71 protein-coding genes (1 of these 71 cut by a window edge) are annotated in these 54,268 nt (G+C 64.3%); 61 read left to right on the top strand and 10 right to left on the bottom strand.

Going from position 1 to position 54,268, the window contains the following annotated elements:
• From rplC to rpsI, 33 genes are all read left to right on the top strand, one after another.
• Positions 1-134 carry the 3' portion of a 50S ribosomal protein L3 gene (gene rplC / locus NET02_RS15645; protein ID WP_347711057.1) on the top strand. 517 nt of this gene lie to the left of the window's left edge, so the window shows 134 of its 651 coding nt (coding positions 518-651); its start codon lies beyond the left edge, outside the window; the stop codon is at positions 132-134.
• A gap of 14 nt (positions 135-148) precedes the next feature.
• Positions 149-787, top strand: a complete 639-nt coding sequence (gene rplD, locus NET02_RS15640) for a 50S ribosomal protein L4 (protein WP_284058364.1) — start codon at positions 149-151, stop codon at positions 785-787.
• 2 nt (positions 788-789) lie between these two features.
• Positions 790-1,092 (top strand): 50S ribosomal protein L23, encoded by a 303-nt coding sequence (gene rplW, locus NET02_RS15635; protein WP_284058363.1) that lies wholly within the window; start codon positions 790-792, stop codon positions 1,090-1,092.
• 27 nt (positions 1,093-1,119) lie between these two features.
• On the top strand, positions 1,120-1,953 hold the full coding sequence (gene rplB / locus NET02_RS15630) for a 50S ribosomal protein L2 (protein WP_284058362.1): 834 nt from the start codon (positions 1,120-1,122) through the stop codon (positions 1,951-1,953).
• 28 nt (positions 1,954-1,981) lie between these two features.
• Entirely contained in the window at positions 1,982-2,266 is a 285-nt protein-coding gene (gene rpsS / locus NET02_RS15625; protein ID WP_284058361.1) for a 30S ribosomal protein S19, read from the top strand.
• Positions 2,267-2,297: 31 nt separating this feature from the next.
• Positions 2,298-2,642, top strand: coding sequence for a 50S ribosomal protein L22 (gene rplV, locus NET02_RS15620; RefSeq protein WP_284058360.1), 345 nt, complete (start codon positions 2,298-2,300; stop codon positions 2,640-2,642).
• 1 nt (position 2,643) lies between these two features.
• Positions 2,644-3,324 carry a 30S ribosomal protein S3 gene (rpsC, locus tag NET02_RS15615; protein ID WP_284058359.1) on the top strand — a complete coding sequence of 227 codons (681 nt, stop codon included), beginning with the start codon at positions 2,644-2,646 and terminating at the stop codon, positions 3,322-3,324.
• Between the two features lie 17 nt (positions 3,325-3,341).
• On the top strand, positions 3,342-3,782 hold the full coding sequence (gene rplP / locus NET02_RS15610; RefSeq protein WP_284058358.1) for a 50S ribosomal protein L16: 441 nt from the start codon (positions 3,342-3,344) through the stop codon (positions 3,780-3,782).
• A 21-nt stretch (positions 3,783-3,803) separates the two neighbouring features.
• Entirely contained in the window at positions 3,804-4,085 is a 282-nt protein-coding gene (rpmC, locus tag NET02_RS15605) for a 50S ribosomal protein L29 (protein ID WP_284058357.1), read from the top strand.
• 12 nt (positions 4,086-4,097) lie between these two features.
• Positions 4,098-4,439: a 30S ribosomal protein S17 gene (rpsQ, locus tag NET02_RS15600; protein WP_284058356.1), complete on the top strand. Its 342-nt coding sequence runs from the start codon at positions 4,098-4,100 to the stop codon at positions 4,437-4,439.
• On the top strand, positions 4,436-4,804 hold the full coding sequence (gene rplN, locus NET02_RS15595; RefSeq protein ID WP_284058355.1) for a 50S ribosomal protein L14: 369 nt from the start codon (positions 4,436-4,438) through the stop codon (positions 4,802-4,804). The genes rpsQ and rplN overlap by 4 nt, the downstream gene beginning before the upstream one ends.
• A 13-nt stretch (positions 4,805-4,817) precedes the next feature.
• The gene (rplX, locus tag NET02_RS15590) at positions 4,818-5,162 is read left to right on the top strand and encodes a 50S ribosomal protein L24 (protein ID WP_284058354.1); all 345 of its coding nucleotides are present in this window, start codon (positions 4,818-4,820) and stop codon (positions 5,160-5,162) included.
• Positions 5,163-5,178: 16 nt separating this feature from the next.
• A complete protein-coding gene (rplE, locus tag NET02_RS15585; protein ID WP_284058353.1) occupies positions 5,179-5,745 on the top strand; it encodes a 50S ribosomal protein L5 in 567 nt (188 codons plus the stop codon).
• An 18-nt stretch (positions 5,746-5,763) separates the two neighbouring features.
• Positions 5,764-5,949: a type Z 30S ribosomal protein S14 gene (locus tag NET02_RS15580; protein ID WP_284058352.1), complete on the top strand. Its 186-nt coding sequence runs from the start codon at positions 5,764-5,766 to the stop codon at positions 5,947-5,949.
• Positions 5,950-5,992: 43 nt separating this feature from the next.
• Entirely contained in the window at positions 5,993-6,391 is a 399-nt protein-coding gene (rpsH, locus tag NET02_RS15575; RefSeq protein WP_284058351.1) for a 30S ribosomal protein S8, read from the top strand.
• Between the two features lie 35 nt (positions 6,392-6,426).
• Entirely contained in the window at positions 6,427-6,972 is a 546-nt protein-coding gene (gene rplF / locus NET02_RS15570) for a 50S ribosomal protein L6 (protein WP_284058350.1), read from the top strand.
• A 93-nt stretch (positions 6,973-7,065) separates the two neighbouring features.
• Positions 7,066-7,440: a 50S ribosomal protein L18 gene (rplR, locus tag NET02_RS15565; RefSeq protein ID WP_284058349.1), complete on the top strand. Its 375-nt coding sequence runs from the start codon at positions 7,066-7,068 to the stop codon at positions 7,438-7,440.
• A gap of 37 nt (positions 7,441-7,477) precedes the next feature.
• Positions 7,478-8,017 carry a 30S ribosomal protein S5 gene (gene rpsE / locus NET02_RS15560; protein ID WP_284058368.1) on the top strand — a complete coding sequence of 180 codons (540 nt, stop codon included), beginning with the start codon at positions 7,478-7,480 and terminating at the stop codon, positions 8,015-8,017.
• Positions 8,018-8,021: 4 nt separating this feature from the next.
• On the top strand, positions 8,022-8,267 hold the full coding sequence (gene rpmD, locus NET02_RS15555) for a 50S ribosomal protein L30 (RefSeq protein ID WP_347711056.1): 246 nt from the start codon (positions 8,022-8,024) through the stop codon (positions 8,265-8,267).
• The gene (gene rplO, locus NET02_RS15550) at positions 8,254-8,694 is read left to right on the top strand and encodes a 50S ribosomal protein L15 (RefSeq protein WP_284058348.1); all 441 of its coding nucleotides are present in this window, start codon (positions 8,254-8,256) and stop codon (positions 8,692-8,694) included. Before rpmD ends, rplO begins: the two co-directional genes overlap by 14 nt.
• Positions 8,694-9,992: a preprotein translocase subunit SecY gene (secY, locus tag NET02_RS15545; RefSeq protein ID WP_284058347.1), complete on the top strand. Its 1,299-nt coding sequence runs from the start codon at positions 8,694-8,696 to the stop codon at positions 9,990-9,992. The genes rplO and secY overlap by 1 nt, the downstream gene beginning before the upstream one ends.
• Positions 9,993-10,001: 9 nt before the next feature.
• Positions 10,002-10,685, top strand: coding sequence for an adenylate kinase (locus NET02_RS15540; protein WP_284058346.1), 684 nt, complete (start codon positions 10,002-10,004; stop codon positions 10,683-10,685).
• A gap of 2 nt (positions 10,686-10,687) precedes the next feature.
• Complete coding sequence (gene map / locus NET02_RS15535; RefSeq protein ID WP_284058345.1) at positions 10,688-11,437, top strand: type I methionyl aminopeptidase; 750 nt, start codon at positions 10,688-10,690, stop codon at positions 11,435-11,437.
• Between the two features lie 65 nt (positions 11,438-11,502).
• Entirely contained in the window at positions 11,503-11,724 is a 222-nt protein-coding gene (infA, locus tag NET02_RS15530) for a translation initiation factor IF-1 (protein WP_284058344.1), read from the top strand.
• A gap of 42 nt (positions 11,725-11,766) precedes the next feature.
• On the top strand, positions 11,767-11,880 hold the full coding sequence (gene rpmJ, locus NET02_RS15525) for a 50S ribosomal protein L36 (RefSeq protein ID WP_284058343.1): 114 nt from the start codon (positions 11,767-11,769) through the stop codon (positions 11,878-11,880).
• A 12-nt stretch (positions 11,881-11,892) separates the two neighbouring features.
• Positions 11,893-12,279, top strand: a complete 387-nt coding sequence (gene rpsM, locus NET02_RS15520; protein WP_284058342.1) for a 30S ribosomal protein S13 — start codon at positions 11,893-11,895, stop codon at positions 12,277-12,279.
• Positions 12,280-12,351: 72 nt separating this feature from the next.
• Complete coding sequence (rpsK, locus tag NET02_RS15515) at positions 12,352-12,762, top strand: 30S ribosomal protein S11 (protein ID WP_284058341.1); 411 nt, start codon at positions 12,352-12,354, stop codon at positions 12,760-12,762.
• Between the two features lie 52 nt (positions 12,763-12,814).
• Positions 12,815-13,462, top strand: a complete 648-nt coding sequence (gene rpsD, locus NET02_RS15510; protein ID WP_284058340.1) for a 30S ribosomal protein S4 — start codon at positions 12,815-12,817, stop codon at positions 13,460-13,462.
• A 52-nt stretch (positions 13,463-13,514) separates the two neighbouring features.
• On the top strand, positions 13,515-14,531 hold the full coding sequence (locus NET02_RS15505; protein WP_284058339.1) for a DNA-directed RNA polymerase subunit alpha: 1,017 nt from the start codon (positions 13,515-13,517) through the stop codon (positions 14,529-14,531).
• A gap of 3 nt (positions 14,532-14,534) precedes the next feature.
• On the top strand, positions 14,535-14,888 hold the full coding sequence (rplQ, locus tag NET02_RS15500; protein WP_284058338.1) for a 50S ribosomal protein L17: 354 nt from the start codon (positions 14,535-14,537) through the stop codon (positions 14,886-14,888).
• 30 nt (positions 14,889-14,918) lie between these two features.
• A complete protein-coding gene (gene truA, locus NET02_RS15495) occupies positions 14,919-15,833 on the top strand; it encodes a tRNA pseudouridine(38-40) synthase TruA (RefSeq protein WP_284058337.1) in 915 nt (304 codons plus the stop codon).
• Complete coding sequence (gene rplM, locus NET02_RS15490; protein WP_347711055.1) at positions 15,772-16,239, top strand: 50S ribosomal protein L13; 468 nt, start codon at positions 15,772-15,774, stop codon at positions 16,237-16,239. Before truA ends, rplM begins: the two co-directional genes overlap by 62 nt.
• A gap of 16 nt (positions 16,240-16,255) precedes the next feature.
• Positions 16,256-16,687, top strand: coding sequence for a 30S ribosomal protein S9 (gene rpsI / locus NET02_RS15485; RefSeq protein WP_347711054.1), 432 nt, complete (start codon positions 16,256-16,258; stop codon positions 16,685-16,687).
• An 87-nt stretch (positions 16,688-16,774) separates the two neighbouring features.
• Here rpsI and NET02_RS15480 read toward each other — a convergent pair whose 3' ends face one another.
• The 5 genes from NET02_RS15480 to NET02_RS15460 all read right to left on the bottom strand — a co-directional run bounded on the left by NET02_RS15480 (position 16,775) and on the right by NET02_RS15460 (position 21,134).
• Complete coding sequence (locus NET02_RS15480; RefSeq protein ID WP_284058336.1) at positions 16,775-17,650, bottom strand: sugar phosphate isomerase/epimerase family protein; 876 nt, start codon at positions 17,648-17,650, stop codon at positions 16,775-16,777.
• A 102-nt stretch (positions 17,651-17,752) separates the two neighbouring features.
• Positions 17,753-18,688 carry a P1 family peptidase gene (locus NET02_RS15475; protein ID WP_284058335.1) on the bottom strand — a complete coding sequence of 312 codons (936 nt, stop codon included), beginning with the start codon at positions 18,686-18,688 and terminating at the stop codon, positions 17,753-17,755.
• A 108-nt stretch (positions 18,689-18,796) separates the two neighbouring features.
• Positions 18,797-19,579 (bottom strand): MBL fold metallo-hydrolase, encoded by a 783-nt coding sequence (locus NET02_RS15470; protein WP_284058334.1) that lies wholly within the window; start codon positions 19,577-19,579, stop codon positions 18,797-18,799.
• 139 nt (positions 19,580-19,718) lie between these two features.
• Entirely contained in the window at positions 19,719-20,471 is a 753-nt protein-coding gene (locus NET02_RS15465) for an endonuclease III domain-containing protein (RefSeq protein WP_284058333.1), read from the bottom strand.
• Positions 20,472-20,705: 234 nt separating this feature from the next.
• Positions 20,706-21,134 carry an Hsp20/alpha crystallin family protein gene (locus tag NET02_RS15460; protein ID WP_284058332.1) on the bottom strand — a complete coding sequence of 143 codons (429 nt, stop codon included), beginning with the start codon at positions 21,132-21,134 and terminating at the stop codon, positions 20,706-20,708.
• A gap of 202 nt (positions 21,135-21,336) precedes the next feature.
• Between NET02_RS15460 and NET02_RS15455 the strand changes: the two genes are divergently transcribed.
• From NET02_RS15455 to NET02_RS15435, 5 genes are all read left to right on the top strand, one after another.
• Positions 21,337-21,708 carry a hypothetical protein gene (locus NET02_RS15455; RefSeq protein ID WP_284058331.1) on the top strand — a complete coding sequence of 124 codons (372 nt, stop codon included), beginning with the start codon at positions 21,337-21,339 and terminating at the stop codon, positions 21,706-21,708.
• 95 nt (positions 21,709-21,803) lie between these two features.
• Positions 21,804-22,535 carry an RNA polymerase sigma factor gene (locus NET02_RS15450; protein WP_284058330.1) on the top strand — a complete coding sequence of 244 codons (732 nt, stop codon included), beginning with the start codon at positions 21,804-21,806 and terminating at the stop codon, positions 22,533-22,535.
• Between the two features lie 40 nt (positions 22,536-22,575).
• Entirely contained in the window at positions 22,576-23,940 is a 1,365-nt protein-coding gene (locus NET02_RS15445; RefSeq protein ID WP_284058329.1) for a nicotinate phosphoribosyltransferase, read from the top strand.
• 45 nt (positions 23,941-23,985) lie between these two features.
• On the top strand, positions 23,986-25,230 hold the full coding sequence (locus tag NET02_RS15440) for a glycosyltransferase (protein ID WP_284058328.1): 1,245 nt from the start codon (positions 23,986-23,988) through the stop codon (positions 25,228-25,230).
• A 130-nt stretch (positions 25,231-25,360) separates the two neighbouring features.
• The gene (locus NET02_RS15435) at positions 25,361-25,756 is read left to right on the top strand and encodes a TraR/DksA family transcriptional regulator (RefSeq protein WP_284058327.1); all 396 of its coding nucleotides are present in this window, start codon (positions 25,361-25,363) and stop codon (positions 25,754-25,756) included.
• Between the two features lie 45 nt (positions 25,757-25,801).
• On the opposite strand, the gene NET02_RS15430 is transcribed toward NET02_RS15435, so the two are convergent.
• Together NET02_RS15430 and NET02_RS15425 are read right to left on the bottom strand one after the other, a co-directional pair.
• Entirely contained in the window at positions 25,802-26,029 is a 228-nt protein-coding gene (locus tag NET02_RS15430) for a hypothetical protein (protein WP_284058326.1), read from the bottom strand.
• A gap of 2 nt (positions 26,030-26,031) precedes the next feature.
• Complete coding sequence (locus tag NET02_RS15425; RefSeq protein WP_284058325.1) at positions 26,032-27,486, bottom strand: ABC1 kinase family protein; 1,455 nt, start codon at positions 27,484-27,486, stop codon at positions 26,032-26,034.
• A 258-nt stretch (positions 27,487-27,744) separates the two neighbouring features.
• On the opposite strand from NET02_RS15425, the gene htpX reads away from it, so the two are divergent.
• Positions 27,745-28,662 carry a zinc metalloprotease HtpX gene (gene htpX, locus NET02_RS15420; protein WP_284058324.1) on the top strand — a complete coding sequence of 306 codons (918 nt, stop codon included), beginning with the start codon at positions 27,745-27,747 and terminating at the stop codon, positions 28,660-28,662.
• On the top strand, positions 28,659-29,231 hold the full coding sequence (pspAB, locus tag NET02_RS15415) for a PspA-associated protein PspAB (protein ID WP_284058323.1): 573 nt from the start codon (positions 28,659-28,661) through the stop codon (positions 29,229-29,231). The genes htpX and pspAB overlap by 4 nt, the downstream gene beginning before the upstream one ends.
• A 44-nt stretch (positions 29,232-29,275) precedes the next feature.
• On the opposite strand, the gene pspAA is transcribed toward pspAB, so the two are convergent.
• Both pspAA and NET02_RS15405 read right to left on the bottom strand, forming a co-directional pair.
• On the bottom strand, positions 29,276-29,554 hold the full coding sequence (pspAA, locus tag NET02_RS15410; RefSeq protein WP_284058322.1) for a PspA-associated protein PspAA: 279 nt from the start codon (positions 29,552-29,554) through the stop codon (positions 29,276-29,278).
• Complete coding sequence (locus tag NET02_RS15405) at positions 29,551-30,291, bottom strand: PspA/IM30 family protein (protein ID WP_284058321.1); 741 nt, start codon at positions 30,289-30,291, stop codon at positions 29,551-29,553. The genes pspAA and NET02_RS15405 overlap by 4 nt, the downstream gene beginning before the upstream one ends.
• Positions 30,292-30,487: 196 nt before the next feature.
• Here NET02_RS15405 and NET02_RS15400 point away from each other — a divergent pair, with 196 nt between their 5' ends.
• Positions 30,488-31,342 (top strand): SDH family Clp fold serine proteinase, encoded by an 855-nt coding sequence (locus NET02_RS15400; protein ID WP_284058320.1) that lies wholly within the window; start codon positions 30,488-30,490, stop codon positions 31,340-31,342.
• Between the two features lie 186 nt (positions 31,343-31,528).
• On the opposite strand, the gene NET02_RS15395 is transcribed toward NET02_RS15400, so the two are convergent.
• The gene (locus NET02_RS15395; RefSeq protein WP_284058319.1) at positions 31,529-32,182 is read right to left on the bottom strand and encodes an STM3941 family protein; all 654 of its coding nucleotides are present in this window, start codon (positions 32,180-32,182) and stop codon (positions 31,529-31,531) included.
• 649 nt (positions 32,183-32,831) lie between these two features.
• On the opposite strand from NET02_RS15395, the gene NET02_RS15390 reads away from it, so the two are divergent.
• The 20 genes from NET02_RS15390 to NET02_RS15295 all read left to right on the top strand — a co-directional run bounded on the left by NET02_RS15390 (position 32,832) and on the right by NET02_RS15295 (position 54,205).
• The gene (locus tag NET02_RS15390; RefSeq protein WP_284058318.1) at positions 32,832-33,830 is read left to right on the top strand and encodes a metallophosphoesterase family protein; all 999 of its coding nucleotides are present in this window, start codon (positions 32,832-32,834) and stop codon (positions 33,828-33,830) included.
• Between the two features lie 266 nt (positions 33,831-34,096).
• Entirely contained in the window at positions 34,097-35,104 is a 1,008-nt protein-coding gene (locus tag NET02_RS15385; RefSeq protein ID WP_284058317.1) for a nitrilase-related carbon-nitrogen hydrolase, read from the top strand.
• A 46-nt stretch (positions 35,105-35,150) separates the two neighbouring features.
• The gene (locus NET02_RS15380; RefSeq protein ID WP_284058316.1) at positions 35,151-36,029 is read left to right on the top strand and encodes an NAD(P)-dependent oxidoreductase; all 879 of its coding nucleotides are present in this window, start codon (positions 35,151-35,153) and stop codon (positions 36,027-36,029) included.
• A 412-nt stretch (positions 36,030-36,441) separates the two neighbouring features.
• On the top strand, positions 36,442-37,185 hold the full coding sequence (locus NET02_RS15375; protein WP_284058315.1) for a GntR family transcriptional regulator: 744 nt from the start codon (positions 36,442-36,444) through the stop codon (positions 37,183-37,185).
• Between the two features lie 69 nt (positions 37,186-37,254).
• Positions 37,255-38,283 carry a dihydrodipicolinate synthase family protein gene (locus NET02_RS15370; protein WP_284058314.1) on the top strand — a complete coding sequence of 343 codons (1,029 nt, stop codon included), beginning with the start codon at positions 37,255-37,257 and terminating at the stop codon, positions 38,281-38,283.
• Positions 38,284-38,305: 22 nt separating this feature from the next.
• Entirely contained in the window at positions 38,306-39,679 is a 1,374-nt protein-coding gene (locus NET02_RS15365; protein WP_284058313.1) for an aromatic ring-hydroxylating dioxygenase subunit alpha, read from the top strand.
• Positions 39,680-39,728: 49 nt separating this feature from the next.
• Positions 39,729-40,265, top strand: a complete 537-nt coding sequence (locus NET02_RS15360; protein ID WP_284058312.1) for a 3-phenylpropionate/cinnamic acid dioxygenase subunit beta — start codon at positions 39,729-39,731, stop codon at positions 40,263-40,265.
• A gap of 30 nt (positions 40,266-40,295) precedes the next feature.
• Complete coding sequence (locus NET02_RS15355; RefSeq protein WP_284058311.1) at positions 40,296-40,541, top strand: dihydrodiol dehydrogenase; 246 nt, start codon at positions 40,296-40,298, stop codon at positions 40,539-40,541.
• On the top strand, positions 40,538-41,398 hold the full coding sequence (locus tag NET02_RS15350) for an SDR family NAD(P)-dependent oxidoreductase (RefSeq protein WP_284058310.1): 861 nt from the start codon (positions 40,538-40,540) through the stop codon (positions 41,396-41,398). Before NET02_RS15355 ends, NET02_RS15350 begins: the two co-directional genes overlap by 4 nt.
• Complete coding sequence (locus tag NET02_RS15345) at positions 41,395-43,755, top strand: xanthine dehydrogenase family protein molybdopterin-binding subunit (protein ID WP_284058309.1); 2,361 nt, start codon at positions 41,395-41,397, stop codon at positions 43,753-43,755. The genes NET02_RS15350 and NET02_RS15345 overlap by 4 nt, the downstream gene beginning before the upstream one ends.
• The gene (locus NET02_RS15340; RefSeq protein WP_284058308.1) at positions 43,748-44,344 is read left to right on the top strand and encodes an amino acid synthesis family protein; all 597 of its coding nucleotides are present in this window, start codon (positions 43,748-43,750) and stop codon (positions 44,342-44,344) included. Before NET02_RS15345 ends, NET02_RS15340 begins: the two co-directional genes overlap by 8 nt.
• Positions 44,345-44,361: 17 nt before the next feature.
• The gene (locus tag NET02_RS15335; RefSeq protein ID WP_284058307.1) at positions 44,362-45,543 is read left to right on the top strand and encodes an amidohydrolase family protein; all 1,182 of its coding nucleotides are present in this window, start codon (positions 44,362-44,364) and stop codon (positions 45,541-45,543) included.
• On the top strand, positions 45,540-46,292 hold the full coding sequence (locus tag NET02_RS15330) for an enoyl-CoA hydratase/isomerase family protein (RefSeq protein WP_284058306.1): 753 nt from the start codon (positions 45,540-45,542) through the stop codon (positions 46,290-46,292). Before NET02_RS15335 ends, NET02_RS15330 begins: the two co-directional genes overlap by 4 nt.
• Positions 46,289-47,092: an enoyl-CoA hydratase/isomerase family protein gene (locus NET02_RS15325; protein WP_284058305.1), complete on the top strand. Its 804-nt coding sequence runs from the start codon at positions 46,289-46,291 to the stop codon at positions 47,090-47,092. The genes NET02_RS15330 and NET02_RS15325 overlap by 4 nt, the downstream gene beginning before the upstream one ends.
• Positions 47,089-47,898: an ABC transporter permease gene (locus NET02_RS15320; RefSeq protein ID WP_284058304.1), complete on the top strand. Its 810-nt coding sequence runs from the start codon at positions 47,089-47,091 to the stop codon at positions 47,896-47,898. The genes NET02_RS15325 and NET02_RS15320 overlap by 4 nt, the downstream gene beginning before the upstream one ends.
• Before the next feature lie 122 nt (positions 47,899-48,020).
• A complete protein-coding gene (locus NET02_RS15315; protein WP_284058303.1) occupies positions 48,021-49,163 on the top strand; it encodes an ABC transporter substrate-binding protein in 1,143 nt (380 codons plus the stop codon).
• Positions 49,164-49,195: 32 nt separating this feature from the next.
• Positions 49,196-50,812 (top strand): class I adenylate-forming enzyme family protein, encoded by a 1,617-nt coding sequence (locus NET02_RS15310; RefSeq protein WP_284058302.1) that lies wholly within the window; start codon positions 49,196-49,198, stop codon positions 50,810-50,812.
• A 4-nt stretch (positions 50,813-50,816) separates the two neighbouring features.
• The gene (locus tag NET02_RS15305) at positions 50,817-51,605 is read left to right on the top strand and encodes an ABC transporter ATP-binding protein (RefSeq protein ID WP_284058301.1); all 789 of its coding nucleotides are present in this window, start codon (positions 50,817-50,819) and stop codon (positions 51,603-51,605) included.
• A 33-nt stretch (positions 51,606-51,638) separates the two neighbouring features.
• On the top strand, positions 51,639-53,282 hold the full coding sequence (locus tag NET02_RS15300; protein WP_284058300.1) for a thiamine pyrophosphate-binding protein: 1,644 nt from the start codon (positions 51,639-51,641) through the stop codon (positions 53,280-53,282).
• Between the two features lie 26 nt (positions 53,283-53,308).
• Positions 53,309-54,205 carry a VOC family protein gene (locus NET02_RS15295; protein WP_284058299.1) on the top strand — a complete coding sequence of 299 codons (897 nt, stop codon included), beginning with the start codon at positions 53,309-53,311 and terminating at the stop codon, positions 54,203-54,205.
• Positions 54,206-54,268 lie beyond the last annotated feature (63 nt).

The raw sequence follows: 54,268 nt of genomic DNA, 5'->3' as shown, positions 1-54,268 counted from the left end.
TGCACGTGATGCGAGTCGATCCCAGCCGGAATGTGGTGCTGGTCAGGGGCGCGGTCCCGGGCGCTAACGGCGGCTTGGTGATCGTGCGTCATGCGGTCAAGCAGCGCAAGCGCGCCGCGGCGACCACGGCGTGAGAGGGAGGCGAGCGGTGCAGGTTGCGGTGTTTGATCTTCAGGGCCAGCAGGTCGGGCAGATCGAGCTCGCGGACTCCGTCTTCGGGATCCAGCCGCACGTGCCGGTGATGCACCAGGCGTTGGTGCGGCAGCTTGCCAATGCCCGAGCCGGAACGCACGATACGAAGACGCGGGGCGAGGTCCGGGGCGGCGGTCGGAAGCCGTGGCGTCAGAAAGGCACCGGCCGTGCCCGGCAGGGAAGTATCCGGGCTCCCCACTGGAAGGGCGGTGGGGTGGTCTGGGGGCCGCACCCGCGCAAGTACACGAAGGACATGCCGAAGAAGATGCGGCGCCTGGCGATTCGCTCCGTCCTCTCCGCGAAGCAGCGCGAGAACCAGATCGTGGTGGTCGAGGGGCTGAGCGAGATCGAACCGCGCACGAAGGCGATGAAAGCGGTGCTGAGCAGGCTGCCGCTCAGCGACGCGCGTTCGACGATCGTCGTGGTGGATCGGCCGCGCGACAATGTCTACCGGAGTGCCGGCAACCTCGAGAACGTCAAGGTGCTCATGGCGCAGTACATGAACGTCCGCGATGGGCTGAAGTACGAGCGGATGATCCTGATGCGCGAAGCGGTAGATGAGATCCATCGGCTCTGGGCACAGGAGGGACAGTAGCCATGGACTACCAGGACATTCTCCGGCGCCCCCTCATCACCGAGAAGAATACGCGCATCATGGAGATGAACCAGTACACCTTCGAGGTGGCGCCGGACGCCAACAAGATCCAGATCAAAGAGGCGGTCGAGCGGACGTTCAACGTCAAGGTCAAGAAGGTCAACACGATGAACGTCCGGGGCAAGCCTCGACGCCGGATCCGCCGGCGTGGGCGCTTGCCCGTCATGGGCCGCGAGGCATCGTGGAAGAAGGCGATCGTGACCCTGGAACCCGGCTATACGATCGACCTGTTCAGCCAGCTCTGAGGCCGGGTCTGGAGAGAGAGCGAGACGATGCCGGTTAAGAAGTACAAGCCAACCTCGCCGGGGCGCCGCAATATGTCGGTGCTCACGTTCGAGGAGATTACGAAGAAGGAGCCCGAGAAGAGCCTGCTCGAACCGCTCAAGAAGAACGCGGGCCGCAACAATCAGGGTCGGATCACCGTGCGTCACCGGGGGGGCGGGAACAAGCGCTTCTACCGGCGTATCGACTTCAAGCGGAACAAGCACGGCATCCAGGCCAAAGTCGCTGCGATCGAGTACGATCCCAACCGGAGCGCATTCATCGCGCTGCTGCACTACCGTGACGGCGAGAAGCGGTACATCCTTGCGCCGCTTGGGCTCAAGGTGGGTGATGTAGTAGAATCAGGGCCGAATGCGCCGGTGCGCGTCGGTAACGCGTTGCCGCTGGCGAACATACCGCTCGGTACACAGATCCACAATATCGAGCTTTATCCAGGCCGCGGCGGGCAACTCGTCCGGGCGGCCGGAGCGGCGGCACAGCTCCTGGCCAAGCAGGACGAGTACGCCCAGATCCGCATGCCATCAGGCGAAGTGCGGATGGTGCGGCTCGAGTGCATGGCGACGATCGGCCAGGTCGGCAACGTGGACCACGCCAACGTGCGAATCGGGAAGGCGGGCCGGAAGCGGCACATGGGCTGGCGTCCGGTGGTGCGCGGCTCGGCGATGACGCCGCGCGATCACCCGCACGGTGGTGGCGAAGGCAAGGCGCCGGCCGGAATGCCGCCGAAGACGCCGTGGGGCAAGCCCGCCCTCGGGTATCGGACACGGCGCAACAAGAAGACGGATAAGTTCATCGTGCGACGCCGCTATGAAGGTCGCTCGTAGCCGGTGCTGAGACGGGAGGCAGGCGAACGTGGGACGGTCGTCGAAGAAGGGACCGTACATCGATCAGAAACTGAAGAAGAAGATCGATGAACTGAACCGCACCGGCGAACGACGGGTGATCCGCACGTGGGCGCGCGATTCGACCATCTTCCCGGAGATGGTCGGGCACACCGTCGCGGTCCATGACGGCCGGCGACATGTGCCGATCTTCATCACCGAGCAGATGGTCGGCCACAAGCTCGGAGAGTTCGCGCCGACGCGGACGTTCCGTGGTCATGGCAAGGATGCCGAGCGGACGACGCGGCGCCGGTAGCGATGCAGCCTGAGGGAGACGGTGACGAGCGATGGAAGTGACGGCTAAGGTCCGCGAAATCCGGGTCTCACCGCGGAAGGCCCGTCTGGTGATCGACGCGGTGCGCGGGAAGCCGCTGACCGAAGCGATGGCGATCTTGCGCTTCCTGCCCCAGAAGTCGGCCCCGGTCGTGCTCAAGCTGCTCAAGTCTGCGGCGGCCAACGCGGAGCACAACTATGATCTGGATCCGTCGCAGATGTACATCAAGCGCATCTACGCCGATGACGGGCCGCGCTACAAGCGCTGGCAACCACGGGCCCGCGGCCGCGTGGGGCGGAAGTGGCACCGAACCACTCACATCACCGTCGTCCTCGACGAGATGCAGAAGGGGGCCTAGCTTGGGCAGGAAAGTTCATCCCATCGGCTTCCGGCTCGGCATCGTCCATGATTGGAAGTCGAAGTGGTTCGCCGAAAAGGACCGGCATTATCGCGATCAGCTCCATGAGGATCTGGAGATCCGGAACCTGATCAATCAGGAGCTGGCGCGTGGCGGCATCTCGCGCATCGAGATCCAGCGTGCGGTGAACCGGGTAGACGTCACGATCCATACGTCGAAGCCGGGCGTCGTCATCGGCAAGCAGGGTGCGAACGTGGAGCGGCTGCGCCAGCTCCTCGAGGCGAAGGTGGGCAAGAAGGTCCACCTGAATATCCAGGAAGTGCGCAAGCCAGAGCTGGATGCCCAGCTCGTCGCCGAGAGCATCGCCGAGCAAATCACCCGCCGCGTCTCCTACCGGCGCGCGATGAAGCATGCCGCGGCGCAGGCGATGCGCGCGGGGGCGAAGGGCGTCAAGATCAAGGTTAAGGGGCGCCTGGGCGGTGCCGAAATGAAGCGCGCGGTCACCGAGATGGTCGGGCGTGTGCCCTTGCAGACCCTACGAGCGAACATCGACTACGCGCAGGTGCACGCGCCGACGACCTACGGCCAGATCGGCGTCAAGGTGTGGATCTACCACGGCGACGTGCTGCCGGAGAAGCGTGGCGTTCCGGAGGCTGTCGAGGCCGTCGCTGTGGCTGATTAGGATGGACGGGTGCGACGATGTTGATGCCGAGGCGGGTAAAGCACCGCAAGCACCATCGCTACCGAACACGAGGAATTGCCACTCGCGGCAACACGGTCGTGTTCGGGGAGTATGGAATCCAGGCCCTGGAGCCGGCCTACGTCACGGCGCGCCAGATCGAGGCGGCCCGCCGCGCGATTACGAACGCGGTCCGGCGTGGTGGAAAGGTCTGGATTCGCATCTTCCCGGACAAGCCGGTAACCAAGAAGCCGGCGGAGACGCGGATGGGGAGCGGCAAGGGCAACCCTGAGTACTGGATGGAAGTGGTGAAGCCTGGCCGCATCCTGTTCGAGCTGGCGGGGGTTCGCGAGGATCTCGCCGTAGAGGCGCTGACCAGAGCGATCTTCAAACTGCCGTGCAAGTGCCGCATCGTGAAGCGCGAAACGGCCGTGGAAGCCGCGACCGCGCCAGAAGCCTAGCCGGAAGTGGGAGGAGTTGCCGTGAAGCCGGCTGAAATCCGTGCGCTCTCGAATGAGGAGCTCCAGCGCAGGCTCGACGAGCTGCGCTCGGAGTGGCGTGACCTGCGCTTCGATGCCGCCCTAGGCCGGCTGGCGAACCCGATGCGGATCCGGCAGATTCGCAAGGATATTGCCCGAATCTACACGATCCTCACGGAGCGTGAGCGGCAGGCACTGGCGGAGCAGGGCCTGCTGCCGCCACCCAAGCTCACGCGCCGCGAGCGGAAGAAGCGCAAGGCCCGCCAGATGCGGCAGCAGTCGTAGGTGGTGAGACGCATGGAAGCACGTGTTGAGACTTCGACCCAGGGGCGACCCAAGCGCCGGCTGACCAAGGTCGGTCGGGTGGTGTCGGACAAGATGGACAAGACGGTCGTGGTGGCCGTCGACTATTTCCGCCGTCACCCGATCTACAAGAAGACGGTGCGGCGCACGAGCAAGTTCAAGGCGCACGATGAGCACAACCTGTGCCGGATCGGAGACCTCGTGTTGATCGAGGAGACCCGGCCGCTCAGCAAGACCAAGCGCTGGATCGTGCGCCAGATCCTCGAGCGAGCGACGCCCGAGGTCGCTGCCGAGATCGCTGAAGAGGAACAGGGAGAGGAGGAGGCGACGTCATGATCCAGCCGCACACTCGTCTCGTCGTCGCCGACAACACCGGCGCCAAGGAGATCATGTGCATCCGCGTGCTGGGTGGCTCGGCGAAGAAGTATGCGACAGTAGGCGACATCATCGTCGCCTCGGTCAAGTCAGCCCAGCCGCACGCCAGCGTGAAGAAGGGCGATGTGGTCCGAGCGGTCGTGGTGCGTACCGCGCAGGGCTACCGGCGAGCGGACGGCTCGCACATCAAGTTCGACGACAACGCGGCCGTCCTGATCACGCCGCAGGGTACCCCGCGGGGGACGCGCATCTTCGGCCCGGTTGCCCGGGAACTGCGCGAGCGCCAGTTCATGCGCATCATCTCGTTGGCGCCGGAAGTGCTGTAAGGGGGCGGTGCCGATGGCGGAGAAGATCGTGACCGGAGACGAGGTCATCGTCCTCCGGGGCAAGGATCGGGGCGCGCGCGGGCGCGTGCGACGGAATCTGCCCCGCGAGGACCGGGTCATCGTCGAGGGGGTCAACATCGTCAAGAAGCACCAGCGGGCCATCCCCGGTGTGCGGCAAGCCGGGATCATCGAGATGGAGGCACCGATCCATGTCTCCAAGGTGATGCTGCTCTGCCCGCACTGTGGCAAGCCGACGCGGGTCGGCTTCCGCATCACCGAGGGTGGCCAGAAGGTTCGTTATTGCAAGAAGTGCGATGCGGTGATCGAGAAGCCAGTGCCCACCAAGGCACGCTCGTGACAGGGCTGGGGCAGGTATGGGAGCAGAGGTCAAGGAGCGAGTCGAGCCCAGGTTGAAGAAGCTCTACCGCGAAGAGGTGGTGCCCAAGCTGATGGAGGAGTTCGGCTACCGGCACATCTTCGAAGTGCCGAAGCTGGAGAAGATTGTCCTCAACATCGGCCTGGGTGAGGCGGTCAGCAACCCGCGGGCGATCGATGCCGCAATGAACGATCTGGCAGCGATCAGCGGTCAGCGGCCGGTCGTGACGAAGGCACGAAAATCGATCGCGGCGTTCCGGTTGCGCAAGGGCATGCCGATCGGGGTGATGGTGACGCTGCGTGGCAATCGCATGTACGATTTCCTGGATCGGCTGATCTCGATCGCGCTACCGCGCATCCGGGATTTCCGCGGGCTCTCGCCGCGCTCCTTCGATGGACGCGGGAACTATACGCTTGGACTGCGCGAGCAACTGGCTTTCCCAGAAGTCGACTACGACAAGATCGACCGCGTGCGCGGGCTGGAGGTAAGCATCGTGACCACAGCCCGTACGGATGAGGAAGGGCGACGCCTGCTGGAACTGCTGGGGATGCCCTTCCGCAGCTAGACTCGACCTGGAGGAGCGATGGCGAAGAAGTCGAAGATCGTCAAGGCGATGAAGCCACAGAAGTACGCAGTGCGGCAACATAACCGCTGCAAGCTCTGTGGCCGGCCGCGGGCGTACATCCGCAAGTTCGGCGTCTGCCGGATCTGCTTCCGGCAACTGGCCCTCCAGGGACTGTTGCCCGGGGTCAAGAAGGCGAGCTGGTAAGCGTGGTCGGCAAGCGGTTGAGCGGAGCGAGGCAGACTGGGCGATGACGATTACAGATCCGATCGGGGACATGGTCACGAGGATCCGGAACGCCGGGATGGGGCGCAAGCAAGAGACGAGCATGCGCGCCTCGCGCATCCTGATCGAGATTGCCCGGATCCTCAAGGAAGAAGGCTATATCGAGGACTATTCCGTCGAGCCTGCCGAGCCACGGCCAATTTTGAAGATTCGGCTGAAGTACACGCCGGATCGCCGCCATGCGATCCGAGAGATCAAGCGGGTTTCCAAGCCGGGTCTGCGCATCTATGCCGGTAAGGACCGGCTACCGCGAGTGAAGAATGGGCTCGGCATCGCGATCGTCTCGACCTCACAAGGGGTAATGAGTGACGTCGAGGCCCGGCGCCGTGGCATTGGCGGCGAGGTGCTCTGCACCGTCTTCTGACGGTCCGACCAACGCCGGGACGGGAGGTTGCTGGCATGTCACGTATCGGGAAGCGACCAATTCCGATCCCCTCTGGGGTCGAGGTAAGCGTGGAGTCCGGGCTGGTCCGGGTGAAGGGGCCGAAGGGCGAGCTCGAGCTCCGGATCGATCCGGAGATGATCGTCACGCGGGAGAACGGCACGCTGCACGTCCAGCGGCCGTCCGAGGAACGACGCCACAAGCAGTTGCATGGCCTCTACCGGACGCTGATCGCGAACATGGTGCAGGGCGTCACCGAAGGCTACCGCAAGGATCTCGAGATCCAGGGGGTCGGGTACCGTGCCGCGCTGGAGGGGAAGACCCTGGTGTTGAACGTCGGGTTCTCTCATCCAGTGCGCATTGACCCACCAGCCGGGATTAGCTTCGTTCTCGATTCTCCTACTCGGATCGGTGTGGTGGGGATCGACAAGCAGCTCGTCGGCGAGATTGCGGCGCAGATCCGCCGCGTGCGTCCGCCTGAGCCGTACAAGGGCAAGGGCATTCGATACCTGGGTGAGCAGATCCGGCGCAAGGCCGGGAAGGCCGGGAAGGCCAGGAAGTAGAGAAGTGGGAGCTCGAAAGGGCCCTGCCGATTCGAAGGGATCGGCAGTGCCGGGATCGAGTGACCAGTAGCTTCTCAGGAGGTTCGATCGGCTATGCGGTTTCAGTACAAGCGACAGCTCTCGCCACGCGAGCGGCGCCACTTGCGGGTGCGCGCCAAGGTGTCAGGGACGCCCGAGCGACCGCGACTGAACGTGTTTCGCAGTAACGAGCACATCTATGCCCAGATTATCGACGACACCAGCGGGCGCACCCTGGTGGCCGCCTCTACCCTGGAGCAGGAAGTGCGCGAGCGTTTCCCGGAAGAGCACCCGAAGGTGGCGGAGGCGCGCGTGGTGGGTCAGGTTATCGGTGAGCGAGCCAGGGCCAAGGGAATCACCCGGATCGTCTTCGATCGCGGCGGCTATAAGTACCATGGACGAGTCAAGGCACTGGCCGACGGGGCCCGGGAGGCGGGCCTCGAATTCTAGCGGAGCGAGGTGATCGCAGGTGAGTGCGCAAGCCATTTTGAGGCGATCGCGTCTTGTCTCCCCTGACCAGGTGGGAGAGCTGCGCGAGCGCGTCGTACAGATCAACCGTGTCGCCAAGGTCGTGCAGGGCGGACGCCGCTTCCACTTCAGCAGCGTCGTCGTCATCGGCGATGGCGAGGGCCATGTCGGGGTGGGGATCGGCAAGGCCGGTGAGGTGCCGGACTCGATCCGCAAGGCGGTCGAGAATGCGAAGAAGCGACTGATCCGGGTGCCGCTCGACCAGCGGACGATTCCGCACGAGGTCGAGGTGAAGTTCAAGGCGACCCGGGTGATCATGAAGCCGGCCGCGCCGGGCACGGGCGTGATCGCCGGCGCCGGTGTGCGCGCCGTTGCCGAAGCAGCCGGTATTCGCGATCTCATCGCCAAGACTCACGGGAGCAACAATCCGGTCAACGTGACGCAGGCGGCACTGCTGGCTCTGAGCCAGCTAGAATCAGCTGAGGACGTCGCGCGGCGCCGGTCGATCCCGGTCGAGCGCATGCGGGCGAGGAGGCGGGCGAAGAGCGATGAGCAGTAGCAAGATGCTGAGAATCACGTACGTCAAGAGCGCGATCGGTTATCGGCAGGAGCAGCGGGATACTCTCCGTTCGCTCGGCCTGCGTCGCCTGCACCAGACCGTCGAGAAACCGGACACGCCCTCGATTCGTGGCATGGTGAACAAGGTGCGACATCTCGTGCGCGTCGAGGAGATCGTGCCTGAGGAGACCCCGGCGCGTCGGGGTCGGACGAGGACTTCGCAGAAGGGTGCGGAGCATGAAGCTGCATGACCTGAAACCCGCTCCGGGCTCGCGCAAGCCCAAGACCCGCGTCGGGCGGGGGATCGCGGCCGGCAAGGGCAAGACTGCTGGGCGCGGCACCAAAGGCCAGAAGGCGCGGGGGAAGGTGCGCCCGGGCTTCGAGGGCGGACAGAACCCGCTGTACCTCCGGCTCGGCTACCGGCGCGGGTTCACGAACATCTTCAAGACCGTCTTCGAGGTGGTCAACGTCGGCCGGCTCAACGAGCTGGAGGTCGATGGGCCGATCACGCCCGAGCTGCTCTACGAGTTGCGCATCGTGCGCGACGAGAAGCTGCCGGTGAAGATCCTGGGTGACGGAGACGTGACCCGGCCGCTTCACGTGCGCGCCCACAAGTTCTCCGTCACCGCCCGCGAGAAGATCGAGGCGGCCGGCGGAACGGTGGAGGTCATCGAGTAATGCTGCAGGCCGTCATCAACGCCTTCAAGATCCCCGATCTTCGGCAGAAGATGCTGTTCACCCTCGGGATACTGGCGATCTTCCGCTTCGTGGCGACGATCCCGGTTCCCGGCGTGGATCAGGAGGCGCTGCGGCAACTTCTCGAGTCGAACCAGCTCCTCGGCATCCTCAACCTCTTTTCGGGTAGCACCTTGACGAACTTCTCGATCGTCGCGATGGGCGTCTACCCCTACATCACTGCGTCGATCATCATGCAGCTCTTGACTCCGGTGATCCCCCGGCTCACCGAGCTCTCCAAGGAGGGGAACATCGGCCGGGCCAAGATCAACCAGTACACCCACTGGCTGACTGTCCCTATCGCGTTGCTCCAGGGGTACGGGCAGGCTGCGCTGATGGCCCAGGCCGGTGTCCTGCGCGACTTCGGCCTGTTCGATTCAGTGACCGCGCTCCGCAGCGTGGCGCTGTTGCTCACTATGACGGCCGGCACCGTCTTCCTCGTCTGGCTCGGCGAGCTGATCACTGAAAACGGGATCGGGAACGGCGTATCGATCATCATCTTCGGTGGAATCGTCGCCAGCTTGCCCAGTTCGGTGGGCAACCTCTTGACCGGCGGAACGCTCACGCAGAACCTGATCGGGACAGTGACCTTCCTCGCGATCGGCCTGCTCACGATCGTCGGCATCGTGCTGATCAACGAGGGGCAGCGGCGCATCCCGGTACAGCACGCGCGGCGCGTGCGCCGAGGCCGGGTGTACGGCGGTGGCACGACGTTCATCCCGCTCAAGGTGAACTCCGCAGGGATGATCCCCTTGATCTTCGCCATCAGTATTCTGGTGCTGCCAGGTATGATCGCGAACTTCCTCACCACTTCGGAGCGCCCCTGGCTGCGCGATCTGGCCGGCGGCATCGCCGCGGTCTTCAACCCCAACAGCGCACCATATCAGATCGCATACTTCGTGCTCGTCGTCGCCTTCACCTACTTTTACACCATGATCCTGTTCCAGCAGCAGAACATCGCTGAGACGCTCCAGCGTCAGGGAGCCTTCATCCCCGGTATCCGCCCGGGTCGCAATACCGATCAGTACCTGACTCACGTGCTGATGCGCATTACGCTAGTCGGCGCTCTCTTCCTGGGCCTCGTGGCAGTCTTGCCGTACATTGCCGCCAAGATAACCGGCGTGACGGTGCTCTTCCTGAGCTCTACATCGCTCCTGATCGTAGTCGGTGTCGCTATCGATACCATGCGGCAGCTCGAGGCCCAGTTGATGATGCGGAACTACGAGGGGTTCATCCGCTAAGAGGCACGCATGGGGAGTAACCGGACGCACGTTCTCATCATCGGGCCCCAGGGATCGGGCAAGGGAACACAAGCGGCCGTGGTTGCCCCGCAACTCGGGCTCGTGCATGTCGCGACCGGCGATCTCTTCCGCGCGCTGATGGCGAGCGACAATGAGCTCGCCCGTGAGGTGCGGTCGTATTACGACCGAGGGGCGCTGGTGCCGGACGACCTAACGGTACGCGTCCTCGTAGCGAGGCTGGATGAGCTCGATCGCCAGCAGCCAGACTATCGAGGTGTTCTTCTGGACGGCTTTCCGCGCAACAGGGCCCAAGCGGAGGCGCTCGATCGCGTACTGCGCGAGCGAGGCGATAATCTCGTCGCGGTGATCCATTTGGTGGTGCCGCGCGAGGCGCTCATCGAGCGGTTGAGCGGCCGGCTGGTGTGCCAGCAGTGTGGCGCGACCTATCACCGCGTTTTCAATCCCCCGCGCCAGGAGGGAATCTGCGACCGCTGCGGCGGGCCGCTCATCCAGCGTAGCGATGACACGCCGGAGGCGATCGCCCGCCGGCTCGATATCTATGAGGAACAGACCGCGCCGTTGCTCGAGTACTACCGCCAGCGAGGGCTTCTGGTCGACATCGACGGCGACAGGCCGATCGAGGAGGTCAGCCAGTCGATTCTCGCTGCCCTGGTCTCCCGACTGGGAGCGTGACGATGCCCGTCACGCTCAAGTCGGCGCGCGAGATCGAGCTGATGCGCGCTGCGGGCCGGATCGCCGCGACCGTGCTCGACGAGCTCAGGGCGGTGGCTCGGCCGGGTGTCACGACAGGAGAGCTGGACGCGCTGGCATGCGAGCGAATCCGCGAGCTGGGTGGCCGGCCGGCATTTCTGGGCTATCGGGGCTATCCTGCGTGCATCTGCACCTCGGTGAACGAGCAGGTGCTGCACGGCATCCCGGGGAAGCGTGTACTGCGCGACGGCGACCTGCTCTCGCTCGATGTCGGCGTGGAGTACCGAGGGCTCTACGTCGATGCGGCGGTCTCGTTCGTCGTCGGCTCCCCTAATTCGCTAGCTCAACGACTGGTGGCCGCGGCGGAGGGCGCATTTCGCGCCGCGTTGGCGGTGGCCTACCCGGGCCGACGACTAAGTGATCTCGGCGCAGCCATCGAGGCCTACGTTAGGGCGCAGGGATTTAGCGTGATCACCGGCTACTCGGGTCATGGTGTCGGTCTGGATCTCCATGAGGAGCCGTCGGTTCCAAACACGGGCCCGGCTGGGCGCGGGATACGCCTGCGGCCTGGCATGACGCTGGCGGTGGAGCCGATGTTGAGTGCCGGTGGCCCCGAGACCGTCGTGGCGGACGATGGCTGGACGGTGTCGACGCGGGACGGGAGTCTGACCGCGCACTACGAGCACACTATCTGGATCGGCTCGGAAGGGCCGGTGATCTTGACGGCACGCTGATCGGCCCTATGGTATACTGTATCTTTGTGATGCGTGCGAGCGATCGCGCGTGATCGAGGTGTCGTGTGCCGAAGAAGGATGTCATCGAGGTCGAGGGAACGGTGACCGAGGCGCTGCCGAACGCGATGTTTCGGGTGGAGCTGGACAACGGTCACGAGGTCCTGGCTCATGTCTCCGGGCGCCTCAGGATGAATTTCATCCGGATCCTTCCTGGGGATCGGGTCAGGATCGAGCTGTCACCGTACGACCTCACCCGTGGGCGGATCACCTACCGCCTGCGTGGCTGATCCGGATGAGACGAGAGCGAAGCACGGGGAGGGTGAGACGTCGTGAAGGTAGCGGCATCGGTTAAGCGGCGTTGCGACAAGTGCCGGATCATCCGTCGCCGTGGGGTCGTGCGGGTCATCTGCTCGAACCCGAAGCATAAGCAGCGGCAAGGTTAGGAGCTGGCGGGCATGGCGCGGATCGCAGGAGTTGATCTGCCCAGGGACAAGCGCGTCGAGGTCGCGCTGACCTACATCTACGGTATCGGATTGCCGACCTCGAAGAAGATCCTGGCTCGCACCGGAATTAGCCCGGACACGCGGGTCAAGGATCTTACCGACGATGAGGTGCAGCGCCTTCGTGACGTCATCGAGAAGGAGATGGTGGTCGAAGGCGATCTGCGCCGCGAGGTCAGCATGAACATCAAGCGGCTGATCGACATCGGTTGCTACCGGGGGCTACGGCACCGTCGTGGCCTGCCGGTACGCGGCCAGCGGACGCGCACCAATGCCCGCACACGCAAGGGGCCGCGCCCGCGGATCGGTGGTACCAAGCGGGCCCGGCAGGGGGCTTCGTGACGCGCTCTCCTCGGTGACTCGTATCGAATGTCGTCGTGTAATTCGGGGTGAAGACGGGGAGGACCTGAGCAGATGGCAGAGCGACGGCGCGGCGCTGGACGCACGAGAGGGCGACTGCGCAGGCGAGAGCGAAAGAACATCCCGCGTGGGCGAGCGTACGTCCAGGCGACGTTCAACAATACGATCGTGACCCTGACCGATCCGAACGGCAACGTGATCGCCTGGGCGAGCGCGGGTTCTTCTGGCTTCAAGGGCTCTCGCAAGAGCACGCCGTACGCGGCTCAAGTAGCTGCGGAGAGCGCAGCCCGTAAGGGGATGGAGCACGGCCTGCGCCAGGTGGACGTCTACGTGAAGGGGCCAGGGGCGGGGCGTGAGATGGCCATCCGCTCGCTCCAGGCTGCCGGGCTGCAAGTCCTCTCGATCACCGACGTGACCCCGGTACCGCATAACGGGTGCCGGCCACCGAAGCGGCGTCGCACGTAGCCCATCGATTCAGGAGCGCATACACATCGCCCAGCGTGGCGAGGGAGGTTGAATGGGACGCTATACCGGACCAGTGTGCCGGCTGTGCCGACGAGAGGGCATGAAGCTCTACCTCAAGGGCGAGCGCTGTCTCGGCCCGAAGTGCCCGATCGTGAAGCGACAGCCCAACAGGAACTACCCGCCGGGCCAGCACGGCCAGAAGCGGACTCGACGCCCGTCGGAATACGCGCTGCAGCTCCGTGAGAAGCAGCGCCTGAAGCGGCTCTACGGCATCCTGGAGCGGCAGTTCCGCCGGCATTTCGAGGAGGCGGAGCGTCGACCGGGCCTGACCGGCGAGAACCTGCTCCAGATCCTGGAGCGGCGACTGGACAACGTGGTCTACCGGCTCGGCTTTGCCGACTCCCGCCGGCAGGCCCGCCAGCTCGTCACGCATGGACACTTCCTGGTCAATGGCCGCAAGACCGATATTCCGTCCTACCTGGTACGCCCGGGCGACATCATCGCCGTGCGGCCGCAGAGCCGTGAGCGTGAGTACTTCAAGGTGGTGCAGGAGACTGCCCAGTCGAAGCCGGTGCCGGCCTGGCTCACGCGCGACCTGGAGACGATGAGCGGCCGGGTCGTCAGCTTGCCGGCGGCCGACCAGATCGACATTCCGGCGATCAATACGCAGCTCGTCGTCGAGTACTACAGCCGCCGCTAGTCCGATGGCGACTGACGTGCGGCGATCGAACGAGCTCGGGAGGCTGTGAAGCGTGCTGGACTTTGCCCGACCTCGCGTCAAGCAGACACATGGCGCGCCCACATACGGGCGCTTCGTCATCGAACCACTCGATCCTGGCTATGGAACCACGCTCGGGAACGCCCTGCGCAGGATTCTGCTGCGCTCGTTGCCGGGTGCGGCGATCACGCGTGTCCGGATCGCCGACGTCTGGCACGAGTTCTCGGCGATCGAGGGCGTTCGCGAGGACGTGACCGAGATCGTGCTCAATCTCAAAGGAGTGCGCCTTAGAGCGGTTACCGATTTCCGTGAAGCGCGCGCGACGCTGTTCGCTCAAGGTGAGGGCGTGGTTCGTGCCGGGGATATCGACTGGCCGAGCGAGGTGGAAGTCGTGAACCCCGAGCATGTCATCGCGACCCTCGACCACGCCGATGCGCGGTTGGAGATGGATCTCGTCATCGGCCGTGGCCGTGGCTACCTGCCGGCCGAGGCTCAGGAGATCTACTCGCTCGGTGAGATCCCGATCGATGCGCTCTTCACGCCGATCGTCAAGGTCAACTACGTCGTGGAGCATACGCGTGTTGGCCAGATGACCGATTACGATCGGTTGATTATCGAGGTCGTCACTGACGGCACCATCGACCCGGCCGATGCGCTCAGCGAGGCAGCGCGTATCCTCGTCGACCATGCCAGCATCATCGCCGAGTTCGAGCGCGAGGGTGTCGCCGAGGAGATCGAGGGCGAGGCTGCCGTTCCGGTCGAAGACAATCGCTTGCTCTCGGAGCTCGGTCTGTCGCAGCGTGTCCTGAACGCGTTGCGCGCTCGGGGTATCGAACGAGTCGCGCAGGTACTGGCACTTCGACCGGAACAGTTGCTGGGGATCCGGAATTTTGGCCCGCGAGCGCTCCAGGAGCTGCGGGATAAGCTCGCTGAGTTCGGCTACACCGAGGGGCCGCTGTTTGCCGATGCGGCCGGTACGCCAGCGGCTGAATTCGGAGAAGCGGAGGAGACCGAGGCGGCGAGCCCGCTGGAACAGGACGAGGAGGCCTGACGCATGCGGCACCGGAAAGCCGGGCGGAAGTTCAACCGGAACACGAACCAGCGAAAGGCGCTCTTCCGCAACTTGGCGGTCTCGTTGATCCTGCACGAGCGGATCAGGACAACGGAGGCGAAGGCGAAGACGATTCGCCCGATCGTCGAGCGGCTGGTCACGCTCGCGCGCGAGGATACGGAACACCATCGCCGCCTGGCCATGGCACGCCTGGCCGATGAGCGCGCTGTGGCAAAGCTGTTCGACGTTATCGCGCCGCGCTTCGAGGGGCAGCCCGGAGGCTACACCCGGATTTACAAGCTCGGTCCACGCCGGGGCGATGGCGCGGCGATGGCCTTGATCGAGTTCGTGGCCTAGTACGGGCGTGTGGGCGGCGGTAGCCGTGGGATGGGAGCTCAGCTCTTCCGAATCGACTTCGGCTACGATGGGACCGAGTTCGCCGGCTCCCAGCGGCAACCCGGCCGCCGAACCGTGCAGGGCGTTCTCGAAGAGGCTCTGGGCCGGCTTACCGGCGGTCCAGTCACTCTCGTCCTGGCTGGCCGAACCGATCGCGGCGTGCATGCCGTGGGGCAGGTGGCCAGCGGCGAGCTGGCCTGGAAGCGTGGCCCGGAAGAGCTGGCTCGGGCGCTCAACGCGGTGCTGCCCGATGACGTGGTGGTCTACCGGGTTCAGCCCGTACCGCCCGGCTTCAATGCCCGCCGCTCGGCCCGCTATCGGGAGTACCGCTACCGTATCTGGTCGGGGCACGCCCCGCCGCTCCTGCTCCGGCGCTACGCCTGGCGTGTGTGCGCATCGCTCGATGTGGAGGCGATGCAAGCAGCAGCGGCGGTACTGGTGGGTACCCGCGACTTGCGCTCGTTCGCCGGGAAGGGGCTCGGGATCCCGGGATCGGGAAAGCGAAGTGTGCGCACAATCACCGTGGCGCGCTGGCGCCCGCTCGAGCAGTCGATCGATCGAGTCGATCGTGGCGCGCGCCTCCTGGAGTTTCAGATCGGCGCAGACGCGTTCCTCCCGCACATGGTGCGGAACATTGTGGGCGCGATGGTGGCTGTGGGCACAGGGGAACGAACTCCGGATTGGCTCGGCGAGTTGCTGGAGGCCCGGGATCGACGCCTGGCGCCACCTCCGGCGCCGCCGCAGGGATTGGTACTGTGGCGCGTGGCCTATTCTGGCGAGGAGCTCGACGAGCGTCCGCCTGAGCCAGGGCACAATCCGGTAAGCTACGGCAGGGGAGAGACATATGGGAGTCAAGCCGAAGAAGAGAGCCAAAATTCAGCGCACCTACGTCGCGAAGCCAGGTGAGGTCGAGCGCAAGTGGTACCTGATCGATGCCGAGGGGAAGACCCTCGGACGCCTGGCGACGCAGATCGCTGTGCTCCTCCGTGGCAAGCACAAGCCGGCGTTCACCCCGCACATCGATGTGGGTGACTTCGTCATCGTGATCAACGCGGATAAGGTGCGGGTAACTGGCACCAAGAACGTCGACAAGATCTACTACCGTCACTCCGGCTATCCCGGCGGGCTCAAGGCGACCACGTTCCGCGACCTGATCGCCAAGCATCCCACCCGCCCGATCGAGCTGGCCGTCCGAAGGATGTTGCCCAAGGGGCCGCTCGGCCGGCAGCAGTTCAAGAAGCTCAAGGTGTATGCGGGGCCGAACCATCCGCATGCGGCGCAGCGGCCCGAAGTGTTGAACATCGAGGCGTAGGGAGGTCGAGCACACCGTGGTGGAAGCGAGAGCAGCGCAGCAGACGCAGCGACCCAAAGAGCGTTACTACTACGGCGTGGGGCGCCGGAAGACCTCGGTCGCGCGGGTACGGCTCTACCCCGGTAGCGGCCGCTTCGTGATCAACAACCGCCCAGCGGAGGAGTACTTCGGTGGCCGCGAGCTGTATCGCGTGATGATCGCGGAACCGCTCCGGCTCACGAACCTGCTGGATCAGTTCGAGGTGCGTGCCCGTGTCGTCGGTGGCGGCCTCTCTGGCCAGGCTGGGGCGGTGCGCCATGGCATCGCCCGGGCGCTGCTCCGCTTCAACGAGGAGCTGAAGCCGGTTCTGCGCCGTGCCGGCCTGCTTACTCGAGACCCACGCGTTAAGGAGCGCAAGAAGCCAGGGCTCAAGCGAGCGCGCAAGGCGCCGCAGTACACCAAGCGGTAGCACGCTTCCCGCGCCGGGTAAAGGGAAAACTCGAGAAGATCGACTCTGCGCCGGGAGAAACCGTCCTCCCGGCGCATACCGTACCTGCTACCCGGACTCCCGGCTCCGCTGGCTCGAGCCCGGCGGCACCCCACCGGCCGTTGCTTGTCCGATGTGCCTGCAGAACGTGATCGCGTCCCGAAGCTGCTCGATCACGCGCGACGGCCGTGGAACCCCGAATGCCAGCGGGCTCAGTTCTAGAGTCACGAAGCCGGCGTAATGCCGCTGTTCCAGAAGCCGGAGCAGCGGCGCGAGCGGCAGGCTTCCCCGGCCTGGAAGCCGGTGATCACGCAGAAGCGAATTTGCCAAGCTCAGGTAAAAGTCTCGCTCTACCGCATCGCTCAGGTGCACATTCGCGAGCCGCGGCAGCATCGCGCTCGCCGTCGCCACGAGATCCCAACCAAAGCTGGCGGCATGCGCGGTGTCGAGCGTGAAGCGGAGATCCCATTCTCCGACCACGCGAAGCACGTATTCGAGCTGATCGAACGCGGTTGGACGCTGTCCCGGTCGCGAGCGCGAGAGGTTCTCGAGCGCGAGCTGGAAGCTCGCCCCTTCAGCGATCTCCAACGCTCTCGCGACCGCGTCGAACCATTGCCTAGCTTCTCGCGTCTGAGCGTGTGGAGCAGGGGGAGGATGGATAACGAGCGCCGAGCATCCGTCGAACGAGGCCGCCAGGAGCGCCGACTCGACGATGTCCGCGGCCATCTGCTCGGCGCTGCGAAGCTGGACGCGCAGGATCGAGTGAACGGTTCGGACCGGGAGTCCGTACTCCTCTTCTAGCTCGCGCACTCTTTCGACACCGCGACGCGCGAGCCGCGGGGTGAGGAGCAACTCCAGACCATCGACCCCCGCAGCGCGTGCGATGGCAAAGCGCTGGGGGAGCGAGTACCAGGAGAGCGATCCGGTGGAGAGGAGAACCTGCATCGATGTGACCTCTCGCCGTGCGCGCCAATCCTTGCCGCCTTGTCCCCCAGGTACCGTTGCCCCCGGCGTTGAGTGTATCACCTGCTGCCGGCTGGCCGGCACTTAGCGCTGCGCCCGCACGCTGAGGCAGATCGCCCGCTCCATCGCGACTTCCGCGGCAGCCGAGGCAGCGAGAGTGATGTGTGGATCGGGCCGGCCCTCGCGTGATGCGACCACGAAGACCGTATCGCCGTCACGCAACGTGTGGGCAGGCCGGATCGCGCGCGCGAGGCCATCGTGTGCTGCGATGGCCATGCGAGTCAGCGTGTCGTGGTCGACTGGGATATCGGTCGCCACGACAGCGATGGTTGTATTGGAAGGACTGGATAGCAAGGACGTGCCACCTGATAGGAGCAGTGCCCGGCTGTCTGCCCAGCCCGTTCCACTCTCGTGCCGGGTGCCGGCGAGAATCCGTCCGGTCGTAGGATCGATGATGTCCCCGACCGCGTTGACCGCAACCAGTACGGCGACGGCCCCGAAGGGCGTCTCTACCTTCGCGGTGCCGAGACCCGCCGGCGTTGACCTCTCACTGCCTGCCACCTTGCCTACCCGGGCCCCAGCCCCTGCTCCGATCCGCCCCGAATCCCAGCCGTTCGCCACTGCCGCCGCCGCTGCTTGGTAGCCAGCCTCGGCATCGGGGCGAGGTGAGTCGGGCCGCGTGAGATCGAAGAGCACTGCGGCAGCCACGATCGGCACCGGAGTCACACTCGTGCGAAAGCCGCGCCCGCGCTCGGCCAGCCAGCGTGTCACGCCGTCCGCGGCGGCTAGGCCGAATGCGCTGCCGCCGGTGAGCAGCACGGCATCCACCCGCTGAACCAGCATTCCTGGCCGTAGCAGCTCGGTCTCACGCGTGCCCGGGGCGCCGCCGCGCACCTCGGCCACGGCTGGGGATAGCCGTTCAGCGATGACGACGCTACAGCCGGTCTCTCCGCTCGGATGGGTCCAGTGTCCGACCAGAAAGCCATCGAGGGAGAACGGTGGCTCTATGACCTTCACCATCGGGCACCTCCCGGATCGGAGCGACGGGTACCCGGGCGAGCGGGCATGAGCCTGTGGCGTGGCAAGGGCCGGAAGACCCGATCTCGCACTAAAGCTTCTCGCAGCCGGTCAAGGGATCTCGATGACCAGGCCCGGAGCCGCAAGGTCGACTGGCTGGCCAAACCCATCTTCAGCCTCCTGGCGAAGAGCTTCCACTCCCAGCGTCGCCCAGAAATGAGTCAGCAGTAGCCGGGCTGCTCCAGCCGCAGCCGCTAGCGCACCGGCTTCGCGGGCGGTGAGATGGCCGCGGTGCTCGGCTAGGGTGCTCCCAGGCTCCTCCAAGTACGTCCCTTCGCAGATGACGAGGTCTGCTCTCTCGGCGAAAGGAACGAGCTCCGGGAGGGGGCCGGTATCTGCGAGATAGACGATCACCCGGCCTGCTGACTCGATCCGGCAAGCCCAGCAGGGGATGAAATGACGGGTTGGGTGGAACCGCACCCTCACCGTGCCGAGGTCGAGTGGCTGATCGGGAACGTACTCGGCGACCTGGAAGACCTCCTCGAAAAAGCCTTCGGCCGTCTCGCCGCCGCTCGCCAGCGCCGCAGCCAGTCGAGCCAGGAAGGCTTTCCCTCCCGGAGGCAACCAGAGCTGAACTGAGCGCCGCGTAAGGCCCGGCATGTACTTGAGCCCGTAGCGGAGCGGAACCAGGTCGAGCGTGTGGTCGGCATGCAGGTGCGAGATGATGACAGCGGACACCTCGTCGATCGCGGCGTATTCCTGGAGTGTTGCTAGGGTATCCGGCCCGCAGTCGAGCAGTAGGCGCCGGTCGCCGGCTTCGACGAGATATGCTGAGCAACCCTGCGCTGGATTAGGGCAAGCCGCCGCTCCGCCCAGTACAGTAATCCGGATCATGTTCATCCTCTCTGTCGCAACCGCGAGCGGTCGGGCACCGGTGACCGAACTGCATGCGCAACCGCATCCAGGGCTCGAGGGCCCGTATCGGGCGGGCGAGCCGGAACGCCATGAAACGCGCCGATCCGGAAGCAGCCGGCTATGTCTCGACCCGTGCGGATCGCTCACGCTCGGGGACGTTCCCCTGCCGCTGGCGATTGTAGTAGTCGCACCAGATGGTCAGCACGCAGCGTTCGCAAGCCGGACGACGCGCCTGGCAGACCACGCGCCCGTGCCGGATGAGGAGAACATGAAACCGGTACACATCGTCGGGCGACACGATGGCCTCGAGACTTTTGTGCGCTGACGCCGCCGGGACACCGGGAGGCAGGAGGCCCAGCCGCTGAGAGACCCTATAGACGTGCGTGTCCACCGGCAATGCCGGCCGACCGAGCGCGAAGAGCAGCACGCAGGAGGCGGTCTTCGGCCCTACTCCGGGTAGTGCCTCGAGCCAGGCGCGCGCTTCCTCCAGCGGCGCTTGCTGGAGCCACTGAGTTCGGTCTGCACCTCCGGCGTCCAGCAGCGCTGCGACTGCCGCGCGGATAGCCGGAGCCTTCTGGCGGCTCAAACCGGCTGAGCGGATCGCTTCCACGATCTGGTCGTCGCTCGCCTGCGCGAGCTGGTGCCAGTCCGGAAATGCCTGCCGAAGCGAGTCGAAGGCACGATCGGCATTGAGATCGGACGTGTTCTGCGAGAGTATCGTCCCGACGAGTTCCTCGAGCACGTTGCCGTGTGGCTGGTTTGTCGGCCGTCCGTAGCACTGTTCTAGGGCATCGAGGATCGGGGCGACCTTCTCAGCGCTGCCTAGACTGGGCGTCGTTCGATGCGCTCGTTCGGGGCGGTGACCAGGCATTCGGCCGTCTCCTGGAGCGTCCGCGCTGGCCCGCGCTCGGGCCACGCCACAGGGCCACGCTTGTGCCAGTATACCGGCCATCTCGAAAATGTTGGCGCTCTAGAGGGGCGAGACTCGATGTTGTCAGCTCACAGCCCAGTCAATGATGGGCCCTCAGGTTCCGCGCGCATGCGGACCGAGCCGGGGCCCCTCAGGTGAGTGCCCCGGCTCTCGCAGAACTCTCTCGATCGGTGATCAGGATCGTACCTGAATAGGGATGCGCCGCTGCGGGGCCGGCGCAGTCTTGGGTAGACGAATCTCGAGCACGCCGTGCTCGAAGGAAGCCTGGGCCTCGTCCTCCTGGACAGGCGCTGGCAAGGTCACTGCGCGATAGACCGAACCGACCCGCCGCTCCCTGAGATGCCAGGTTGCCCCGGTCTCTTCGCGCTCCTCGCGGCTCTCCCCGCGAATTGTCAACACGCCCTGGTTGATTTCGACGGCAATATCCTCTGGCCTGTAACCGGGCAATGAAGCTCGCACGATCACGGCGTCGGTAGTCTCCTGAATGTCGAGCGGAATACCCAATGCGCCGCCCTCGCGGCCGGTGAGCTCAGAGACCAGCCGGTCGAGGCGCTCCCGCAGCGTCTCCAGTTCACGCAGAGGGGACCAGCTCGTGATGCTCATTGTGGCCTCCTTTCAGATCGTAGTAGCGTCTATCCTCCACATAGCGAAGTGTACGTGACCGCAGTGTACTGGACAGAACATCGAGCGCCAAGACGAGCCTTCTCCGCTGCCTCGTGCTATCCTGAAACGGCGATCTGGGACATGCGGACGAAGCCAGCGTGAATGATGGGATCCTCCGGGTACGACAGACAGGGAGGGATGCATGCAGTTCCGGTACCACGATCTGGGTGTTGATCCCGAGAAGGTTCGGCATGTCGTCGAGCGAGAGATCCGCGTACTCGAGCGGCGGCTGTCGGGACTGCCCGCTGACCTGCCCCAGCTCGACATCACCATCGAGCATCACCAGCGGAGTGACTCCTACACTGCTCGGCTCCTCCTCCGAGTTCCCGATCGAGATCTGGTCGCGCGGGGTGCGGGTCAAAACCCGGCCCAAGCACTTCGTGATGCCTTCAGCGACCTCTACGATGCGATCGAACGGCATCTCTCCAAGCTCCATCGCGAAGACGCGATCCGTCGCGCACGCCAGCATCCGGGCACAGTCAAGCCGCCTGTGCCGCCGGAGGAAGGCAGTTGAGCTCGCACCGGTTCGGTGCTTTTCGCCGCAAGCAGCTTCCGTTCGGTATGATGCAACGAACGGTGACCGGACTCGCGCGGTAAGGAGGATGGGAGGTGCCGGTCGAGAGCCGAGATGCCGATCACCAAGAGCGCCAGGTGAGGCAGCGCCTGCTTGAACGCTTGCACGCGCAGATCGAGGCGGAGATCGTGAGAGGCGAGCAGTCCCCGGACAATGTGAGCGTGGCAGACCAGCGAAAGGCATTCGCCGCTCGTCTGGTCGAGCACGTCCGCCCGCTGCGGCGCTTCGTCCGGCGTGAACTGGGGCGTTGGGTCGCGCTCGGTGCGGTCCCGCCGGATGCGCTCAGCGAGGATGAGCTCGTCGACACCGTGTTCGTGCGGGCGCTACAGCACGCCCACGAGGCGCCTCGGCAAGGACTGTTTCGCTGGCTCCGCCGCCTCGCCCGGCGGGTCATTCGTACCTCGATCGACGCTGAGCGCCGGCGAATCGAGCACGAGCGTTCGCTCGAAGAGCCGGTGGCGACCCTCGGCGAAGACTGGCCCGACCAGGTAGTCCGGCTGATCGATATTCTGGCGGACCCGCACGCGGAGCTCCCGGAAGACTTGCTCTTGACGCAAGAGGCGCAGGCGCTACTGGAGCAGGCGCTCGACCGCCTCCCGGAGCTCTGGCGCGAGGTGTTCCTGATGCGAACCGTCGATGGCTGGAACGAAGACATGGTAGCCGAGGCCGAGGGCATACCGGTTGAACAGGTGCGCTCGATCGTTGAGATTAGCCGGGCCTTCCTGGCCGAAGCGCTGCGCGAAATGCAGTTCTCCGAGGCCGGCTAGGACCGGCAACGCGAAGTGAACAGGGAGAGAGTCCCCTCGCATGGTCGCGACAGTGCACCAGGTTGCTCTTTCGACTGACCTCTACGAGCTGACGATGGCTGCGAGCTACCACGCGCTAGGGATGCGGGGCAAGGCGATATTCAGCTTGTACGTTCGCAAGCTGCCACCTCGCCGCAGCTTCCTGGTCGTGGCTGGCATTACGGAGGCGCTTCGGTATCTCGAGCAGCTCCACTTCGACGACCAAGCGCTGGACTACTTGCGCTCCCTCCCGGTGTTGCCGCGCGACTTCGTCGACAGCCTGGCGTCTTTCCGGTTCACCGGGGATATCTGGGCGGTTCGAGAAGGCACGGTCCTCTTTCCTGAGGAGCCGGTGCTGGAGGTCGAGGCGCCGATCCTGGAAGCGCAGCTCATCGAGACGCTGATTATCAACGCGATCCACTATCCCAGTCTAGTGGCGACCAAGGCTGCCCGTTGTCGCCTGGCCGCGCCAGGAAAGGTGCTCGTCGACTTCGGCCTGCGTCGAACGCCGAGTTTCGATGCCGGATTGGCCGCTGCCCGGGCCGCCTATCTCGCCGGCTTCGCGTCCACCAGCAATGTGCTGGCAGGAGAGCGCTACGGGATCCCGGTGACGGGCACGGTCGCCCACTCGTTCATCGAAGCCTTTCCCTCGGAGCTGGAGGCCTTCCGCGCGTTCGCTCGCACCTACCCGGGTGATCCAGTGCTGCTGATCGACACCTACGACACGCTTCGCGGCGCGCAGCACGCGGTGCAGGTAGCGAGGGAGCTGCGAGCTGAGGGTCGGCGAGTGCGCGCTGTGCGCCTGGACAGCGGCGACCTGGCAGAGTTGAGCAAACAGGTACGACGAATTCTCGACGAGGCGGGATTCCCGGATATCCAGATCTTCGCAAGCGGTGGACTCGATGAATTCGAGCTGGCAGCGTTGACGGCGGCTGGCGCGCCGATCGATGGTTACGGCGTCGGATCGCGGCTCGGCACCTCGGAGGACGCGCCGCTCGTGGACATGGCCTACAAGCTCGTCGAATACGACGGACGACCGGCACTAAAGCTCAGCACGGGCAAGCAGACGCTGGTCGGGCCGAAGCAGGTGTGGCGCCACCTCGGGGCAGATGGTCGTTTCGATCAAGATCTGATCGCCGCGCGCGACGAGCCGTCGCCGGGTCCAGGCTGGCAGCCGCTCCTGCAGCCGGTTATGCGCGCAGGACGGTTAGTCGACCTGCCCTCGGTGGAGGAGCTGCGGGCGGAACATCTCGCCAGTATGGAGCGACTCCCGGAGTCGCTCCGGCGCATCGATCGCGTCGAGCCGTATCCCGTACGACTCAGCCCTGTCCTACAGGCACGCCAGCAGGCAGCCGTCGCTGCGATCCGGGCGCGCGAGGGGCTCTGATCCGGGCAGCGGGTGTCCCGCTCGTGCAACGAGGGGAGCGAGCAGATGCTGCACCGTGTCGATCTCACGCCGATGCCGCTGGAACCCTACCGGCCGCTCATCGGCGAAGAGAGCATCACCCGATTGAGCGAGCTCTCGTCTCGCCTGCGCGGCGCGCGGATGGTCCACATCAACGCAACCCCGTACGGAGGAGGCGTCTCGGAGCTCCTGCGGTCGGAGGTAGCCCTGCTTCTAGGGCTCGGCCTGCACGTAGACTGGCTAGTGATCGCCGGCGATACGCGATTCTTCGAGGTGACGAAGGGAATTCACAACGCCCTCCAAGGCGGGCGCTACACGCTCGCCCATGAGGCGCAGGAGATCTACCTGCACAACAGCGCCGCGAACGCCGGTCGCCTGGAAGGCGACTACGACGTGTACATCGTGCACGATCCGCAGCCTGCAGCCATCAGGCACTTCCTGGCGAACGCTCAGGGGCGCTGGATTTGGCGATGCCACATCGATACGTCGCAGCCTAACCCTGAAGTCGCCGACTTTCTCAGCCCCTTTCTGCAGCCGTATGATGCGTTCATCTTCACGATGGAGTCGTTCGTCTTGCCCTCGTTACGGCGCGAACGGCTTCGGATCATCCCGCCCGGCATTGACCCACTCAGCCCCAAGAATATTGGCCTGCCGGCCGACGTATGCGAGCGGATTGTGGCCTGGCACGGCGTGGATCGGAGTCGTCCGTTACTCCTGCAAGTATCGCGGTTCGATCCCTGGAAGGATCCGCTGGGGGTCTTGCGCGTGTACCGGGCGGTACGCCAAGCCGTGCCCGGCTTGCAACTCGCTCTACTGGGGTCGATGGCACACGATGACCCAGAGGGATGGCACCTCTACGAGCGGATACGGGCAGAAGCGAGCGATGACCCGGACATTCACGTCGGGAGCAACCTCACCGGGATCAGCAGCGTGGAGGTGAATGCTTTCCAGCACTGCGCCGACGTGGCGATCCAGAAATCGATTCGTGAGGGGTTCGGGCTCGTAGTAAGCGAGACACTGTGGAAAGAGACGCCCATCGTCGCCGGACGGACCGGGGGGATCGTGCTGCAGGTCGTCGAATCAGCGAGCTCGTTGTTGGTCGACCCAGAGGACGAGCAAGGGTTCGTCGAACGCGTACGGGATATCCTGCAGCATCGGGAGAAGGCGCGCAAGCTCGCGCGTGAAGGCAAGGAGCATGTTCGTCGTCTTTTCCTGATCACGCGAATGATCGAGGATGAGCTGGCGTTCATATGCGAACTCCTCGGTCTGTAGCGCCGTTGCGCGATGCACGGGGTGTGAGATGCGGTAGGAGTAGCTCACGCTTGGTCATCAGTGGCCTGGGGAGGGGTTCATGATCAGGACGACGTGCCGAGGTGTGGGCACAACGCGAGGGAGGGTAGGCGTGTCCACGGTATTTGACCCCGCGTGGCTGGAGACGATGCGGGAGCGGCTGCTTGCGCACAGGATGGATCTCCAACGGCAGCTCGCCGCGGCACAGTCCTCGCTCTCGGCAGAGTCTCAATATCAGGAAGACGAGGGCACGGTGGCCACTCATCCTGCTGACGAGGCGTCGGATCTCTTCTCCGCCGAGGTCGACGCCACCCTCATGCTGGCGCTCGAGGATGAGCTCAGCCGGGTCGATGCTGCGCTCAAGCGAATGGACAGCGGTACCTACGGGATCTGCGTCGAGTGCGGGCAGCCGATCGAGCCGGAGCGGCTGGAAGCGATTCCCTGGGCCGAGCGCTGTATCCGCGACCAGGAGCGATTCGAGGCCACCCAGGGCCAGCGCCGCCGCTGAGCCGACGCGGGAGAAGCGTCAATGGCTTCCCCGTGGTGCCGCCGATCACCGGCCGCGTAGAACACGCCAGGCAAGCAGGAAACTCGTCAGCAGGAGCAACACGACTCCGAGGCCCATCAACGGCCCCAGCCAAGCGAGCAGCCAATCTGGGTGCCAGACCGAGAGCAGCAGGCCCAGGCTGATCAGACCGGCTGCGACAAGGATCGCGATGATCAGCCGGTTGATCATCGCGCTCAGTCGCTGGATAAGCTGTTGGGCTTCAGCGATATGCATCGTCACCTCGATGTCCGAGTGCTCGAGCTGGCGGAGCAGCCGGTCGAGGCGCCGGGGTAGCTCGGTGAGCAGGCGGATGCTGTCGTCGGCCGTCTCGGTGATCCTGGGGAGCCAGTTCTGAGGCAGATATCGCTCGAGCAGGATGCGCCGGACGTATGGCTCGGCGACGGAGAAGGGCTGAAAGTTCGGTTCAGGTGTCGCCCGACGCCCTCGTGCATCATCAGCGTCTTGAGCACGAGCATCAGCTCGGTGGGCAGCACCAGACGCCGGCGACGCATGATCGTAAGCAGGTCACCGACGACCTCGTGCAGGCGGTACTCTCCGAGCGCCATCCCGTAGTAACGGTCGATGAGGTGCTGGAGATCGCGGCGCAGGCCAGCCCGCTCGGATTCATGGCGGATGATATTCAGCCTGATCAGGGCATCGATGACGCGGTCGGGCTCCTGGCGGATCACGCCGACCAGAGCCTCCAGAAGGCTGTCGCGGGTGTGCGAGTCGAGTCGCCCCACCATGCCGAAGTCGTAGGCGACGATCCGACCGTCGGGGAGTACCGCGAAGTTGCCGGGGTGCGGATCGGCGTGAAAGAAACCGTGCAACAGGATCGCGTCGAGCACGACGCGGGCTGCCCGCTGGGCGAGGGCCGGGCGATCGATCCCGGCGCGATCCAGCGCAGCGACGTCATCGATCGGAATGCCGTCGATGCGCTTGAGCGTAAGCACCGACTCGGCCGTTCGCTCCCAGATCACGCGGGGGATGACGATATCGGGGTTCCCGCTGAACTGCTCCCGCAGCTTGTCGGCGTTGCGTCCTTCCCGCCGGTAATCGAGCTCGGCCCTGATTGTCCAGGCAAACTCGTCGACCAGCCCGACCAGATCGTAATACTCGGCCAGCGGGGCGCGCCGCTGCGCGACTCGCGCGAGTTGAGCAAGGATTGCGAGGTCTTCTTCGATCGCCTCCGCGATTCCAGGCTTGCGGACCTTGACTACGACGGTGGTGCCGATCCGGAGCCTGGCCGCATGCACTTGCCCGATCGAGGCTGACGCCAGCGGCTCGGGATCGAACTCGCAGAAGAGATCGGCCAGCGGCCGGCCGAAGGTACGCTCGATCTCTTGAACCACCGCCTCGGTAGGCACTGGCGGCACGCGGTCTCGGAGCCTGGCGAGCTCCGAGATGTACTCGGCAGGAAGCAGATCCTCCCGAGTCGAGAGCACTTGCCCGATCTTGATGAAGGTCGGGCCGAGCTCTTCCAGGGCCATGCGCAGGTGAACCGCTCCGCTCGCTCGATGATCGAGCCGCGGCGCGCGCAGGCGACCACGCTCGCGAACAGCCAGAGTGCCGAAGCCGAGCTGGTCGAGGAGCCAGCCCAGGCCATGCCGCGACAGGACGGCGACGATTTCGGCGACCCGGCGACGGTGGTGCAAGAAGTCTCGCGGAAAGAAGATCCGTGGTGTCACCATCGCCGGTTCGAGCTCGCACGATCGGTGTCCGCCGTTGCCAGCTCGTATCTCGTAGCGGGCAGGGGCGGCCTGCCAGCAGGTGTGAGAACGGTGAACGAGGCGATCACCAGCGGGTAAACGAAGAGGCCCTGACGCAATTTCGCGAGCCTTGTTCCAACGGTCCGGAACGGCACGAACACCCCTCATTGCTCACGGAAACAGGTTGTTGACGAGAGTATAATCGCAACGGTGAATCGACGCCGCATAGGAGCTGGAACGATGGCGTACTCGATGCGCCGAGTAGTCAAGTGGAGTGCCGACCCTGGCTTAGCCGCCCGGATGCTCTTCGTCATGGGGCTTCTGGCGCTCGTCTACCTAGCGTTCATGGCGGTGCTCATCTCGTCGGGGTTCGACACCGTTACGATCCTGATCATCGCGGCGATCATGGCCGGCTTCCAGTATTTCTTTTCCGACAAGATCGCGCTCTTGAGCGTCGGTGCCCGGGTTGTCGATCCGCGGCAGGCTCCGGATCTCCACGCGATGGTCGAGCGGCTGGCGGCGCTGGCCGATGTGCCGAAGCCGAAGGTGGCCATCGTCGACACTCCTGTTCCCAACGCGTTTGCGACTGGACGAAGTCCACGCGCGGCGGTGGTGGCTGTGACGACCGGGCTGCTGGACACGCTGGAGCCGCGCGAGGTCGAGGCAGTACTCGCCCACGAGATTGCCCACGTCCGCAACCGCGACGTGATGGTGATGACCATCGCCAGCTTCTTCGCTGTGGTGGCCCAGCTCATTGTCCGTATGCTCTCGTGGAGTGGTTCGTGGAGCACGCGGCGTGACCGGAGAGAGGGAGGAGGCTCCGCTCTCCTGCTCGTCTTCTTCGTTTCACTGGCTGTCTATTTCGTCAGTCACCTTCTCGTCCTGGCCCTCTCGCGCTATCGCGAGTTCGCGGCCGACCGCGGCGCGGCTCTGATCACCGGGGCGCCGTCGCAGCTCATGTCCGCGCTGCTCAAGATCAGTGGGGTGATGCAACGTATTCCTGACCGCGACCTGCGCGAAGTCTCCGAGCTGAACGCCTTCTTCATCATCCCGGCCATCAAGGGAAGCTCCTTGATGGAGCTGTTCTCGACGCACCCATCGCTCGAGCGCCGGCTGGAGCGACTGCGCGAGCTGGCCCGGGAGATGGAGGGGCTGTGAAGCGCCTGCTCGACATCCTGCTCGGGCGGTCGCAGCCGCCACCAGCCCGGAGCGAGGGCTTGATCGCGCTCTCCACGGCGGTCGTCACGATGGAGGCCCAGCTCGGCTTCCGTCCGGGCCAGGAGGCGGCGCTGGTCTTCCGCCCGGTTGAGTCGCCATATTTCGACCGCGCGAGCCAGGAACTCGACGAGCTGCTCGCGGTCAGCGCCCGCGAAGCTGGCACCGAGTACCGTACGCAGGTCGATCGCTATCGTTACCGCTGGGTAATCTTGAGCGATCCTGACTTCGAGGATCTGATCACAGCCGTCCACATGCTGGCGCAGACTCTGCTCGAGCAGGGCTTCGGGGAACAGCTCCTGGCTGCCGTCTTCCGGTTCACGTCGCCGGATGGCCAACCGTTCTACTGGATCTACCAGTACAAGCGAGGGCGCTTCACGCCGTTCGCGCCGCGCGGAGATCAGCAGCGCGACCACGCGCTGGAGCTCCGCCTGGCGAACGCGCTCCAGCGCGAACTCCCGATCGAGCCTGAGCTCGAGCGCTGGTATCCCTTGTGGGGTATTCCGCTTTGAGAACGCTCTGCACCCGGTCCGCCGCCGGTCCAGCGTGGCTGCTGCTAGCCCGGAACTAGGCCCTCGCCGGCGAAGAGTTCCCGCGCCTCCTCGAATGAGGTATCAGGAGGGGGCAAGATAATGTCTGATTCGACGAACTCCTCTGGCGGCACCGGCTTGCCGTGCTGGCGAACCAGATCGAGCATGGACTGGAACAGTGTCCGGAAGCGCGACTCGTCGTTCGCCGCGATGGCCTCCACGACGGCGTTATCGATCGCGTTGAGCTGGTCGAGGTAGGTGCTCTCCAGCCGGTACTGGCCCTCCGTCGAGATCCGCACGATCATGTGCTGCTCCCCTCCCCGAGTTGCTTGGGCTGCTCGGGCTGTCCTAGCTCGCGGCGCAGTGCCGCCAGTTCGGCCTCGACAGACTCGGTAACAGTGACCCTGGCGAGCTCCCGCTCGATCGTGTCCTGTGATCCGGCAGTAAGATCTTCGAGAACGCCGGAGGCGAGCAGCTCATCGATCGCTCCGGCGCGGGCCTGGAGCTGCTCGGTCTTCTGCTCGGCCCGCTCGAGTGCCAGACCGACATCAGCCATCTCTTCGGAGATGCCGGTGACCGCCTCGTTGATCCGAACCTGCGCCTCGGCTGCGGAGTACTGTGCCTTGATCACCTCCTTGCGCGTCCGGAAGGTCTCGACCTTCGCCCGCAGCCTCGTCTCAGCCTGCTCGAGCTTGGCCTGCTCTTGCTCCAGGCTCGCGATCTGCTGATCCAGCGTGGTGATCTGCTGTTGGGCGACGGCCTTGCGCTCCAGCGCCAGCCGGGCGAGGTCCTCCCGACCAGCGGCCACCGCCTGGCGCGCCTGTTGCGTCAGCTTGTCCAGGCTCTCCTGGAGCTTTGCCCGCTGGAGCTCGAGCCGCCGCTTGGAGGTCGTTACATCGACGATGCCGCGGCGCACTTCCTGCAGGAGCTGAAGCTGCCGCTCGTACGCGTAATCCAGGGTCTCGCGCGGGTCCTCGGCACGGTCGAGCAGGCGGCTCAGCTTGACCTTGATGAGGGTCGTCATTCTCGAGATCAACCCCATGATCGCTCGCTCCCTTCCGGCACAGGCTGCCGGGAAGGATTATAGGGCAGGGGAGGGCTTGCACGAAAGCGGTTCGAGCTGAAAGCGGCGCGGGCTCTTGTCCGGTGGGTGCTCGGGCTGGTAGCTTGTTCAGTAGATGGGCATTGCCTGGGCGTTGCCTGGGAACTGTGAGCCGAGCGAGTGGTGAGGCGAGGCGATGGAGATCATCGGCCTGCTGTTCTGGCTCTTCTTTCTGTTTTCGGTACTCACGCCCGTCGTGCAGCGGCGCTTTCTGGAAGCCCAGCGCTTGCGAATGATCCACCAGATCGAGCGCAAGCGTGGCACGCGCGTTATCACGATGATCCACAGGCAGGAGTCGATCTCCTTCCTCGGGCTCCCGCTGGCGCGCTACATCGACATCGAGGACGCGGAGGCGGTACTCCGGGCGATTCGCCTAACGCCTGACGATCTTCCAATTGACCTCATCCTGCACACGCCCGGAGGGCTGGTGCTGGCGGCAGAGCAGATCGCACAGGCGCTCGTGCGTCACAAAGGCAAAGTCACCGTCTTCGTGCCGCACTACGCGATGTCGGGCGGGACGCTGATCGCGCTGGCTGCCGATGAGATCGTGATGGACGAGAACGCGGTACTGGGGCCGGTCGATCCCCAGATCGGGCAGTTCCCGGCGGCCTCGCTCCTAAGGGTTGTCCGGGAGAAGCCGATTGCTGAGATCGACGATCAGACGCTCGTGTTCGCCGATATCGGCGAGAAGGCGCTCAAGCAGGTGCGCTCCACGGTGATCGAAGTCCTCTCGGCGAACGGGATGGGGCGCGAGCAGGCCGAGCCACTGGCGGACGCGCTCACCTGCGGGCAGTGGACACACGACTACCCGATCGCGGTGGAGGAAGCGAAGGCGCTCGGCCTGCCCGTCAACACCGGAATCCCGGAAGAGGTCTACCAGCTCATGGACCTCTATCCTCAGACGAGCCAGCGGCGCCCCTCGGTGCAGTACATCCCGCTTCCATACGAGCCGCCGCAGCGTGACCGTGGCCGGGGCGAGCGACGCCCTTGATCAGGCTGGATGGCCAGTCAGCATGGGCGCTCGCGCGCTGCGCCACCGGTCGAGCGTAGCTTCGGTCACCACCGCGACATTGCTTTCCACGAGGTGAGGCGTGGTTCCAGCTCATCGACCGCGCCGCGCAGCAACGCAGCTCACCGTCTCACACTGAGTGCCGTGTGGGTCCGGGGCAAGCCTCCATTACCGGGGCCTTGATTCAGAGTTTCCCGCTCGCTGCCACTCCTTCAAGAACTCGGCGAAGTCGTGAGCATTGCGATCGCGCTGATCCCACCCGAACAACAGCTCCGCCCCGAACCTTGCTCGGCTGAACGCGAGCATGCTCGGCAAGTCCCTGACCGCTTCCGAGCCCTGCACGAGGTGCCCCAAACGGGAGCCTCCTAGCAGCGCGGCGGTGGCTTGCCCGAACAGTCCCAGGGCGGCGAACCTGCGCGCGGCCGCACGGGACTTCTCGGGGGTCAGCCCCGCGAGCAGTGCCTCGTAGCTCCGGAGGCGCACCGCGGTGAACTGTTGCCCGGCGACCTCGAGCACGGAGATCTCCTCGATGTCGCCCCAGGGTATAAGCCGCCATCCGACCCCCGGAAGGTAGACTTCGAGGCCTGCCCGTGAAACGGCTATCCTCTGGTAGTCCCCGCGCGCTCGCCCGTACAGCGCCACCGCACCGAACACGCCGAAGAATGCGATGCAGAGGATTCCCGCAACTTTAGCGAACGTGTCTTCGGAGTAGACGACCAGAGCGAACCCAGTAAGGGCGAACGCCGCAGACGCTATGAACGCCAGGGTGACTTTCCAGGCGGACCCGCGGATCTCGATTCGTTCCACGTCGTCCAACGCCATTCGCCCTCCTGCTCTGGGGCCGAACGTTGCGCGCTATCTGTGATACCCGCTGTGTGCACCTTCCGGATAATCCTCCCAGAGGCCTCGCACGATTCGAGCCGGGCAGTGAACTAGCCGTCGCTCACTGGGTCTGGCGTCCGAGTGCGTAGACGCCGTCGTCTCGGCGATGGCTCAGGATCCACTCGTGCGCTGCCACAACTCGGGAGTCGAATGGCTGTCGACATACCTCATGATACGCGGGTGTGACCCGAGTTGCTCTTATTCACCTCGACGTCCGGTAGAAGATCCGCGATCGGCTCGCGGTATGTGGAGCGGCGCGACCGCGATGCTGAAACGCCATCTCGGCGTACTTCGCTATGGAGTCCTCCGGTCTACCGTGGACAGCAATTGGACACCGGTTGACTAGGAAATGAGCAACGGATGGATAGTCGATTGCCTGGCCATGCCGAGAACCGGCATCTAGATTTGGGTGCGACATATTTACCAGCGTGCGCTCTCGCCACCGGTGGCAAGGGATTGTACCGGCCGCACGCTCCGACTGTATCGCCCGCCGGGCCTCCGATCCCTGGCTTTGTTCCCTGGCTCTTCGCTGTCGAGTCTCCCATAGATAGGCGATTGGACACTCGTTCCGCTCGGGAGGGTACGCCCGATGCAGCGCTCGCGACGATTTCGCTCGAAGCCCGCCCTTATCGCGCTGCTGCTCACGCTGCTCGCTCCTGCTTGTGGCGTGCCCACCGATACGCCGAGCACGCCCGTCCAACTCCCCGGCTTCGAGACACCGGCGTCGCGTGACTCGAGCACACCCTCTACCGAGGGCGCGCCCGGGCTGCAGGGTAAGGTGGAGCAGGCGGATCCCGTCCTCTTCGCGGTGGGGGATATCGCGTCCTGCAAGAGTGAGGGTGACGAGGCAACAGCGGCGCTCCTCGATGGGCAGCCCGGCTTGATCGCCGCGCTGGGTGACACGGTCTACGAGTCGGGGAAGCCGGAAGAGTACGCCCAATGCTTCGCCCCTGCCTGGGGCCGGCACAAGGAGCGGATCCGGCCTGCGGTGGGCAATCATGAGTACAAGACACCGGGAGCGTCCGGTTACTTCGCCTACTTCGGAGAGCTGGCGGGTGAGCCAGGCAAGGGCTACTACTCATACGACCTCGGTCGGTGGCATATCGTGGTGCTCAACTCGAATTGCAAGCAGGTGGGGGGCTGTCACGCCGACTCCCCTCAGGCGGAGTGGCTGCGCAGTGATCTGGCGGCGCACCCTACCCAGTGTGCCGTCGCCTACTGGCACCATCCTCGCTTCAGCTCGGGCCAGCACGGCGACTTCCGTTCGATGCAGGCCATCTGGGAGATCCTTTACGAGTATGGCGTCGACGTGGTACTAACCGGTCACGACCACGACTACGAGCGCTTCGCGCCGCTGAACGACCAAGGGCAGGTCGATCCGGAGCGCGGCATCCGCTCCTTCGTGGTTGGCACTGGCGGGCGCAGCCTGCGGCCGTTCGCCGAGATCCACCCAGCCAGCGAGGTGCGGGATCATCAGACATACGGCGTTCTCAAGCTCACCCTCCGACCGGACTCGTACGAGTGGCAATTCATTCCGGCCGCCGGTGGTACCTTTACCGACGCCGGGCAAGGTACCTGCCACTCGTAACGCAGCCAGCGCCTGCTGGCTCGACCTAATAGAGCTGGCCGGCTCCGAGCGTTAGCGCTCTCTGGACAGGTTACCGGGTCTCGCATGGTTCGGCGCTCGCGAGCCTGCTCGCCCGAAGGCCGGCGTAACGCTGCCCCGCGGGCCCTGGTATCCCTCGGTTTATAATGCCTGAGAAGGACATCTGTAGCGCCGGCTGATCCTTCCATAAGCCTGCCAATGGAAACCAGCAGGATTCATCCGCCGCGCGACAATTGGGAGGTTCGGCTATGACCGTCGTTCGAGCAGCCGTGGTGCAGGCGGCCCCGGTAGCCTTCGACCTGGACGGAACCCTGGAGAAAGCCCAGCGCTTTCTGGACGACGCTGCCGCGAGCGGTGCCCGGCTCGTCGTCTTCCCCGAGGCGTTCGTCACCTGCTATCCGCGTGGCGTTACCTTCGGCGCGACCATCGGCTCGCGCACGCCGGAAGGCCGGGAACTCTTCCGGCGCTACTGGGAATCGTCCATCGACGTGCCCGGTCCGGTGACGCAGCGGCTGGGTACCATGGCGCGCGAGCGCAGTGTGTACCTGGTTATCGGCGTCATCGAGCGCTCCGCTGGAACGCTCTACTGCACCGTCCTGTTCTTCGATCCGGCCGGCGAGCTGATGGGCAAGCACCGCAAGGTGATGCCGACGGCGGCTGAGCGACTGGTGTGGGGCTTCGGCGACGGATCGACCCTCCCGGTGTTCGAAACCGCGATCGGCCGGCTAGGCGCGGTGATCTGCTGGGAGAACTACATGCCGCTGCTCCGGATGGCGATGTACCAGAAAGGAATTCAACTCTACTGCGCGCCGACAGCCGATGCCCGGGACACCTGGATCGCCAGCATGCGGCACATCGCCTGCGAGGGGCGGTGCTTCGTCCTATCGGCTAACCAGTTCGCTCGCCGCCGCGACTATCCGGAGGACTACCCGATCGAGGGCATGCACGATCCTGACGCTGTCCTGTGCCGAGGTGGATCGCTCATCGTGTCGCCGCTGGGAGAGGTGCTGGCCGGTCCGGCGTTCGACGGCGAGACCGTGCTGGTGGCCGATCTCGACCTCAGGGAGATCATCAGGGGGAAGTACGACTTCGACGTCGTCGGGCACTATGCCCGGCCGGACATCTTCCGCCTGGTCGTAGACGAGTCGCCGAAGCCGGCGGTCGTCTTCACCGGTGGGACGGTCCCGGAGCCGGAGGCGAAAGACATGCCGCGAGTGGAACTCGTGGAGGCGGCGCGGGCGACCAGTCAGAGCTGAGGTCGTGCTGCTCACGGGGACCAAACCAGAGAGGGGTTGTGCGTCGATGAGTAGTCGCGCACGCGTTGCGGTTTTGGGCACCGGGATCATGGGCATCGCGGTGGCGCGGAACCTGCTGCGCGCGGGGATGGAGGTGCGGGTCTGGAACCGGACTCCGCAGAGGGCGGAGCCGCTGGCGCGCGAGGGTATTCAGGTCGGGGAGAGCGCGGCTGCCGCGGCGCGGGATGCCGACTTCCTGATCACCTTTTTGCCGGACGCCAGCGTCATCGAGGAGGTGGTCCGGGATGGCGTGCTGGGCGCGCTAGCGCCGGGTGGCGTTTGGCTGCAGATGAGCACTGTGGGCATCGAGGGATGTGAGCGGCTCGGGCGCATCGCCGCCGAGAGCGGGATTGCCTATGTCGACGCGCCGGTGCTCGGCACGCGGCAGCCGGCCGAGGAGGGCACGCTCGTCGTGCTGGCGTCAGGACCCGAGGAGCTCCGCGAGCGCTGCCAGCCGATCTTCGACGCGATCGGGCGACGGACGCTCTGGCTAAGGCCGGCGGGGATGGGGAGCCGGCTGAAGCTGGTGACGAACAACTGGATTGCCGGCTTCCTGGGCGCTCTGGCGGAGACCCTGGCGCTGGCCGAGGCGATCGGCGTCGACCCGGATTGGTTCTTCGAGGCGATCGAGGGCGGGCCGCTCGACGCGCCCTTTGCGCGCGTCAAGGGGCGGATGATGGTCGAGCGCCGATTCGAGCCGAGCTTTTCGTTGAGGCTTGCGCTGAAGGATGCCCGGCTGATTCTGGAAGCAGCCGAGGGCGGCGGGCAGCCGCTGGAGATCACCGAAGCGGTGAGGTCGCGCTACGAGGAGGCGATCGCGATGGGGCACGGCGAGGAGGACATGTCTGCCCTCTTCCTGGCCGTCACCGCCAATCGCCGCCGGTAGACGCTACTCCCGCCCATCCGCTCTCTGCGGATCAGAGGTACGTTCGTTGACGTTACAGGATCTCAAAATCTCACCTAGCCTGGGAGAGCTTCTCCATGCAATCCAGATCAAATCATCGCTCGAACAATGGCGTCGTTGAGCGCGAACCGATTTAACCTCGCTGGGATGCGACCAGGATATCTGTTCTGGGTCAGGTAGAAGCGCCGAATCGTCTTCCCCCGGGTTTGGATCACGCGTTACTCAATCACGCCCTGCTCGGCGACGGATAGCTTTGAAATCGTTGTGGGTCCAGCCGTTGAGCGAGTGGCTGGAGCCGAGCCGGCTCAGGACGAGCCAAAAATGGTCAGACCACCAGACGGTCTTGACAATCAAGCCATTTCGTGCTACGCTCCTCGGTGCGGGAGGCCGAGCGATGGATACGTTGCCCAAGATTCCGCGAGTCATCGCACCCACGCGAAGCACAGCGGTTCAGGTGTTACGCGAGGCGATTGCGCAGCGCTTGCTCCGTCCTGGAACGCGATTGAGCGAGCGGCAGCTCGCCACAACGCTCGGAATCTCTCGACCGACCCTGCGCGAGGCGCTGCGCGAGCTGGAAGCCGAAGGTCTACTGGAGCGGGACGAACTCGGACGACTCATCGTCGCTCAGTTCGACAGCGCCATGGCGCTTGCACTCTACGAAGTGCGTGAGGTCCTGGAGGGATTTGCCGCCGCACTGTTTGCCCAGCGCGCTACCGATGACGAGATCGCCGAGCTGACTTTGACTCTGGATAGTCTCGCGGAGGCCGTCGCAGAGGATGATTTCCGCCGGTATCTCCTGCTCAAGGATCAGTTCTACGGGTTGCTGCTGGCAGGAGCGCGGAATCCCATTCTGGAATCGCTCCTGAAATCGCTGCAATGGCGTTTCCGATTCCTGCGCGCGACGTCGCTACAAGCCCCTGGCCGGCTCAAGGTCAGCTTGGCCGAGATGCGCGAGATCGTCGAAGCCATTCAACGTCGAGACGCCCGCCTCGCGGACCAACGATCTCGCCAGCATATCCGGAATGCTGCCGACGCGATGTTCAGTGTCCTCGACAAGACGGGGACGCCGAGCTCCGATGTTCCGACTGACGGGAGACGAGTCGCGACACGACAGAGAGGAGGTCATCGACTCGGCTGAGAAGCAGGGGAAGGGGCTGCACTGTCGTGTTGTGTTGCTGCGGAGCGCAAGATCGAAAGGGGTAGATCGGTGACACTCCCACGGATTTCGGCGCAGGACCTCAAGGGCGTAATGGCATACCCGCCGACACCTGCCAAGGACAACGGTGGCGATCTCTCGGCGCGCGATACGGTCGACCTCGACGAGACCGAGCGGATGATCCGGAGCCTGCTCCACGACGGGGCTGACAGCATCGCGACCAATGGCACCCTCGGCGAGATGGGGACCCTGACGCTCGACGAGTGGAAGGCCTTCGCATCGGCTGTCGTCGAAACGGTGCGGGCCTTTAACCCCGATTTCCCCCTGTTCATCGGCGCGACGACCCTCAACACGCGCGATACCATCGATCGCATGCGTTTCCTGCGCGACATCGGGGCCGTCGGCGTCCTGCTCGGCCGACCGATGTGGTCGGAGATGACTGCTAAGACGATGATCCGCTTCTACCAGGACGTGGCGGCGGCAGTTCCCGAGCTCGCGATCTGCGTCTACGACAATACAGCCGCGTTTCGCGGCGTGATCCCGACAGAGGTCTATGCAGCGTTGGCCGACATCCCGCAGGTTGTCGCTGTCAAGTATGCCGGTGGCGCGGCGATCGGATTCCGCTATCACAACGATCTTCAGGCTGTCCAGGGGAAGATCCGTCTCTTCCCGATCGAGTGCATCTGGTTCTTTGCGTATAGCCTGTACGGTGACCAGGTTCCTGGGTGTTGGAGCACCACCGCGACCTGTGGCCCGGAGCCGGTCTTCTACCTCCGTGATGTGCTTCTCGCCAACGATTTCGAAGAAGGGCGCTGGATCGCCGAACGCATCTTGTGGGCGCACGAGCCGTTCATCGTGAGTCGCGACTTCCCCGAGTTCGCGCGGTACAACATCCAACTCGAGCGCCTGCGCTACGAGGCGGCTGGGTACATGAAGCCCGGCCCGAGCCGGCCACCCTACTACATGGATCTGCTCCCACAGGATCACGTCTCGTCCACGCTCGAGCACGTGCGCCGCTGGCAGGTCTTGCGCCAGGAGGTGCGTGATCGTCTTGCCGCACGATCCGCCGTCGTGCAGTGAGTGCAAGGCAGGAGGTGTGCACATGACTGCCCCCGTCATCCCGGACTACCTCCACCGGATGTGGGAGACGTTGCCCGAGGGGCGCATTCCGGCCAAGATCTTCAACGATCCAGCCGTTCATACCCTCGAGAAGCAACGCCTCTTCTCGCGCGCTTGGGTGTTTCTGGCTCACGAGTCGGAGATCCCACACCCCGGCGACTACGTGCTGCGCTGGATTGCCGACCTTTCGGTCATTGTGGTTCGAGACGAGCACGGGCAAGTGCGAGCATTCCGAAACGCCTGTACGCATCGCGGGAACCAGGTCTGCAAGGCCGAGATGGGCAATGCGTCGCACTTCCGCTGCTCGTACCACGGCTGGACGTTCAAGAATACGGGCGAGCTCATCGGCGTTCCGTATCATCGCGAGGTCTACCGTGGACGCTTGGACAGAGCCGAATGGGGACTACGCCCAGTCCGCATCGACACGTACGGTGGGCTAATCTTCGGCACTCTCGACCCGAACGCGGACCCGCTCGACGAGTATCTCGGGGGCTTCCAGTTCTACCTCGACTTCTTCCTGAAGCCTGGACCCGAGGGCGCGGAAGTGTACGGCCCGCCAGAGCGCTGGGTCTCCGATACGGACTGGAAGATTTGCGCCGAGAATTTCGGAGGAGACGGGTATCATACCCCGGTCGCGCACCAGTTCGGCTTTGCGCTCGGGTTCTATCCCTCGAGTGGCCGCACGCACTTTATGGGTTACGCTGTCCATATCCCCGGTCGAGGCCACTGTATCGGCATCGGTCACACGCCAGGGCTACCGCCTTTCGTCGGCTTTCCACCCGAAGTTGTCGAAGGATACATGAACGCGCTGTCCCCTGAGCAGATCAGCGTGTTCCGCGACGCCCGCATGTCCGTGGCCACCGTCTTCCCGAACCTCTCGTTCCTCATCCAACCGTTCAGTCTCGCTCCGGGCCAGCCCGGGTTGAAGTTCTGCACTATGCGACTGTGGCATCCGCGCGGACCGGGCAAGATCGAGATGTGGACGTGGTGTCTCGTACCGAAGCACATCCCCGCCGAACTGAAGCACGAGATCTACCGTGTCTACAGTCTGGCCTTCGGCGCTGCCGGGACCTTCGAACAAGACGACTTCGAGAACTGGACAAATCTCTCCCGGCAGCACGCCGCGTTCAACGCCGACAGCTTCGAACTTGCCTATCTCCAGGGGCTCGACCTGGAGCCGATCGCTGACTTTCCAGGGCCAGGGCGCGCATTTACCCCGTATGTTACGGAGATTGGTTTCCGCAACCTCTGGGGCACCTGGTTGAACTATCTGCTGACACCCCTTGGTGAGCCCGTCGACCCGGCTCGCGTGCCGCCAGCCTTCCATCCGCCGGAGACGCAACCTGTCGCTGACTAGGGGTGGTGCTGAGGCTGGTGCCAGGCCCACAGTGGAGAGGTGGAAGGCCATGACTGAAGCGGTTACGCGTTCCTCCCCAACGGTCGACGATTTGCTGCTTCACCACGAGATTTCGCAGTTTCTCTACGATGAAGCAGCACTGCTCGTCGAGCGGCGATATGACGATTGGGTCGAACTCTTCACGGATGATGCCTTGTACGAGGTGCCGATCCGCGTCACGCGGGAACGCGGAGCAGCCTGGGAGGTTTCGCCGACCGGCCGGCTGTTCGACGACACGAAGCAGACGCTGGCCGTTCGCGTCGCTCGCCTGAACACTGAATATGCCTGGGCGGAAGATCCACCTTCGCGTGTTCGTTACTATCTGTCCAACATCCGTGTTCGCCCTGCGGACCAGCAGGACGAGTACCACGTCCACTACAACGTCCTGATCTATCGCTCGCGAGGAGAGCTACCGGAATACGAGCTCTTGTCCACCCAGCGTACCGATCTGCTGCGGCGCACTGAGTCTGGCTGGCGTATCGCCCGGCGCACGATCATCGTCGACCAAAGTGTGCTGTCCGTTCGGAACCTGTCCTATTTCCTGTAGTCGGCTCGACGATCATCAGGGAGGCGTGCGATGGAGCACGAGAATCATGCCGCATGGCCAGCACTGGAACCGGTAACCGAGACGATCGTGATCAAGAACGAGTTCGCTGAAGCTCACGTCCGCAAGGTCCGGACGCGCAACGGGGAGCGACTCGAGATCCATTCTCCCAAACTCGGGTATACCATCCATCTCGACCCGTTGGAGCTCGAAGCGATTAGCTGGCAGCCCGTCGATACCTTCTCCCGGATGCTCGAAAACCCCTGGGGGCCATCGTGACAGGGCTCCAGCCGATCCCGACCGCTTCTCTGCTCGACGGTCAGGTCGCGCTGATCGTAGGCGCGACCTCCGGAATCGGTCGCGCGGTTGCGCTCGGATTCGTGCGCGCGGGCGCTTCTGTCGTCGCATTCGGGCGGGATCCGGACAAGCTCGCTGCACTACAGAATGAGGCGACGACCGATGCGCCGCTCCTCACAGTCTGCGGCTCGGCGACCGAAGTCACCGACGTGCAGCGAGCGGTCGAGTGCGCGCGCGACTCCTTCGGTAAGCTCGATACGCTGGTGTGCACTGTCGGTGTCTTCGACTATTACCGAACTATCCTCGATCTCGACGAGCGCCTGCTGCCGGAGGCCTTCTCCGAGATCTTCACGACGAACGTTTTGTCCTATCTCCTCGCCGTCCGGTGCGCCATTCCCCTGCTCCTTCGCCAGCCGAGCGCGATCGTGCTCACGCTATCGACAGCGGCGTTCTATCCCGAGGGAGGAGGGATCCTCTACGGCGCTGCCAAATTTGCGACGCGCGGTCTGGTGACTCATCTTGCCTATCAACTCGCTCCACGCGTCAGGGTGAACGGCGTTGCTCCAGGCGGTACAGTCGGAACATCGCTGCGTGGACTTCAGACATTCGGTGAGGGCCAGACCCAGGTCGATGAGCGCCCTGAGCGAGCAGAGCGCATTCGGCGCTCGGTGCCCCTGCTGGTCACACCGGAAACCTCCGACCACGTCTGGGCCTACGTCTACCTGGCGTCGCATATGTGCAGTCGCGTCGTGACGGGAACGGTCATCCACACAGATGGTGGGCGAGGCGTCGCCGGTACCGTGAAGATCGCACATCTCGCGGAGGAGGAGATGCGGTGATCGGTCGCTCGATTCGGCGTGTCGAGGACCGGCGATTCCTGACCGGCCGTGCAACCTATGTAGGTGACGTTCATCTGCCGGGCATGCTCTATGCTGCATTTCTACGGAGCCCAGTGCCCCACGGCAGGATCACGCTCCTCGACACAGCGGCCGCGGCCCGGTTTCAGGGTGTGGTCGCCGTGTTGACGGCGGCGGACATCGCCTCTCGCGTACGGCCGATTCCGCTCATACGCCGGCCTCCGACTACGCACGAAGCCTTGCCAGCGCCCCCGGTACTGGCAGATGGGATCGTACGGTACCAGGGGGAGCCCATCGCGCTCGTCGTCGCTACGTCTCCTGCTCTTGCACTCGATGCGGTCGAAGCGATCCAGCTCGAATTCGAGACGCTGCCTGCCGTGGGCTCGCTCAACGAAGCCCGGGGAGCCACCAGCCCGCTCGTGCACCCGTCGCTCGAAACCAACATCGCCTTTTCCCGGCGACTCCAACAGGGCGATGTCGAGGCCGCGTTCGCCAAGGCGGCTGTGCGCGTTCGGCAGGAGATGCGGAACAATCGCGTGGTGCCGAATCCACTCGAGCCACGTGGGATGGTTGCCGACTATGATCCAGCTCGCCAGACCTTAACCTGCTGGCTCTCGACGCAGCGCCCCCACCATACGCGCTGGTTCCTCGCAGAGATCCTCGGTCTGCCCGAACAAGATATCCGGGTCATCATGCCCGACGTCGGAGGGGCTTTCGGTGCGAAGGAACCGATGTACCCCGACGAAGTGGCGGTGGCCTACGCGAGCATGGTGCTCGGTGCTCCGGTGAAGTGGATCGAGACGCGAAGCGAGCACTTTCTGGCCACCACGCACGGGCGTGATCAGCTCGCCGATCTCGAGATCGCTGCTGACCGCGATGGTCGGATACTCGGACTACGCGGCGAGGTGTGGCTCAACCTGGGGGCATACCTCTACCCGAATACCTCGGGAGTTGTCCTCGCTCGCACGCTCCCGTTGCTGAACGGCTGTTATGCCATACCCGCCGTCGATGTGACCGGGTACGGCGTCTTCACCAACACCGTGCCGACGGGCCCATATCGCGGTGCGGGGCGGCCGGAAGGGATCTACTTCATCGAGCGACTGATCGACATGGTAGCGACCAAGCTCGAGATGGATCCCGTGGAGATCCGACGCCGGAACTTCGTACCGCGCGGTGCGTTCCCTTTCACTACCGTAACTGGGTTGACCTACGACTCCGGCGATTACCACGTCATGCTCGATCGCGCGCTCGAGCTTGCGGATTATGAGGGCCTTCGAGCTGCACAACGCGAGGCGCGGGAGCAGGGGCGGCTTCTCGGTATCGGTATCGCCGCGTATGTCGAACTCGGCGGAGCGACACCGTCCACTGCAGCCGCGATGGAAGGCTCGTCCCCGTTGTGGGAGAGCGCGACCGTGACAGCAGACCCTTCGGGCGGCGTAACGGTTCGGGTCGGGACCGCGGGGCACGGGCAGGGGCACGAAACGGCTTTCGCGCAGATCGCCGCCTCGGTGCTCGAGCTGCCGATCGAGTCGTTCCGAGTCGAGTTCGGCGACACAGCAACAGCACCTTTTGGGTTCGGCACGTTCGGCACGCGATCGATGACGATCGGCGGCTCGGCGGTGTATATCGCTGGGCAACGCCTCCTCGACCGCGCTAAGCGCATCGCGGCTATCCTCCTGGAGTGTACTCCCGAGGACGTGGACTACTGCCAGGGGACCTTCACGGTCCGCGGCTCGCCGATGCGGAGCGTTGGCTTTCAGGAGGTCTGTTCAGCAGCCTACTATTCCGCTGCGGTCCATCAGCAGGGAGAATCACCTGGCCTGACCGTCCAGGTAACCTACGACCCGCCGAACTATACGTATGCCGCTGGTGTCCACCTAGCGGTTGTGGAGATCGATCCCTCGACCGGTGAAGTTCACCTGCGGCGTTACATTGCCGTCGACGACTGCGGTCGTGCGATCAACCCGATGATTGTCGAGGGGCAAGTGCACGGCGGAGTCGCGCAGGGCATCGGCCAAGCACTGTTCGAGCATGCGGCATATACGCCACAGGCCTACTTCACAAGTCCCTCGTTACTCGACTACGCGCTTCCCAGGGCTAGTGCCCTCCCAACCATCGAGACCGCACTGTACGAGTTTCCCTCGCCGTCCAACCCGCTCGGGGTGAAAGGCATTGGCGAAGGGGGCGCGATCGCCGCTCCGCCAACCATCAGCAACGCGGTGCTCGACGCGCTTCGCCCATTCGGTGTAGTGCACCTCGATATGCCACATACCGCTGAACAGCTTTGCCAAGCCATTGCCTGTATGCAAACCGAGCGAGAAGGAGGCACAGGTGAGTGATCGGCAGTTACAGATCCGGAAGCTGTACACCATCGTTGACGAGACGCATAGCACGCTCGGTGGGGCAGACGCGAACGGGCCGCTGCGTCGGGTAGCAGCTTGCGCGGTGATCACGAATCCCTACGCAGGGCAGCCTCTAGCCGACGACCTGTCGGCGCTCATTCGGCCATCAGGTGAGCTTGGTCGCATTCTCGGCGAACTCGCGCTCGAGTGTCTCGGCTGCCCCGCTGAAAGCTACGGCAAAGCGGCGATCGCTGGTATGGCCGGGGAACAGGAGCACGCGATTGCCTGCATCACCTCGGTCTTCGGCGACGCCCTGCGCCAGGCACTCGGAGGCGCGCGGGCGTGGATTCCATCGAACAGCAAGGTTGGCCCGCCGGGTACAGCGATCGATGTCCCTCTTGCGTTCAAGGACGAACTATGGGTACGGAGCCACTACGACACCCTTGAAGTCCGCGTGCCAGACGCACCGTTGCCAGATGAGATCGTCGTCGTCGTTGTCCTCGCGAATCGCGGACGCCTGCACGCTCGGCTCGGCGGGCTCTCGAAGGAAGAGGCGCTCGCGCGCTTGCAAGCGCAGCGCACGTAGCGCGGGGAGTGGTGGGAATGAAGATCGCCATCACCAACGTGGGCACGCTCTTTACCGGCGTATTCGACAAGCCCATCGACCGAGAGAGCGATACGCTCGTCATTGAAAGCGGAATTGTGACGGCCGTTGGTTCCCGTGACCAGCTCGCTGGCCACATAAGCGAGGCTGACCAAGTTATCGACGCCAACGGCATGACTGTCGCGCCGGGGTTAATCGATTCGCATTGCCACGTGGTCATCGGCGACTATACCCCTCGCCAGAAGACGGTGGATTTCTTGGAGAGCTACGTCCATGGCGGCGTTACGTCTGTCGTGTCGGCGTCCGAGGTGCATGCCCCCGGTCGGCCACACGACCGCCACGCGGTGAAAGCGCTGGCCGTCGCAGCCTACCACTGTTACGCACACTTCCATCCCGCAGGCATGAAGGTTCACGCGGGCAGCGTGATCCTCGAGCCATCGCTGACGGAGGACGACTTTCGGGAGCTGGCCGAAATTGGCATACGCCTGGCGAAGTTCGGTTTCGGTGATTATGCCGACCCGATGGACGGCGAGCCCCAAGTGCGCTGGGCCAAGCAGCACGGTATGGTGGTGATGTCTCACTGCGGGGGAGCCAGCATTCCCGGTTCACAGCCAATTCTCGCGCGCCATCTCATGCACCTTCGGCCTCACGTCCTCGGTCATATCAACGGTGGGCCGACCTCGCTCCCGGACGAGGATGTCGATACTCTCGTGACTCGAACCGACATGGCTTTGCAGATCGTGCAGGCTGGGAACCTGCGGTCTGCGCTGCGTATCGTCAATCTTGCGCGCGAAACCGGCAACCTGCACCGGGTCATCATCGGCACCGACACGCCGACCGGCACAGGCGTCATGCCGCTCGGCATGCTGAAGACCATCGTCGAGTTGTCCTCGCTCGCGGACTTCGAGCCTGAGGTCGTCTGGTCATTCGCCACGGGGAACAATGCAGCCGCATATCGACTCCACGCGGGGGTTCTCGAACCGGGCTATCCGGCCGATCTCGTGGTGATCGACGCGCCATGGGGGTCTGTGGCCCGCGATGCACGTTCCGCGATTGCGCGTGGCGATATTCCAGGAATCGCAGCGGTCGTCATCGATGGCCAGTTACACACGTTGCGTAGTCGAAATACGCCGCCATCGGTGCGTGAGGTCCACATCCAGCATCGAAGGGCAGCAGCATGAGCGTCAAGACGGCAGGGCAGTTCAAGTACATCGAGCTTACTCGACAAGGGCGTAGTGCGATTGTCCGCCTAGCTCACCCGGAAGACAGCAACGCGCTCAGTACAGCGTTGCTCGCCGAGCTCGCTCAGGTACTCACCCTGCTCGACGATGCCAGCGTGCTGCTACTGTGCGCCAGTGGGCCGGACTTCAGCCTCGGTCGCCCGCCGGCGTCGTACGGTGAGCCGCTGTCCAGCCTGCAGCAGGCCTACCAGCTCGTAGTGACGTGTAACGAACGACTCGCCAGTTTCCCCGGTATCAGCATATCGGCAGTGCAGGGTCGAGCGATCGGTGCTGGTTGCAGTCTCGCCTGCCGGTGCGACCTGGTGCTTGCCGCGGAAACAGCTCGCTTTTCTTTCCCCGAGCTGCGGAAGGGGGTGCCCCCAGTCATCGTCGCCGCGTACTACTCGAAACGGCTGCCGTGGCGTGCGTTTCTCGATATGGTCTTGACCGGCCGCGAGGTTCCGGCGGACGAGGCGGTCCGATTAGGACTCGTATCGCGTGTCGTCCCTGATCACGTGCTTGACCGTGCTGCAATCGAACTCGCAGGTGACCTCGCGGCGTACGATCCGAATCCTGTACGCCAGCTCAAGACCTTTCTTCGCGATAGCGAGAGTCTTACCGCGCAACACGCCAACCGCCTGGCTCTCAGCGCTCTACTCGACAGCTTGGCGCGGCAACAGGACATCACCGCGTCTGGAGGTGGGGAATGACCACCTCCACCGTGTTGCTATCCCGAGACGGCGCGGTCGCGACGCTCACGCTCAACCGCCCGGAAAAGCTCAATGCCCTGAATGTCGAACTGGTTACGGATCTGCGTGACGCGCTAACCGAAATCGCGCAGGATAAAGGCATTCGTCTTGTCGTCGTGCGCGGAGCGGGACGCGCCTTCTGTGCTGGCCTCGACCTCGACATGATGGCCGAGGTAGGGATGCCCCCTGAGTTCTACCCGATGCAGGAACAAGCGTTCCGATTGATCGAGACGATGGACAAACTCGTCGTCGCGGCCATACACGGCTACTGCCTCGGCGGCGGTGTCCAGCTCGCGATCGCGTGTGACTTTCGAATCGTCGCCGAGGGTGCTGTCCTGGCACTGCCGGCCATCAACGAGGGGCTCTTCCCTGGAATGGCTCCGTATCGACTCCCGCGCCTCCTCGGGCTCGGCCTCGCCCGGCGGTACGTCTTGTTGGGCGATCCGATTCCGCTTGCCGAGGCAGAACGTGTCGGCCTCGTCGATTGGATCGTCCCCGAACTTGATGGTGCCGGGGAGTTCGAGCGCATCATCGAGAAGCTGCTTGCCATTCCGTTCACCGCGGCGGTGCATGGCAAGCATTTGATGCGCACCGCGTTCGAGACGCCGTTCGGCCTTGCCTTCGACGATTCGCGATATCGATTGGCGCTCTGTCTCCAATCGGCAGATGTCCAGCGAGCAAGCGAAACATGGCGTGCGCGCAAGGTTGAGCGCACCCACCAGCGTTCGCCGGATGGAGGAGGAAGAGGAGATGGCATATGACCAGCCAGCGCGTAGCCCAGCCCGCTGCCACAGCGCGCCCGCGCGCGGCGAGCGTTCCGGCACTCCTTCGCCGCGTTCATGCCCCCACGATTCTCGTGCTCATCCTGCTGGTGGTCGCCTGGGCCATCATCGCGGCGCGCACGAGCCCCTATGTCCTTCCTTCACCTGAAAAGGTGGGGCGCACGCTCCTCGATCTGGCACGCTCGGGTGACCTCTGGGCCCACGTTGCAGCCACGCTGTATCGGGTCACTGCAGGCTTTTTGCTCGGTACGGCACTCGCTCTCGTCCTGGGCTTGCTCGCCAGCTCCCGCCAGACCGCCCGAGGGGTGCTACGCGACATCAACGCCGTGCTCAATGCCACCTCGGTCTTCGTCTGGATCGTGCTCGCGCTCATTTGGTTCGGCCTAACCGATCGCGCGCCGATCTTCACCACGCTGATGATCACCATCCCGGTCCTCTTGAGCAACGTCTTCGAGGGAATTGACAACCTCGACCGCAAGTTCCTCGAGATGGCGCAGGTCTATCGCTTCGGCCCGTACGCCACGTTTTTTCACATTACCGTGCCATCACTGGTTCCGTATCTCTTCGCAGGGATGCGTGTCGCTTTCGCGTTAGGCCTGCGCGTCTCCGTGGTCGCTGAGATCTTCGGTGTGTCGACCGGGGTTGGATACATGATGAACTACGCGCGCGACACGCTCCGCACGGACGCGGTCTTCGCATGGGCGGTCGTCCTGATTCTCATGATGCTTTTGCTCGACAACCTCGTGTTCGCTCCGCTACTGCGGTGGCTGACGCGGTGGCGTTAGCGGTGGTCTGGCAAACGACCCGGTGGACGGGCTATCGAGTGCGATCCGTCCTCCCTGTCGTTGAACCCCAAGCTGGTGGTGTGTGGGCGATGAGAGGCGTAGCTGTAGAAGGAGGAGAGACCATGGCCACACGGTACACGCGTCGCCAATTCCTGATCGGCACCGTATCGGCTGCCGTCACCTCGCTGCTGATCTCCGCGTGTCAGTCGGAAGAGCAGCAGCCGGCGCCGACTGCTGCTCCGGCTGCGACCCCGACGCAGGCTGCGGCGGCCTCACCGACTCAGCCCGCGGCCGCAACAGCGACCCCGGCGGCCACACCGACGGTCGCTCCAGCCGCCAGCCCGACCATGGCGCAGCGGCCCGACCGGACGTTCCGGTTCGCCTATCTCCGGCTCGGTTGGGCGGGCTGCGAAGCCATCGATGACCTCGGCTTGCTCAGCGCGCGTGGCTGGAAACTGGAGTGGAACCGGATCGATCAGATCAGCGCGCTGGCGAACGCCTTCGCAGCCGGCCAGGCGGACATCATCGACATGTCCGTCGTGATCGCCGCGCAGATGCACGAGCAAGGAGTACCGCTCAAGATCTTCAGCGCGGCGGTCGGGACACTCGGTTCGATCCTGGTTCGCCCGGGGCTTGGCGTCTCGGCTGTCCCCGATTTGCGTGGCAAGCGAGTTGGAGGCATTCCCGGTGGGACGACGACGCAAGACATTAACGCGATGGTGCGTCGACTCTACGATTTCGACCTCTTGACCGATACAGAGTTCATTCAGGCCTCGACTCCTCCGGATGCGGTCAATCTCTTGATCAACGGGAACGTCGACGCACTGCTCATGTGGGAGCCGACGGTCTCGCGGCTGACCAACTCCGGCCAGGCGGAGATCCTCGTCACGCAGCAAGAGCTTTGGAAGCAGGTCTCCGGCAGCGACACCCCGCAAGTGCACGTGATCTACATGACCTCGCCGGAGCTCGCTGACGAGTACCCCGAGCTCATGCAAGACATCATCGCGGCGCAGGAGGAAGTCGCCGAGCTCTGGCAGGCAGGGGATGACAAGGCCGTCCAAGCGTTTGCCAACGTTACGGAACTGCCACCGGACGTCATCAGCACCGCGCTCTCGCGGACGACGCCGCTAGCCGGATTGAGCAAGGATCTGCAGGACACCATTCTGATGCAGCTCAAGTTCAATCGCGAATCCGGTGTGTTGCTCCAGAGCGACCTCTGGCTGAATGCCGAAGAGGCTCGCGCAGCGCTCTTCTGGGAGCCGTAGACAGGCTGCCGGGGCCGGCTGGAGGTCTTGCAATGCACCTGCGCGAACGATCGCTCAACGAAGTCCTGCTCTCCCGCCTGCAGCAGGGTGCCGAGGAGCCGCTCCTTACCTGGCACGAACGGGTCATTACCGTCAGCGAAGCCGTTGCCAACGTCGCTAGTCTTGCCCAGTACCTGAGGAAGGAGATTGGCGTCGCTCCTGGATCGCGCGTCGCTGTCCTCGCGCTCAATCGGCCTGAGACGCTGCTGCTTCTCTTCGCGGCTGCGCATATCGGTGGCATCGTGGTATTGCTCAATACACGCTACTCCCCTGCCGAAGTCGCCGCCGTCCTCGAGGATGCGTCGCCGTGTGCCCTCTTCTACGACACGGCCACGCAGGCGCTCGCAGAGGCGGGAGCAGCGCAGTTGCGGTCATCGTTCCACATGGTGCCTGTTGATGACCTCGCTCTACAGCCGGCGCTCTCGGTGCAGGAAGCAGCGCAGGAATTGCAACACCCAGCGGGGGATCTTGCCACTCCAGTGTTGATGCTCTACACCAGTGGCACAACGGGGGCGCTGAAGGGGGTTCCCCTGACACAGGGGAACCTCCTTGCCAATGTTGGCCAGATCGGTGCTGCTATCACACCGCCGGCGAAGGCCGAAGCCCTCGTGGTCACCCCGCTGTTCCACGCTGCCCTCATCCCCTCAGCGCTTGTTCCACTGAGCCATGGCTTGCCGCTCGTCGTCTGCGAACGTTTCTCTCCCGCTGAGGCAATCGAACTCCTCGCGACGCGATCAATCGCTTGGACGGTGATGGTACCCACGATGATTCAGGCGTGCCTGGATCTCCTGGGTGGTGATCGACTCCCGTCCGGGGACCACCCGCGGTTCATCTACTACGGTGCCTCACCCGCCCCACGCGCGCTGATCGAGGAAGCGATGCGAGGTCTCGGTGCGCAGCTCATCCAGTCTTACGGACTTACCGAAGCGACCCAGGCAGTGACTGTTCTTTCGCCGCACGATCACCGTGTCGGGCTAGCCGATGCGCCGCACCTGCTCCGCTCAGCCGGACGCCCGCTGCCCGCGACCGAGCTCGCCGTTTGGAGCGGTGACGGCACGCCGCTTCCGTCTGGTCAAGTTGGAGAGATCGTTGTGCGCGGCCCGCAGGTGATGGGGGGCTACTGGAACCGTCCGGCAGAAACCGCGCAGGTCCTGGTGAATGGCTGGCTGCGAACGGGCGATGCCGGTTTCCTCGACGAGCATGGATACCTCTACGTCACCGACCGCATCAAGGACGTCATCATCTCGGGCGGTGAAAACGTGTTCAGCCCGCGCGTCGAGGACGTCGTACGGAGTCACGCCGCGGTACGAGAAGTGGCCGTCGTAGGGTTGCGCCATGCCGTTTGGGGAGAAACTGTCCATGCGGTAGTGGTGCTTCGCCCTGGCTTCACTGAGACGCCCGAGCTCGCGGCCGATATTATCCAACACTGTCGCAATCACCTGGCGGGCTTCGAAATCCCTCGTTCGATCGAATTCGCTTCCGAGTTACCGAAGAGCGCGACCGGGAAGATCCTGAAGCGGTTGCTCCGTGAGCGTGCGCCAGAGACGATCGCAATCGCCTGCGACCTGCGTGTTCCTTCAGGTCCAGCCGATAGGCGCGAGAGGAGATAGAGCGATGCCGGTGGCCCAGTCCCAGCAAGCGAGCACGATCGCGCTCGCCGTTGAAGATCTTCGAAAGACCTTTCTCGTTCCGGTCATCGATACCCTGTCGTTCCAGGTTCGCGACGGAGAGTTCGTGTGCTTGCTCGGTCCCAATGGGTGTGGCAAGACGACGCTGCTCCGCGTCATCGCCGGAATCGAGGGTGCCGATTCCGGAGCGATCTACCTGCATGGATCGAAGCTCGAGGGGAGGCAGTCCGCTGACCATCGCGTCGGATACGTCTTCCAAGAGCCACGCCTCCTGCCCTGGAGGACGATCGCCGGGAACGTTGCGCTGGCTGTCGAGCGGGTTTGTCGCAGTAACCGGCAGGACGCAGTGGCGACAGCGCATCGCTACCTGCGTCTCGTGGGGCTCTCTGGCTTCGAGGACTATTTCCCGAACCACCTATCGGGTGGCATGCAACAGCGCGCCTCGATCGCCCGGGCACTCGCCGTCCAGCCAGAGCTGCTGCTGATGGATGAACCTTTCAGCGCGCTCGATCCGGAGAACCGTCGAATCCTCCAGGACGAGCTCCATCGCATTTGGCGCGAGACTGGCGTCACCATTCTCTTCGTCACACACAATGTCGATGAGGCCCTCCGCCTCGCGACGCGTCTCCTGGTGCTCAGCGCGCGCCCGACCCGCATCTTGCTCGATGTATATCCCGAGAACATCCGTGACCATGAGGAGCTCAAGCGGCAGGTGCTCGATATCTTCTCGGAACAGGTTCGCATTCAGCAGGGGCTTGTGAACGCATCGTCCTGACGGTGGCCTCTACGAGACGAAAGGTGTGGTGAAGTGCCACAGGTATACGAAATACTCGCTGACCGCCTCGTCCAACTCGGCGTCGACACCTTGTACGGAGTCGTGGGTAGCGGCAACTTCTTCGTTGCCGAAGCGTTACGCCTCCGTGGCGTCCGGTTTATCGCCGCTCGACACGAGGCTGGGGCGGTCGCAATGGCCGATGCATGGGCGCGGGTTACGAACCGCGTCGGTCTCTGCACTGTGCACATGGGGCCGGGCTTCACCAACACGCTGACACCACTGGTTGAGGCCGTCAAGGCTCGTACTCCGCTCCTCTTACTGACGGCAGAAGTGTCCCGTGGTGCAATTCACTCCAACTTCGCCATCGACCAGGAAGGAATCGGTGCGGCTGCTGGCGCTATTCCGGAACGCCTGCACACACCGGAAACGGCGCTCGCGGATCTCGAGCGGGCCTGGCGCCGAGCGCTCCTCGAACGTCGCCCCGTGGTACTGCTGATGCCGCAAGATATCCAGGTCGCCGAGCTCGAGCTCGTCACACCACTCCTTAGTTCGTTTCCGAGCCTGTCCAACGCGCCGGATATCGAGACGCTGGCTCACCTGGCTGACCGGCTGCGCACGGCCCGTCGGCCGCTGATCCTTGCAGGACGAGGCGCAGTCATCTCACGAGCTCGGGCCGAGCTCGAACGGCTCGGCGAGGCCGTTGGCGCCCTGTTGGCGACCACAGCCAACGCGCATGGCCTGTTCGCCGGCAACCCGTGGAATCTCGGTATCGCGGGTGGCTTCTCGGCCCCTGGGGCTGTCGAGCTTATGCGCCAGGCCGATTTGATCCTCGCGATGGGAGCGTCGCTGACGGCGTGGACGCGGCGTCACGGGAGACTGTTCGACCCGAGGGCTGAGATCGTTCAGGTGGACATCGATCCGGGCGCCATCGGTGCTCGTTATCCGGTCGCGTTCGGGTGCGTCGGAGATGTCCGCGCGACCGCGAGTGCGCTGGCAAACCTCTTGTCACCGGCGCAAGAGGGATGGCGGACGCCCGAAGTGGCGGAGCGCGTCCGTCGTTCCACATGGCAGGATACGCCGTTCGAAGACAAGTCCACTGCGGACCTCATCGATCCGCGCACAGCCTCGAAGGCGCTCGATGAACTCCTCCCTGCCGAGCGCGTTCTGGCGATCGACTCAGGGCATTTTATGGCCTATCCAATCATGTATCTGACCGTACCCGACGAGCGAGCCTTTGTCTTCACTCAAGCGTTCCAGTCGATCGGGCTCGGATTGCCGACGGCAATCGGAGCCGCACTAGCGTGTCCGGATCGTGTCACGATTGCCGCAGTGGGCGATGGGGGACTTTTCATGTCTCTCCCGGAGCTCGAAACGGTCGCGCGTCTGAAGCTGCCGCTCGTTGTTATCGTGTACAACGACTGTGCCTACGGTGCCGAGGTGCATCACTTTGCCCCAATGGGCTACGACACCACCACGGTGACCTTCCCTGATATCGATTTTGCCGCGCTCGGCCGCGCACTCGGGATGACAGGTCATACCGTTCGTTCCGTCGCGGACTTGTACGCGTTGGGACAAGTCCTGCGTGATCGGGATCGCTATCCAATCGTGCTAGACATGAAGGTCAACCCGGCGGTGCGCGGCGACGAGTGGTTCGATCTCGCGTTCCAAGGACACTGAGACCAATGCGACAGGAAGGAGAGGAGATGCGTCCCTGGCTTCACCATGTCGAAGTGCGCGTTCCTGACCTCCAAGCCGCGCTAGCATTCCATCAAGACGTACTGCAACTGACGCTCGTCGAGCAGCAGGACGATACCGCTTACCTTGCCTGCGGTCACGACCCGTCAATCGACCTCTGCCTCTCGTCGGGTGGAACCGGTCTCGGTCACGTGGCCTACGCCGTTCCGGACGCCGAAACGCTCGCCGCGTATGCAGAACGTTTGAGCCAGAACGGCGTGCCCTATATCCACGTTACTGATGCTGAACCCGGTATCGCTGCCGCTGTCCGGTTTTCCTTACCGTCTGGGCACGGAGTGGAATTCGTCGTCCCCACCCCGATTTCCGCAGCTTCATACTCGTACGCTCACCCTGCTGTGCGGTGCTTTCCAGAAAGCCGCTCGTCGCTTCTGCTCGACCTGGACCACGTTACGCTTCGCCACACGGATGTGCAAGCTGTCGCTTCCTTTCTCCGCGATGTTCTCGGCTTCCACCTCCCAGATGTACGCCTAACCGGAGATGGGCGGTGGCGAGGTGCCTGGTTGCATTTGACCGATCAGCACCACGACCTCGCAGTTCTTCTGGGCAACGACGGGGAAACGCTCGATCACATCGCTTTTCGCGTCGCTGGCATCGAAGCCATGAAGGCGTTCGCCGATATGCTCGCGGCACAGGGGGGAAAGGTCGAGGTTGGCCCGGGACGCCACAGTATCGGAGGCAACCTCTTCATGTACTTCTGGACCCCGGACGGTAATCGGTACGAGCTGTCCGCGGAGATGGCACTTGTCGCTAACCGTGCTGCTCCGACAACGTTCTGGGGAGACAGTCCGGATCTCTTTTCTCCATGGGGCATTCGACCACCCGAATCGTTCCGGAAAGGTTCCTGACCATCGAGGAGGGAAGAGGTGAGCGAGATACCAGGTGAGCGGGACGTCTACGACGTCACGATC

Origin of the sequence: Thermalbibacter longus (assembly GCF_023806485.1) — a bacterium.
Lineage (GTDB): Bacteria > Chloroflexota > Chloroflexia > Thermomicrobiales > Thermomicrobiaceae > Thermalbibacter > Thermalbibacter longus.
The sequence above is the reverse complement of the archived record's forward strand: the minus strand, read 5'-3'. Positions and strand labels throughout refer to the sequence as shown.

Coding starts and splice junctions, on each gene's coding strand:
- rplW (WP_284058363.1), top strand. CDS start 790: ATGGACTACCAGGACATTCTCCGGCGCCCCCTCATCACCGAGAAGAAT.
- rplB (WP_284058362.1), top strand. CDS start 1,120: ATGCCGGTTAAGAAGTACAAGCCAACCTCGCCGGGGCGCCGCAATATG.
- rplV (WP_284058360.1), top strand. CDS start 2,298: ATGGAAGTGACGGCTAAGGTCCGCGAAATCCGGGTCTCACCGCGGAAG.
- rplP (WP_284058358.1), top strand. CDS start 3,342: ATGTTGATGCCGAGGCGGGTAAAGCACCGCAAGCACCATCGCTACCGA.
- rpsQ (WP_284058356.1), top strand. CDS start 4,098: ATGGAAGCACGTGTTGAGACTTCGACCCAGGGGCGACCCAAGCGCCGG.
- rplN (WP_284058355.1), top strand. CDS start 4,436: ATGATCCAGCCGCACACTCGTCTCGTCGTCGCCGACAACACCGGCGCC.
- rplX (WP_284058354.1), top strand. CDS start 4,818: ATGGCGGAGAAGATCGTGACCGGAGACGAGGTCATCGTCCTCCGGGGC.
- rplE (WP_284058353.1), top strand. CDS start 5,179: ATGGGAGCAGAGGTCAAGGAGCGAGTCGAGCCCAGGTTGAAGAAGCTC.
- NET02_RS15580 (WP_284058352.1), top strand. CDS start 5,764: ATGGCGAAGAAGTCGAAGATCGTCAAGGCGATGAAGCCACAGAAGTAC.
- rpsH (WP_284058351.1), top strand. CDS start 5,993: ATGACGATTACAGATCCGATCGGGGACATGGTCACGAGGATCCGGAAC.
- rplF (WP_284058350.1), top strand. CDS start 6,427: ATGTCACGTATCGGGAAGCGACCAATTCCGATCCCCTCTGGGGTCGAG.
- rplR (WP_284058349.1), top strand. CDS start 7,066: ATGCGGTTTCAGTACAAGCGACAGCTCTCGCCACGCGAGCGGCGCCAC.
- rpmD (WP_347711056.1), top strand. CDS start 8,022: ATGCTGAGAATCACGTACGTCAAGAGCGCGATCGGTTATCGGCAGGAG.
- rplO (WP_284058348.1), top strand. CDS start 8,254: ATGAAGCTGCATGACCTGAAACCCGCTCCGGGCTCGCGCAAGCCCAAG.
- secY (WP_284058347.1), top strand. CDS start 8,694: ATGCTGCAGGCCGTCATCAACGCCTTCAAGATCCCCGATCTTCGGCAG.
- NET02_RS15540 (WP_284058346.1), top strand. CDS start 10,002: ATGGGGAGTAACCGGACGCACGTTCTCATCATCGGGCCCCAGGGATCG.
- map (WP_284058345.1), top strand. CDS start 10,688: ATGCCCGTCACGCTCAAGTCGGCGCGCGAGATCGAGCTGATGCGCGCT.
- rpsM (WP_284058342.1), top strand. CDS start 11,893: ATGGCGCGGATCGCAGGAGTTGATCTGCCCAGGGACAAGCGCGTCGAG.
- rpsK (WP_284058341.1), top strand. CDS start 12,352: ATGGCAGAGCGACGGCGCGGCGCTGGACGCACGAGAGGGCGACTGCGC.
- rpsD (WP_284058340.1), top strand. CDS start 12,815: ATGGGACGCTATACCGGACCAGTGTGCCGGCTGTGCCGACGAGAGGGC.
- rplQ (WP_284058338.1), top strand. CDS start 14,535: ATGCGGCACCGGAAAGCCGGGCGGAAGTTCAACCGGAACACGAACCAG.
- truA (WP_284058337.1), top strand. CDS start 14,919: ATGGGAGCTCAGCTCTTCCGAATCGACTTCGGCTACGATGGGACCGAG.
- rplM (WP_347711055.1), top strand. CDS start 15,772: ATGGGAGTCAAGCCGAAGAAGAGAGCCAAAATTCAGCGCACCTACGTC.
- NET02_RS15480 (WP_284058336.1), bottom strand. CDS start 17,650: ATGCAGGTTCTCCTCTCCACCGGATCGCTCTCCTGGTACTCGCTCCCC.
- NET02_RS15475 (WP_284058335.1), bottom strand. CDS start 18,688: ATGGTGAAGGTCATAGAGCCACCGTTCTCCCTCGATGGCTTTCTGGTC.
- NET02_RS15470 (WP_284058334.1), bottom strand. CDS start 19,579: ATGATCCGGATTACTGTACTGGGCGGAGCGGCGGCTTGCCCTAATCCA.
- NET02_RS15465 (WP_284058333.1), bottom strand. CDS start 20,471: ATGCCTGGTCACCGCCCCGAACGAGCGCATCGAACGACGCCCAGTCTA.
- NET02_RS15460 (WP_284058332.1), bottom strand. CDS start 21,134: ATGAGCATCACGAGCTGGTCCCCTCTGCGTGAACTGGAGACGCTGCGG.
- NET02_RS15455 (WP_284058331.1), top strand. CDS start 21,337: ATGCAGTTCCGGTACCACGATCTGGGTGTTGATCCCGAGAAGGTTCGG.
- NET02_RS15445 (WP_284058329.1), top strand. CDS start 22,576: ATGGTCGCGACAGTGCACCAGGTTGCTCTTTCGACTGACCTCTACGAG.
- NET02_RS15440 (WP_284058328.1), top strand. CDS start 23,986: ATGCTGCACCGTGTCGATCTCACGCCGATGCCGCTGGAACCCTACCGG.
- NET02_RS15430 (WP_284058326.1), bottom strand. CDS start 26,029: ATGCATATCGCTGAAGCCCAACAGCTTATCCAGCGACTGAGCGCGATG.
- NET02_RS15425 (WP_284058325.1), bottom strand. CDS start 27,486: ATGGTGACACCACGGATCTTCTTTCCGCGAGACTTCTTGCACCACCGT.
- htpX (WP_284058324.1), top strand. CDS start 27,745: ATGGCGTACTCGATGCGCCGAGTAGTCAAGTGGAGTGCCGACCCTGGC.
- pspAA (WP_284058322.1), bottom strand. CDS start 29,554: ATGATCGTGCGGATCTCGACGGAGGGCCAGTACCGGCTGGAGAGCACC.
- NET02_RS15405 (WP_284058321.1), bottom strand. CDS start 30,291: ATGGGGTTGATCTCGAGAATGACGACCCTCATCAAGGTCAAGCTGAGC.
- NET02_RS15400 (WP_284058320.1), top strand. CDS start 30,488: ATGGAGATCATCGGCCTGCTGTTCTGGCTCTTCTTTCTGTTTTCGGTA.
- NET02_RS15395 (WP_284058319.1), bottom strand. CDS start 32,182: ATGGCGTTGGACGACGTGGAACGAATCGAGATCCGCGGGTCCGCCTGG.
- NET02_RS15390 (WP_284058318.1), top strand. CDS start 32,832: ATGCAGCGCTCGCGACGATTTCGCTCGAAGCCCGCCCTTATCGCGCTG.
- NET02_RS15385 (WP_284058317.1), top strand. CDS start 34,097: ATGACCGTCGTTCGAGCAGCCGTGGTGCAGGCGGCCCCGGTAGCCTTC.
- NET02_RS15380 (WP_284058316.1), top strand. CDS start 35,151: ATGAGTAGTCGCGCACGCGTTGCGGTTTTGGGCACCGGGATCATGGGC.
- NET02_RS15375 (WP_284058315.1), top strand. CDS start 36,442: ATGGATACGTTGCCCAAGATTCCGCGAGTCATCGCACCCACGCGAAGC.
- NET02_RS15365 (WP_284058313.1), top strand. CDS start 38,306: ATGACTGCCCCCGTCATCCCGGACTACCTCCACCGGATGTGGGAGACG.
- NET02_RS15360 (WP_284058312.1), top strand. CDS start 39,729: ATGACTGAAGCGGTTACGCGTTCCTCCCCAACGGTCGACGATTTGCTG.
- NET02_RS15355 (WP_284058311.1), top strand. CDS start 40,296: ATGGAGCACGAGAATCATGCCGCATGGCCAGCACTGGAACCGGTAACC.
- NET02_RS15335 (WP_284058307.1), top strand. CDS start 44,362: ATGAAGATCGCCATCACCAACGTGGGCACGCTCTTTACCGGCGTATTC.
- NET02_RS15330 (WP_284058306.1), top strand. CDS start 45,540: ATGAGCGTCAAGACGGCAGGGCAGTTCAAGTACATCGAGCTTACTCGA.
- NET02_RS15325 (WP_284058305.1), top strand. CDS start 46,289: ATGACCACCTCCACCGTGTTGCTATCCCGAGACGGCGCGGTCGCGACG.
- NET02_RS15320 (WP_284058304.1), top strand. CDS start 47,089: ATGACCAGCCAGCGCGTAGCCCAGCCCGCTGCCACAGCGCGCCCGCGC.
- NET02_RS15315 (WP_284058303.1), top strand. CDS start 48,021: ATGGCCACACGGTACACGCGTCGCCAATTCCTGATCGGCACCGTATCG.
- NET02_RS15310 (WP_284058302.1), top strand. CDS start 49,196: ATGCACCTGCGCGAACGATCGCTCAACGAAGTCCTGCTCTCCCGCCTG.
- NET02_RS15305 (WP_284058301.1), top strand. CDS start 50,817: ATGCCGGTGGCCCAGTCCCAGCAAGCGAGCACGATCGCGCTCGCCGTT.
- NET02_RS15295 (WP_284058299.1), top strand. CDS start 53,309: ATGCGTCCCTGGCTTCACCATGTCGAAGTGCGCGTTCCTGACCTCCAA.